This is a genomic window from Pseudoalteromonas rhizosphaerae (assembly GCF_902498845.1).
Classification (GTDB): Bacteria; Pseudomonadota; Gammaproteobacteria; order Enterobacterales; family Alteromonadaceae; genus Pseudoalteromonas; species Pseudoalteromonas rhizosphaerae.
Genome location: NZ_CABVLM010000002.1, coordinates 114,294 through 171,964, shown reverse-complemented (window position 1 = coordinate 171,964; position 57,671 = coordinate 114,294). Strand labels below are relative to the sequence as shown.

Annotated in this window: 47 protein-coding genes and 1 riboswitch (1 of these 48 only partly in view); of the genes, 15 read left to right on the top strand and 32 right to left on the bottom strand. The window is 41.2% G+C overall.

Annotated elements, in window-relative coordinates; all coding sequences use genetic code 11:
• Positions 1 to 87: 87 nt before the first annotated feature.
• From PSR9079_RS03815 to cutA, 14 genes are all read right to left on the bottom strand, one after another.
• Positions 88 to 1,401 carry an adenylosuccinate synthase gene (locus PSR9079_RS03815; protein ID WP_145238109.1) on the bottom strand — a complete coding sequence of 438 codons (1,314 nt, stop codon included), beginning with the start codon at positions 1,399 to 1,401 and terminating at the stop codon, positions 88 to 90.
• A gap of 217 nt (positions 1,402 to 1,618) precedes the next feature.
• Entirely contained in the window at positions 1,619 to 2,497 is an 879-nt protein-coding gene (gene hflC, locus PSR9079_RS03810) for a protease modulator HflC (RefSeq protein ID WP_149980500.1), read from the bottom strand.
• 5 nt (positions 2,498 to 2,502) lie between these two features.
• The gene (gene hflK / locus PSR9079_RS03805; RefSeq protein ID WP_149980499.1) at positions 2,503 to 3,669 is read right to left on the bottom strand and encodes an FtsH protease activity modulator HflK; all 1,167 of its coding nucleotides are present in this window, start codon (positions 3,667 to 3,669) and stop codon (positions 2,503 to 2,505) included.
• A 106-nt stretch (positions 3,670 to 3,775) separates the two neighbouring features.
• A complete protein-coding gene (gene hflX / locus PSR9079_RS03800) occupies positions 3,776 to 5,059 on the bottom strand; it encodes a ribosome rescue GTPase HflX (protein ID WP_149980498.1) in 1,284 nt (427 codons plus the stop codon).
• Positions 5,060 to 5,075: 16 nt separating this feature from the next.
• Positions 5,076 to 5,339, bottom strand: a complete 264-nt coding sequence (gene hfq, locus PSR9079_RS03795; RefSeq protein WP_064668197.1) for an RNA chaperone Hfq — start codon at positions 5,337 to 5,339, stop codon at positions 5,076 to 5,078.
• Between the two features lie 79 nt (positions 5,340 to 5,418).
• Positions 5,419 to 6,336 carry a tRNA (adenosine(37)-N6)-dimethylallyltransferase MiaA gene (gene miaA, locus PSR9079_RS03790; protein ID WP_149980497.1) on the bottom strand — a complete coding sequence of 306 codons (918 nt, stop codon included), beginning with the start codon at positions 6,334 to 6,336 and terminating at the stop codon, positions 5,419 to 5,421.
• Positions 6,337 to 6,346: 10 nt separating this feature from the next.
• On the bottom strand, positions 6,347 to 8,194 hold the full coding sequence (mutL, locus tag PSR9079_RS03785) for a DNA mismatch repair endonuclease MutL (protein WP_149980496.1): 1,848 nt from the start codon (positions 8,192 to 8,194) through the stop codon (positions 6,347 to 6,349).
• A gap of 16 nt (positions 8,195 to 8,210) precedes the next feature.
• Positions 8,211 to 9,554, bottom strand: coding sequence for an N-acetylmuramoyl-L-alanine amidase (locus PSR9079_RS03780; RefSeq protein ID WP_149980495.1), 1,344 nt, complete (start codon positions 9,552 to 9,554; stop codon positions 8,211 to 8,213).
• A 29-nt stretch (positions 9,555 to 9,583) separates the two neighbouring features.
• Positions 9,584 to 10,057 carry a tRNA (adenosine(37)-N6)-threonylcarbamoyltransferase complex ATPase subunit type 1 TsaE gene (gene tsaE / locus PSR9079_RS03775; protein WP_149980494.1) on the bottom strand — a complete coding sequence of 158 codons (474 nt, stop codon included), beginning with the start codon at positions 10,055 to 10,057 and terminating at the stop codon, positions 9,584 to 9,586.
• 128 nt (positions 10,058 to 10,185) lie between these two features.
• Positions 10,186 to 11,526, bottom strand: coding sequence for an acetyl-CoA carboxylase biotin carboxylase subunit (accC, locus tag PSR9079_RS03770; protein ID WP_149980493.1), 1,341 nt, complete (start codon positions 11,524 to 11,526; stop codon positions 10,186 to 10,188).
• A 26-nt stretch (positions 11,527 to 11,552) separates the two neighbouring features.
• Entirely contained in the window at positions 11,553 to 12,014 is a 462-nt protein-coding gene (gene accB, locus PSR9079_RS03765; protein WP_149980492.1) for an acetyl-CoA carboxylase biotin carboxyl carrier protein, read from the bottom strand.
• Positions 12,015 to 12,047: 33 nt separating this feature from the next.
• Entirely contained in the window at positions 12,048 to 12,500 is a 453-nt protein-coding gene (gene aroQ / locus PSR9079_RS03760) for a type II 3-dehydroquinate dehydratase (RefSeq protein WP_145238079.1), read from the bottom strand.
• Between the two features lie 227 nt (positions 12,501 to 12,727).
• Positions 12,728 to 14,557, bottom strand: coding sequence for a protein-disulfide reductase DsbD (locus tag PSR9079_RS03755; RefSeq protein ID WP_149980491.1), 1,830 nt, complete (start codon positions 14,555 to 14,557; stop codon positions 12,728 to 12,730).
• The gene (cutA, locus tag PSR9079_RS03750; RefSeq protein WP_145238073.1) at positions 14,557 to 14,877 is read right to left on the bottom strand and encodes a divalent-cation tolerance protein CutA; all 321 of its coding nucleotides are present in this window, start codon (positions 14,875 to 14,877) and stop codon (positions 14,557 to 14,559) included. The genes PSR9079_RS03755 and cutA overlap by 1 nt, the downstream gene beginning before the upstream one ends.
• Before the next feature lie 211 nt (positions 14,878 to 15,088).
• Here cutA and PSR9079_RS03745 point away from each other — a divergent pair, with 211 nt between their 5' ends.
• The 6 genes from PSR9079_RS03745 (at position 15,089) to PSR9079_RS03720 (ending at position 19,343) form a co-directional block, all read left to right on the top strand.
• On the top strand, positions 15,089 to 15,565 hold the full coding sequence (locus PSR9079_RS03745) for an FxsA family protein (RefSeq protein WP_149980490.1): 477 nt from the start codon (positions 15,089 to 15,091) through the stop codon (positions 15,563 to 15,565).
• Positions 15,566 to 15,718: 153 nt separating this feature from the next.
• Positions 15,719 to 16,006, top strand: a complete 288-nt coding sequence (locus PSR9079_RS03740; protein WP_054204533.1) for a co-chaperone GroES — start codon at positions 15,719 to 15,721, stop codon at positions 16,004 to 16,006.
• A 47-nt stretch (positions 16,007 to 16,053) separates the two neighbouring features.
• On the top strand, positions 16,054 to 17,700 hold the full coding sequence (gene groL / locus PSR9079_RS03735) for a chaperonin GroEL (protein WP_149980489.1): 1,647 nt from the start codon (positions 16,054 to 16,056) through the stop codon (positions 17,698 to 17,700).
• Between the two features lie 178 nt (positions 17,701 to 17,878).
• Complete coding sequence (gene rnk / locus PSR9079_RS03730; RefSeq protein ID WP_145238060.1) at positions 17,879 to 18,292, top strand: nucleoside diphosphate kinase regulator; 414 nt, start codon at positions 17,879 to 17,881, stop codon at positions 18,290 to 18,292.
• A gap of 236 nt (positions 18,293 to 18,528) precedes the next feature.
• Complete coding sequence (locus PSR9079_RS03725; RefSeq protein WP_149980488.1) at positions 18,529 to 18,927, top strand: VOC family protein; 399 nt, start codon at positions 18,529 to 18,531, stop codon at positions 18,925 to 18,927.
• Between the two features lie 131 nt (positions 18,928 to 19,058).
• Positions 19,059 to 19,343, top strand: a complete 285-nt coding sequence (locus PSR9079_RS03720) for a hypothetical protein (protein ID WP_149980487.1) — start codon at positions 19,059 to 19,061, stop codon at positions 19,341 to 19,343.
• Between the two features lie 45 nt (positions 19,344 to 19,388).
• Here PSR9079_RS03720 and PSR9079_RS03715 read toward each other — a convergent pair whose 3' ends face one another.
• The 10 genes from PSR9079_RS03715 to PSR9079_RS03665 all read right to left on the bottom strand — a co-directional run bounded on the left by PSR9079_RS03715 (position 19,389) and on the right by PSR9079_RS03665 (position 31,348).
• Positions 19,389 to 21,281, bottom strand: a complete 1,893-nt coding sequence (locus tag PSR9079_RS03715) for a methyl-accepting chemotaxis protein (RefSeq protein WP_246175486.1) — start codon at positions 21,279 to 21,281, stop codon at positions 19,389 to 19,391.
• A gap of 187 nt (positions 21,282 to 21,468) precedes the next feature.
• Positions 21,469 to 22,959, bottom strand: coding sequence for an NAD(P)H-hydrate dehydratase (locus PSR9079_RS03710; protein ID WP_149980485.1), 1,491 nt, complete (start codon positions 22,957 to 22,959; stop codon positions 21,469 to 21,471).
• 220 nt (positions 22,960 to 23,179) lie between these two features.
• Positions 23,180 to 23,992 (bottom strand): adenosylmethionine decarboxylase, encoded by an 813-nt coding sequence (gene speD, locus PSR9079_RS03705; protein WP_145238045.1) that lies wholly within the window; start codon positions 23,990 to 23,992, stop codon positions 23,180 to 23,182.
• Positions 23,993 to 24,080: 88 nt separating this feature from the next.
• Entirely contained in the window at positions 24,081 to 24,494 is a 414-nt protein-coding gene (locus PSR9079_RS03700; protein ID WP_145238042.1) for an OsmC family protein, read from the bottom strand.
• A gap of 74 nt (positions 24,495 to 24,568) precedes the next feature.
• Entirely contained in the window at positions 24,569 to 24,916 is a 348-nt protein-coding gene (locus PSR9079_RS03695; RefSeq protein WP_149980484.1) for a DUF3802 family protein, read from the bottom strand.
• Positions 24,917 to 25,056: 140 nt separating this feature from the next.
• On the bottom strand, positions 25,057 to 26,526 hold the full coding sequence (gene astD, locus PSR9079_RS03690; protein ID WP_145238036.1) for a succinylglutamate-semialdehyde dehydrogenase: 1,470 nt from the start codon (positions 26,524 to 26,526) through the stop codon (positions 25,057 to 25,059).
• A gap of 15 nt (positions 26,527 to 26,541) precedes the next feature.
• Positions 26,542 to 27,558, bottom strand: coding sequence for an arginine N-succinyltransferase (gene astA / locus PSR9079_RS03685; RefSeq protein ID WP_145238033.1), 1,017 nt, complete (start codon positions 27,556 to 27,558; stop codon positions 26,542 to 26,544).
• An 88-nt stretch (positions 27,559 to 27,646) separates the two neighbouring features.
• The gene (locus PSR9079_RS03680; RefSeq protein ID WP_149980483.1) at positions 27,647 to 28,852 is read right to left on the bottom strand and encodes an aspartate aminotransferase family protein; all 1,206 of its coding nucleotides are present in this window, start codon (positions 28,850 to 28,852) and stop codon (positions 27,647 to 27,649) included.
• 696 nt (positions 28,853 to 29,548) lie between these two features.
• Positions 29,549 to 30,709 (bottom strand): HDOD domain-containing protein, encoded by a 1,161-nt coding sequence (locus PSR9079_RS03670; protein WP_149980482.1) that lies wholly within the window; start codon positions 30,707 to 30,709, stop codon positions 29,549 to 29,551.
• Between the two features lie 57 nt (positions 30,710 to 30,766).
• Positions 30,767 to 31,348 carry an anthranilate synthase component II gene (locus PSR9079_RS03665; RefSeq protein ID WP_149980481.1) on the bottom strand — a complete coding sequence of 194 codons (582 nt, stop codon included), beginning with the start codon at positions 31,346 to 31,348 and terminating at the stop codon, positions 30,767 to 30,769.
• 268 nt (positions 31,349 to 31,616) lie between these two features.
• On the opposite strand from PSR9079_RS03665, the gene PSR9079_RS03660 reads away from it, so the two are divergent.
• The 3 genes from PSR9079_RS03660 to glpD all read left to right on the top strand — a co-directional run bounded on the left by PSR9079_RS03660 (position 31,617) and on the right by glpD (position 35,081).
• Positions 31,617 to 31,862, top strand: coding sequence for an HP1242/YdcH family protein (locus tag PSR9079_RS03660; protein ID WP_145238021.1), 246 nt, complete (start codon positions 31,617 to 31,619; stop codon positions 31,860 to 31,862).
• A gap of 175 nt (positions 31,863 to 32,037) precedes the next feature.
• Positions 32,038 to 33,540, top strand: a complete 1,503-nt coding sequence (gene glpK / locus PSR9079_RS03655) for a glycerol kinase GlpK (RefSeq protein WP_149980480.1) — start codon at positions 32,038 to 32,040, stop codon at positions 33,538 to 33,540.
• Positions 33,541 to 33,587: 47 nt separating this feature from the next.
• On the top strand, positions 33,588 to 35,081 hold the full coding sequence (gene glpD / locus PSR9079_RS03650) for a glycerol-3-phosphate dehydrogenase (protein ID WP_149980479.1): 1,494 nt from the start codon (positions 33,588 to 33,590) through the stop codon (positions 35,079 to 35,081).
• A 7-nt stretch (positions 35,082 to 35,088) separates the two neighbouring features.
• Here the strand turns inward: glpD and PSR9079_RS03645 are convergent, their stop codons facing one another.
• Positions 35,089 to 35,487 carry an acyl-CoA thioesterase gene (locus PSR9079_RS03645; RefSeq protein WP_149980478.1) on the bottom strand — a complete coding sequence of 133 codons (399 nt, stop codon included), beginning with the start codon at positions 35,485 to 35,487 and terminating at the stop codon, positions 35,089 to 35,091.
• A 31-nt stretch (positions 35,488 to 35,518) separates the two neighbouring features.
• Here PSR9079_RS03645 and PSR9079_RS03640 point away from each other — a divergent pair, with 31 nt between their 5' ends.
• Complete coding sequence (locus PSR9079_RS03640; RefSeq protein WP_149980477.1) at positions 35,519 to 36,223, top strand: 2OG-Fe(II) oxygenase; 705 nt, start codon at positions 35,519 to 35,521, stop codon at positions 36,221 to 36,223.
• 76 nt (positions 36,224 to 36,299) lie between these two features.
• Here the strand turns inward: PSR9079_RS03640 and PSR9079_RS03635 are convergent, their stop codons facing one another.
• The 7 genes from PSR9079_RS03635 to PSR9079_RS03605 all read right to left on the bottom strand — a co-directional run bounded on the left by PSR9079_RS03635 (position 36,300) and on the right by PSR9079_RS03605 (position 52,463).
• Positions 36,300 to 37,535 (bottom strand): cysteine desulfurase-like protein, encoded by a 1,236-nt coding sequence (locus PSR9079_RS03635; protein ID WP_149980476.1) that lies wholly within the window; start codon positions 37,533 to 37,535, stop codon positions 36,300 to 36,302.
• A gap of 9 nt (positions 37,536 to 37,544) precedes the next feature.
• Positions 37,545 to 38,177 carry a 2OG-Fe dioxygenase family protein gene (locus PSR9079_RS03630; protein WP_149980475.1) on the bottom strand — a complete coding sequence of 211 codons (633 nt, stop codon included), beginning with the start codon at positions 38,175 to 38,177 and terminating at the stop codon, positions 37,545 to 37,547.
• A 213-nt stretch (positions 38,178 to 38,390) separates the two neighbouring features.
• Positions 38,391 to 45,440, bottom strand: a complete 7,050-nt coding sequence (locus PSR9079_RS03625; protein ID WP_149980474.1) for a leucine-rich repeat domain-containing protein — start codon at positions 45,438 to 45,440, stop codon at positions 38,391 to 38,393.
• 495 nt (positions 45,441 to 45,935) lie between these two features.
• Positions 45,936 to 48,533: a bifunctional aconitate hydratase 2/2-methylisocitrate dehydratase gene (gene acnB / locus PSR9079_RS03620; RefSeq protein ID WP_149980473.1), complete on the bottom strand. Its 2,598-nt coding sequence runs from the start codon at positions 48,531 to 48,533 to the stop codon at positions 45,936 to 45,938.
• A 276-nt stretch (positions 48,534 to 48,809) separates the two neighbouring features.
• The gene (locus PSR9079_RS03615) at positions 48,810 to 49,874 is read right to left on the bottom strand and encodes an OmpA family protein (protein ID WP_149980472.1); all 1,065 of its coding nucleotides are present in this window, start codon (positions 49,872 to 49,874) and stop codon (positions 48,810 to 48,812) included.
• 463 nt (positions 49,875 to 50,337) lie between these two features.
• Positions 50,338 to 51,753 (bottom strand): protein adenylyltransferase SelO, encoded by a 1,416-nt coding sequence (locus tag PSR9079_RS03610; protein ID WP_149980471.1) that lies wholly within the window; start codon positions 51,751 to 51,753, stop codon positions 50,338 to 50,340.
• Between the two features lie 8 nt (positions 51,754 to 51,761).
• On the bottom strand, positions 51,762 to 52,463 hold the full coding sequence (locus PSR9079_RS03605) for a DNA-3-methyladenine glycosylase I (RefSeq protein ID WP_149980470.1): 702 nt from the start codon (positions 52,461 to 52,463) through the stop codon (positions 51,762 to 51,764).
• Positions 52,464 to 52,653: 190 nt separating this feature from the next.
• Positions 52,654 to 52,847: riboswitch (Lysine riboswitch) on the top strand.
• 132 nt (positions 52,848 to 52,979) lie between these two features.
• Between PSR9079_RS03605 and dapA the strand changes: the two genes are divergently transcribed.
• The 5 genes from dapA to PSR9079_RS03580 form a co-directional block, all read left to right on the top strand.
• On the top strand, positions 52,980 to 53,864 hold the full coding sequence (dapA, locus tag PSR9079_RS03600) for a 4-hydroxy-tetrahydrodipicolinate synthase (protein WP_149980469.1): 885 nt from the start codon (positions 52,980 to 52,982) through the stop codon (positions 53,862 to 53,864).
• Between the two features lie 15 nt (positions 53,865 to 53,879).
• Positions 53,880 to 54,620, top strand: a complete 741-nt coding sequence (locus tag PSR9079_RS03595) for a 2,3,4,5-tetrahydropyridine-2,6-dicarboxylate N-succinyltransferase (protein ID WP_149980468.1) — start codon at positions 53,880 to 53,882, stop codon at positions 54,618 to 54,620.
• Complete coding sequence (locus tag PSR9079_RS03590) at positions 54,620 to 55,825, top strand: PLP-dependent decarboxylase (RefSeq protein ID WP_149980467.1); 1,206 nt, start codon at positions 54,620 to 54,622, stop codon at positions 55,823 to 55,825. The genes PSR9079_RS03595 and PSR9079_RS03590 overlap by 1 nt, the downstream gene beginning before the upstream one ends.
• 5 nt (positions 55,826 to 55,830) lie before the next feature.
• Complete coding sequence (locus PSR9079_RS03585; RefSeq protein WP_149980466.1) at positions 55,831 to 56,952, top strand: succinylglutamate desuccinylase/aspartoacylase family protein; 1,122 nt, start codon at positions 55,831 to 55,833, stop codon at positions 56,950 to 56,952.
• 285 nt (positions 56,953 to 57,237) lie between these two features.
• Positions 57,238 to 57,671 carry the start of a phospholipase A gene (locus PSR9079_RS03580; RefSeq protein ID WP_149980465.1) on the top strand. It continues 607 nt past the right edge of the window, so only the first 434 of its 1,041 coding nucleotides appear in the window; it begins with the start codon at positions 57,238 to 57,240; the stop codon falls past the right edge of the window.

Here is a 57,671-nt window from a genome sequence, read left to right as displayed (position 1 = left end):
AAATTTATAAATAGCTTATTTATTATAAACACTATCCCCAGACACAAAAAAAGCTGCACAAGGCAGCTTTTTTAGTACTATTAGTAATTATGCAAACGGACTGCGTAACACCATAGTTTCTACACGGTCAGGACCTGTAGAAATAATATCAACAGGTACACCGGTGATTTCTTCAATGCGTTTGATGTAATCTAGTGCCGCTTTTGGTAGCTGCTCAACAGTAGTAGCACCCACTGTATTTTCAGTCCAACCAGGCATCTCTTCATATACTGGCGTTACTTTATCATAACCTTCAGCAGCAAGTGGCGTCACATTAGTGATAGTGCCATCTTCTAACTGATAACCAGTACAGATTTTTAGTGTTTCTAGACCATCTAACACGTCTAGTTTAGTTAAACAAAAACCTGAGATAGAGTTAATTTGTACTGCACGGCGCATAGCCACAGCATCTAACCAACCAGTACGACGTAAGCGACCAGTCGTTGCACCAAACTCATGACCTACGGTACCTAAGTGCTTACCAACTGGGTCTTGTTTTTCTAAACCGTCGTAAAGCTCAGTAGGGAAAGGACCAGAACCAACACGCGTGGTGTAAGCTTTGATAATACCTAGTACATAATCAAGATTTAACGGACCAAAACCAGCACCTGTAGCAACGCCACCGGCAGTGGTATTTGAAGACGTTACATATGGATAAGTACCGTGATCGATATCAAGTAATGTACCTTGCGCGCCTTCAAACAAGATGTTGTCGCCCGCTAAACGCGTTTGATCAAGTAACTCAGTTACATCAACAACCATTGCTTTAAGGATATCTGCAACAGCCATTGCATCATCAAACGTCTGTTGGAAATCTACCGCATCTACTTTGTAATAATTTACTAAAGTGAAGTTATGGTATTCCAATACTTCTTTAAGCTTCGCAGCGAATAATTCAGGGTTGAATAAATCACCGATACGCAAACCACGACGGGCTACTTTATCTTCATAAGCAGGACCTATGCCGCGACCTGTTGTACCAATCGCTTTATTACCACGTGCTTTTTCACGAGCTACATCTAATGCGATGTGGAAAGGCAAAATAAGCGGACATGCTTCACTGATCAATAAACGTTCACGTACTGGTACGCCACGTTCTTCAAGCATGCCAATCTCTTTCATTAGCGCTTCTGGTGAAACAACAACACCATTACCAATCACACACTTAACATTGTCACGTAATACACCCGATGGAATAAGGTGTAAAACTGTCTTTTCACCTTCGATTACCAGTGTATGACCAGCGTTATGGCCACCTTGGTAACGAACTACTAAAGATGCTTTGTCTGTAAGGAGGTCAACTACCTTACCCTTACCTTCGTCACCCCATTGGGTGCCTAATACAACAACGTTTTTACCCATTGTAAATTCACTTAGAAAAAATTAGGACGAGATTTTACCAGATAATGAGGGGAAAGATCACCCCCGTTTAGGTTATTTTTTCTGCGCAGTCGTACAACGACCTTTGCAATAAAAATTAACTGGTTGAATAACATTAAGTTACTCATGAAAATTCATCTTACTAAAAGAAAAACCCTGCATACACAGGGTTTGGATTTGTGCTAGATTTAGAAAAAGATTACTGCGCTGCAGCACCTTTCATATATCTAAAGAAGTCACTGTCTGGTGATAATACCATTACGTCTTGCTTATCTTTAAAGGTCTTTTTATAGGCCTCTAATGAACGTACAAAACCAAAGAATTCAGCATCTTTATTGTACGCATTGGCATAAATAGCCGCAGCTTTTGCATCGCCTTCACCGCGAACGGTACGGGCATTACGCTCAGCATCAGCCAGCATTACTGTGACACGACGGTCAATGTCAGCGCGAATCGTTTCGGCTTTTTCTTGACCTTCAGAGCGATGCTCTTTAGCAACAGCAGTACGCTCTGCACGCATACGTTGGTAAATCGAATTACTCACTTCTGACGGTAAATTGATTTGCTTAACACGTACATCAAGTACTTCAATACCAAGCTCTTGAGCACTTTCAGAAGCTTGAACTAATGCTTCTTCCATTAACTCGCTACGCTCACCGGAAACAATCTCACGGATAGTACGTGAACCAAAGTTAGTACGTAGACCATTATTTACTTTTTGCTTAAGTAATGCTTCAGCGTATTGCTTATCACCACGGGCACGTAAGTAAAAAGCACTAAAATCACTAACACGCCATTTAACGTAAGAATCAACGATTAAGTCTTTTTTCTCGCTAGTAACAAAACGATCTGGCGTACCATCTAAAGTTTGAATACGCGCATCAATACGGCGTACTTGGCTAAAGAAAGGCACTTTGAATTGTAAGCCAGGGCCATAAACAATTGCTTTATCATCACTGTCTTTTTGCACTTTACTGAATAGCATAACAATTGCTTTTTGCCCTTCAGGTACTACGAACACTGACGAAAAAGACAACACAACGGCCGCTAATAATATAACTAAACTAAAGTTTTTCATTGCGCTTATCTCCCGTCGTTAAAGCGATCAGCACCAAAGCGGTCTGAACTTGAGTTCACAGTGCTATTGCGCGATGTATTAACTTTATTGCGTAAGTCGTTAATATCACTTGAGCTAGGTAATGCAACACGGGTTGCGTTCCCTTGCTTATCCATGATTTTATCAAGCGGTAAATACATCATATTATTGCCGCCCTTAACATCAACTAGGACTTTTGAACTGTTGCCTAGCACTTCTTCCATGGCATCAATATATAAACGCTCACGGGTTACACGCTTAGCAGCCTGATATTCAGGTAATAACTTTTCAAAACGCGCGACTTCACCTTGTGCTTCTAAAATAATGCGCTCGCCGTAACCTTCAGCTTCTTGCGTCATACGAGTAACTTGACCACGAGCACGTGGTTCAATTTCACGCGCGTATGCTTCAGCTTCACGAATAAAACGTTGTTCATCTTCTTGTGCGGCAATGGCATCATCAAACGCGTCTTTAACTTCAGCCGGTGGGCGTGAGTCTTTAAAGTTAACGTCAGTTACGATCAAACCTAAGTTATACGGTTCGACGATTTTATTCAGTTCATCCCAGGTATTTTGACGCACAACCTCACGGCCATTCGTTAATACTTGGTCCATTTTTGAATGACCAACAACATAACGCAGTGCACTCTCTAGCGCTTCTTCTAAGCTAGAATCAGCATTAGTTACACTAAATTTGTATAGGAAAGGGTCAATAACACGGTATTGCACCTGAAACTCAACGCTTACCACGTTTTCATCTTCAGTGAGCATAAAACCAGACGTCGATAATGAGCGAACGGCTTCAATATCAACCGGAATTACCGTTTCAATAAACGTCATTTTCCAACGCAGACCTGGATCTGCAATGCGGTCAAATTGACCAAAATGTAAAACGATGCCGCGCTCTGCTTCTTTCACGGTATAAATACCGCTCAATGCCCATACAATTGCAGCAATGATCAGTACAAATGAAAGACCAGCTCCACCAAGTCCGCCGCCGCCATTGCCGGATTTTTTACCGCCAAATAAGCCACCAAACTTGCTGCTGAATTTACGAAACACCTCGTCTAAGTCAGGTGGGCCTTGATCACGTCCGCCTTTTTTGTTCCACGGATCTTTGTCATTGCCATTATTACCCGGTTCATTCCAGGCCATAGCTATACTCCATTGTTATCTAAATAATTTAGGTAATTACGTTAAATCTAACAAAAATACCGCAGTTCTCATACTAAAAATGACATTGTGCAGTAGTTTTTTCGAATTACGAAATAAAAGCGTCGATTTCAGGACCAAACTCTTTTCTTAAACGATTCCATTCTACCATAGGCAGTCGAGTAGCAAGTAACCAATGACCCTGTTCATCAAAGTCTTCTTGATGCACGGCATTTAAATTGAACAACGCAGCACGTAAACGACCATATTGCGGAGCTAATTTAAGCGTATGAACAAACATTTTCTTTGCTAACAGCTCGCTGATAGCTTCAGACAATAGTTCACACCCTGCGCCACTGTGTGCCGACAACCATACTCTAATAGGCATGCCTTCATCGTCACGGTCAATACGTGGTTCAATATCTTCAAGCGCATCAATTTTGTTGTAAACCAACAATTGCGGCACTTCATCAGCTTCTATTTCTTTAAGAACCGATTGTACCTGTTCAATATTCTCTTTACGACGATGATCCGCAACATCGACCACATGAAGTTGTAAATCAGCTTCACGAGTTTCGGTTAGCGTCGCTTTAAATGCGGCAACTAGGTCATGGGGTAAATGACGAATAAAGCCAACGGTATCGGCTAAAATTATCGAACCAACATCTTCTATTTCGAGTTTGCGTAAGGTTGGATCAAGCGTCGCGAACAGTTGATCAGCAGCATACACATTAGAGTTAGTAATGCGATTAAATAACGTCGACTTACCCGCATTGGTATACCCTACCAACGACACCGTAGGAATTTCATTGCGGTTACGAGCACGTCTACCTTGCTCACGCTGCACTGCCACTTTCTCTAAACGCGCGCGAATACTTTGAATACGAACTCGCAATAAACGTCGATCTGTTTCTAGCTGAGTTTCACCAGGCCCGCGCAAACCGATCCCGCCTTTTTGGCGTTCAAGATGCGTCCAGCCTCGGATCAAACGCGTCGACATATGACGCAATTGTGCTAGCTCAACCTGCAACTTACCTTCATGGGTACGTGCACGTTGCGCAAAAATATCAAGAATAAGCGTCGTTCTATCAAGCACACGACATTGGCAAACGCGTTCTAAATTGCGTTCCTGTGACGGTCTGAGTTGATGATTAAAAATGACGACATCTGCGTTGTGGATTTTGACAATCTCAGCGATTTCTTCAGCCTTTCCGGTACCGACGAATAGTTTCGGATGTGGTGCTTGACGGCTGCCTTGCACAACCGCCAAACTGCTAACACCAGCAGAAGATACCAACATTTCCAATTCATGAAGATCTTCACGATCCCCTTCTTTTGGAAAGTCGATATGAACTAAGACTGCCTGTTCGCCGGCTTCATAACGGTCAAACAAACATTATGCTCCTAATTTAAAAATTTCCAGCTTCAGGCTCTTCACCGTCTTCGCTTCCTTGAATACCTTGGAAGTTAACAGCACGAGCAGGAACTACGGTAGAAATCGCATGTTTATACACCATTTGATTCACGGTGTTTTCTAGTAAAATAACAAATTGATCAAATGACTGGATCTTACCTTGTAGTTTGATGCCATTAACCAAAAAGATTGATACTGGAATACGCTCACGACGTAGCGCATTCAAAAATGGGTCTTGTAACGATTGGCCTTTTGCCATGTTATTTTCCTTCGTTCTAGGTGTTATTATAATTAAGTGGCTGAACTCATTTAACAAAGCTAAAAAATTTCAACTACTACTAGCTTAGCGAACTTACAACACGTTGCAAGTTTTCTTCATCACCCGTTGTTAACCACGTTACATCGGGCCAACCTCTTAGCCACGTCAATTGACGCTTAGCAAGCTGTCGTGTTGCTGCAATACCGCGAAAGACCATTTCATCGTAATCAATCTCGCCAGCAATGTAATCCCACATTTGTCTATAACCCACGCAACGAATGGAAGGTAAGTTAGGGTGTAAATCCTTACGTTGATATAGGGATGAAACTTCATTTTCAAACCCCTGCTCAAGCATTATTTTAAACCTTTGTTCAATTCGCTGGTGTAAATCGGCGCGATCATCAGGCGCGATAGCAAATTGATGAAAAGTATACGGTAAACTCGGCTGCTTACTTTTTTGTAATTCAGTCATTGTTTTACCCGTTAATCGGTAAACTTCAAGGGCGCGGTTAATACGTTGCGAGTCATTCTCGCTCATTTTTTGTGCCGCTTGCGGATCAATTATCTCAAGCTCTTTATAAAGTGCCGGCCAGCCATGTTGCTTGGCTTGTTGCTCAAGCTCTGCTCGTACTACCGGGCATGCTTCAGGTAATGGCGATAATCCATCAATTAACGCTTTAAAGTACATCATTGTACCACCAACTAATACAGGCACTTTACCTTGTTGGTGAAATTGGTCAATCTTTTCAATTGCATCACGACGAAAATCAGCTACTGAGTAACTTTCGCTAGGGTCGATTAGATCAATTAAATGGTGTGGCGCAAGCGCTAACTCATGTTGATCTGGTTTTGCCGTACCTATGTTCATATCTTTATACACTAAGGCTGAATCGACGCTGATTATTTCAGTTTTTAAATGTTGGCATAAGGCGATTGCTAATGCAGTTTTGCCTGCAGCGGTTGGGCCCATTAAAAAAATGACCGGTAAATTACTCAACTCGATAACCTTAATCTAACTGTGCTAAAAAATAACTTAAATCTATTTTAACTGCTTTTGCAGATAAACGCTGGATTGTTTGCGGATTATTTTGCATTCGCGTAACCGCCAAGGCAAAAGCTTGGCTGGCAAAAAAGCGCTCGGGCACTTGGCTAAGCTGCCAGTTTAGCCATTGCTCCACACTATTAAGCTCAGCCTTAGTGGCTTTTAATAGCGCATCTACGGCTTGGCTCACATCAAGCAGATACAAACTCTGTGGCAACTTTTTAACCATCACAAATTGCTTTTCAATCAATAACTCAAAGCCCAGCAAGGTAAACCATGATTGTTGCTGTGTTAAGCTTTGGCTGTCTTCTTTACTGATATTAACTCGCACAGGCAATAGTAAGGCTTTTCCTTCTAAGCTGCCTTGCTCAGCAATAAGCTCAAGCCAATCATTGACTAATAAATATTTAAAGTGTGAGCAATATAATTGCTGTTGCAGGCTAAATACACAACCGCCATCACTTTGTACCAGCAACGGCTGCGCACTTTGCGTCTGTAACAATGGTGCTACTTCTTGAGTAACGCCAATAGGTTGATCAAAATGGCTGGCGTGTTGCTCATTGACCCCTTGATAAAACGCACTCACATCTTGATGATTTGTCCGGCTCGCTTGCTTGCTTCGCTCGCTTGAACCTGCATATCCACCACCACTAGGTGCTGGATTAGCACCGTAGCGAGCTTGCTCCGCTGGTTGTAAGTGCGACTTAGGATAATCAAACAAACTGCCTGCTGTATTGCTGGAGTGAGCGGGTGTTGCTGTATGCGCTGCTTTAGCATCGCTGTGTTGCGAATCAACATGCTTAGTAACACCAGCAAACTCATCTTGAAGCGGCACCACGACTTGTTTAATTGCCTGCAAAATAAAGTCATGCACTAAGCGACCTTGATGAAAACGCACTTCGTGTTTCGCAGGATGCACGTTTACATCCACTTGACGCGGATCAATGTCGATATAAATAACAAAGCCCGGTAGCTCTTCTTGGCCTGCGACTTCTTCGAACGCTTGGCGAATGGCATGAGAAATAAGCTTATCGCGCATCATACGATTATTTACATAGGTATATTGCGTAGTATTACTCGATCCGACCGGTAGCACCCAACCATGTAGCTGCAAGCCTGTATCGCCTGACTCAATATATAACCCCTGCTCAGCAAAGGCTTTACCTGCAACCTGAGCAACCCGAGCAATAGCCTGTGCAGGGTCGGTTTTAGCACGATATTGACGCACTACTTTATCGTTATGGGTGAGGGTAATTGACACATCAAAACGGCTCAGGGCAATACGCTTTATCAACTCATCAATGTGAGTGAATTCGGTTTTTTCGGTGCGTAAAAATTTACGTCTAGCGGGCGTATTAAAAAATAAGTCTTTAACTTCAATGGTTGTGCCGTCAGGGTGAGCTGTGGGTTTAATCTGCACTGCCATATCTCGCCCCTGCGCAAATGCTTGCCAAGCCGCCTCTTGCTGTTTGGTTTTTGAGCTAAGCGTCAAACGCGATACCGAACTAATGGACGCCAATGCTTCGCCGCGAAAGCCCAAAGAACAAATATTTTCTAAATCATCAAGGGACTTTAATTTACTAGTAGCATGGCGAGAAAGCGCCAACGTGAGCTCGTCTTTATCAATGCCTGAACCGTTATCACGAATGCGAATAAGCTTATGACCGCCGCGCTCAATATCAATTTGAATACGTGTTGCGCCTGCATCTAGGCTATTTTCAACGAGTTCTTTGACCACAGATGCGGGTCTCTCAACCACTTCGCCCGCAGCAATTTGGTTAGCTAATCGCGCGGGTAATATTTCAATGCTCATACTGATCCTAACGATTTTAACTTTGCGGAATGTCTAACTCTTGACCAATAAACAAGGTATTAGATTTTAATTGATTGACTTGCTTAAGCTTACCCACCGATACCCCATAGCGACTAGCTAACAAACTTAACGACTCACCAGGACGAACTTTATGTTTAGTGGGATATTGCGATTTTAACGACGCAAACAGCGAATCATCCGGAGGATTTTTCAGATAATAACTTTTGATAGAAGTAAATATTGCTTTCGCTAAGCGCTCTTGGTGATTAGCACTTTTTAATAGTTTTTCTTCGCGTGGGTTTGAAATAAACCCAGTTTCGACCAAAATAGATGGAATATCTGGTGACTTTAATACCGCTAGGCTAGCCGCTTGCGGCTCTTTTTTATGTAACTTAGCGACCTTTTTAAGCTCTTGAACCATGCCTTCCGCAACGCTGAAACCGGTTTTCATCGAATGATCCATCGACATATCCAACAGCGCCTGCGCCAAGTACTTTTCACTGGCCGTGTCTTTAATCACTCCAGCAGCACCACCGAGTAACTCTGAATGTTTTTCTTTATCTTCTATCCATTTACCAATTTCTGAATTAGCACGACGAAGTGATAACACCCAAACAGAGGCGCCATTTGGTTGCGGGCTAGTAAATGCATCCGCATGAATTGAAACTAAAAAGTCAGCCTTTTTCTGCCTTGCACGGCTAGTGCGGGTATTAAGTTTGACAAAGTAATCTCCACTTCGCACCATTCGCGAAATCATCCCGCGCTCGGCATCAATCATCCGCTCTAAGCGTTTGGCGATTTGTAGTGTGATATCTTTTTCATAAGTACCAGAAGGACCAATTGACCCAGGGTCTTCGCCGCCATGGCCTGCATCAATAGCAATAATAATATCGCGTTGTTGATTAAGCTCACGCTTTTTAACCGCAGTATTACTCGTTGCAGCTACTGGCTCTGCTTGATTTTTGTCATATAAGTCGACCACTAAACGATTTTTATAAGGTCCCGTTGGCGCCAATGCAAAAATCACCGGTTTAACGGCCCCTGTAAGCTCAAAAACAAATCGTACCCCCTGGCTGCTTTTCGCTTTCGAGTAACGTAGTTTACTGACGATTTGATGCTTACTGGGAATAGTTGGTAGGTCTTTTATTTTATCTGTATTTTCTAAATCGACCACTAAGCGCAGTGGATTTTTTAGCATAAAATAACTGAAGTCGGGCTTATCCGTTAAGTCGAATACTACCCGCGTACTATCTGGCGATGGCCACACCCGTACACTATTGATAGTATTTTGTGCATAGAGATTAGCACTGATTGCTAACAGCAAAAAAGCACCCATCCACTTTATGACAACTCGACTCATCGGTATCTTCACACCCTTGTTATTTGTTGTTATTCACTATGGTTTTTGAGTTTATCCACGATACGGTGACCACGCGGGCTAATACTTTGGATCTCAATTGCTCGTGCATCGCCGACATAACGTAAAGTAATATCTAAGTCTGGTGTTGGGATAAACTCGCCGCCTTTTTCAGGCCATTCCACCACACAAATAGCTGTTGGCGAAAAATAATCTCGAATACCCATGTATTCTAATTCTTCTGGGTCGCCTAAACGATATAAATCAAAATGATAAACATTGGCCGTTGCCAACTCATAAGGCTCCACCAGCGTATAAGTTGGACTCTTAACTTTGCCTTGATGACCAAAGCCTTGGATCACACCACGTGTTAAGGTGGTTTTGCCTGCTCCCAAATCACCGTGTAAGTAAATAACTGCCCCTTGCTCCATTAGCATAGCAAGTTGATTGCCCATTTTAACCGTTGCAGCTTCATCAGCGAGTTGAAAACCAACACAGTGCGTCATTCTAACCTCATGGATAGTATTAAAAACGATAACTTGTTAATCATACCAGATTATTTTGCTAAGGCGAGAATCGACACTTATAGACACAAAAAAACCGGCAAAGTTGCCGGTTTTTTTTGTAATTAGGATTATAGACCTAATTTTTTCTCAAGATAGTGGATGTTAGTGCCACCATTTTGGAAGTTTTCATCCGCTAAGATGCGCTTATGTAATGGCGTATTCGTTTTAATACCGTCAATCACAAGCTCATTCAATGCGTTACGTGCACGGGCAATTGCTACATTACGGTTTTCACCGTAAGTAATTAATTTACCAATCATTGAATCATAGTGTGGTGGCACTGTGTAGTCAGCATAAATATGGCTGTCCCAACGAATACCTAAACCACCTGCTGGGTGGAAACGCGTAATTTTACCCGGTGACGGGATAAACGTTTCAGGGTCTTCAGCATTAATACGACACTCAATTGCATGACCACGGATAACGACATCGTCTTGCGTGAATGATAGTGGTTGGCCCGCTGCAATTTTTAACTGCTCTTTGATCAAATCAACACCGGTAACCATTTCTGTCACTGGATGCTCAACCTGAATACGAGTGTTCATTTCAATGAAATAGAACTCACCATTTTCGTATAAGAACTCAAATGTACCCGCACCACGATAACCGATTTCGATACATGCACGCGTACAACGCTCACCGATAAACTTACGCACTTCAGCAGTAATACCTGGTGCTGGCGCTTCTTCGACTACTTTTTGATGACGACGTTGCATAGAACAATCACGTTCACCTAAGTGAACAGCATTACCTTGCCCGTCAGCCAATACTTGAACTTCGATATGACGTGGGTTTTCAAGGAATTTTTCCATGTAAACCATGCTATTACCAAAGAACTGTTTTGCTTCTTGTTGCGTTAAAGCGATTGAGTCAATTAACTCAGCTTCACTGCGAACAACCCGCATACCACGACCACCACCGCCACCAGCGGCTTTGATGATCACTGGGTAACCGATACGTTTAGCGATTTGCATGTTGCGGTCTTTATCATCCGATACCGGACCATCTGAACCTGGTACACATGGTACGCCAGCTTTACGCATTGCTTCGATTGCAGATACTTTATCGCCCATTAGACGAATCGTGTCGCCGCGCGGACCAATAAACACAAAACCACTTTGTTCAACTTGATCAGCAAAATCAGCGTTTTCTGCAAGGAAACCATAACCCGGGTGGATAGCAACTGCATCGGTTACTTCAGCTGCCGCAATAATGCGCGGAATGTCTAAGTAACTTTCAGTGGCAGAAGGTCTACCAATACATATTGTTTCATCTGCAAGCAATACATGCTTAAGATCGCGATCCGCCGTTGAATGCACAGCAACCGTTTTGATCCCAAGCTCTTTGCAGGCGCGCAATATACGAAGTGCAATTTCACCTCGGTTTGCAATGACTACTTTATCTAACATTAGAGTTGGCCTTTTAGGTTGCGCTATTATTCAATGATGAATAAAGGTTGATCAAATTCTACTGGCTCGCCATTTTCAACTAAAATCGCTTTCACTGTGCCCGCTTTATCTGACTCAATTTGGTTCATCATTTTCATCGCTTCGATGATGCAAAGCGTATCACCTACTTTAACTTGTGAACCCACTTCTACATATGAAGGCGCTTCAGGAGAAGCTGCTGTATAGAAAGAACCTACCATTGGCGATAATACTTGATGGCCAGTAGGACCGGCAGGTGCTGCCGCTTCTACGTTTGCAGCAGGTGCAGCTGTAGGGGCTGGAGCCGGTGCTGGAGCGTACTGTGGTGCATAATGTGGAGCGTAAGCAGGACCTGCACTCATATTATTACGATTGATACGTACTGATTCTTCACCTTCGGTGATTTCTAATTCAGCAATACCTGATTCTTCTACTAGTTCAATTAGTTTTTTGATCTTGCGAATATCCATGAACGACCCGCCTGTTAGTTTGTTAGTTTAAAATTAATTCGAGTTTTGCAACCGATTGACCGCAGCTTCAAGTGCTGCGCGATAACCCATTGCGCCTAATCCACATATCACGCCCTGCGCCACATCAGAAAAATATGAATGATGACGAAACGCTTCCCGCGTGTGCACATTAGTTAAGTGCACTTCAAAAAACGGGATATCAACAGCCAGTAACGCATCACGTAAAGCCACGCTTGTATGCGTAAATGCCGCTGGGTTGATAATAATGTAATCAATGACCTGCCATGCACTATGTATGTGCTCAATTAAAGCTTGCTCACTATTACTTTGAAAATGCGTTAGCTCAACATCTAGACCATGCGCAAACTCAGTTAGTTCGCTCATAATCTCACTCAGTGTTTGTAAACCGTATTTTTCTGGTTCACGTTTACCCAGCATGTTTAAGTTAGGGCCATTTATAACTAAAAGTTTAAATTTTGCAGCCATAATACGCGATAATCCTATAAATAATGAGTTAAGCCATTTTGATTAGAAATCCCCGCAAAATGTAGAGGGGAAAAACTAAAATAGCAAGTATTTCTCACGTTAACCACCTATTATAGCCAGTTCGATGTAAATAGCAGCAAAATACTGGTCTAATCACTAGTAGCCACCACAAAAACAAAAACGCCACTCATATAAAGTGGCGTTTAAAATAGCGGTGCGAAAAATGTTTATTTAGCGCTATTTCTCACTTTAGCTAAATGCTCAGCAAAGTCCTTGGCATTTAAAAAGCCCGTCACACGCTGTGCTGCAAGCTCTTCACCTTGTGTATCAAAAAACAAAATACTGGGTAAACCAAATACCGTAAACTCTTCCATTACAGCAATTGTTTTATCATCACTTTCGGTCAAATCAATTTTTAACAACTCAAAGTTTGCAAATTCACCTTGTACTTTAGCGTCAGGAAAAGTGTATTTCTCGAACTCTTTACACGCAGTACACCAATCTGCATATAAATCGACCATCACTAAACGACCATCACTGTTTGCATCATTTATTGCTTGTTTGAGCTCAGCTAAGTCAGCAACTAATTTAAAGCCGCGTTCTTGTTGCTCGCCATTTGCGGCACTAACAACTTGCGCTGTTGGCCATATATAGTTTTTAGTTAAGCTCACACCGCTAACAACTAATAACGTTGCAACAAACCACAATGCAGTTTTTAACTTACCTTGTGTTTGAGCGCTCTGCCAATGATGTAAATACAAGGCCGTTGCTAATGCTAATAAGCCCGCCATAAGTAATATGATGTCTGCATCGACAATACGTTCAAGCAAGATCAATGGCACTACCAGCATGATAAAACCAAACAGGGTTTTAACTTGTTCCATCCAGCCGCCTGCTTTTGGCAATAATTTACCGCCGGAGGTGCCTAATAACAGCAGCGGAATACCCATCCCTAAACTCAGCACATACAAAGTTAAGCCGCCAACTAAATAATCGCCGCTTTGCGCAACAAACAATAGCGCAGCTGATAACGGTGCGGTGGTACAAGGTGACGCAATTAAACCCGATAAAACCCCCATTAAAAACACGCCAATGTAGTTGCCGCCTTTTTGATTATTACTTACTTGTGTGAGCTTATTCATCATGCCGCTAGGGAGCTTTATTTCGTACCAACCAAACATCGACATAGCGAGTAAAACGAATAATAAACTAAAACTAATCAATACATATGGGTGCTGCAAATAACCTTGCACTTGACCACCAAGTGATGCAACCACAAGGCCCAGCGCCGCATACGTAACGGCCATACCCTGCACATAAACAAAAGAAAGCGCAAAAGCTTTTTTAGTGGAAAGATTTTTTTGTCCTGCAATTAGGCTCGACAAAATAGGAAACATCGGAAATACACATGGCGTAAATGCCAAGCCAATACCGACCAAAAAGAAAATCGCTAAGTTCGCTAACAAACCTTGCGAGGCCAGTTTTTCAGTAAAGTTTAATTCTTTTTCTAAGTCATCTTCTTGCGTTACAACATCTTCTGTAACAGCCGCTGATTCAGCGCTAAGCGCAGCTAATGCATTGCCTGCTGTTGCATTATCAGTTACAGGGGGTTCACCGGCAATCATACTCAATGGAATGGTGATGATCTCTGGCGGGTAACATAGCCCTGCTTCAGCACAGCCTTGATAACGTACTTTAATTACGCCATCTTCAGCTATATTACTTAGCTTGCTGATCACACTCAGTGAATCAAAAAACACTGCTGTTTTGCCAAAAAACTCATCTTCAATGATCACGCCTTTACCAAGATCAGGCACTTCAATATCAGCACCTTTACCAATAATTTCTAGCTTCTTTTTATATAGGTAATAACCTGGCGCAATATCCCAACCAATAAAAAGAGTGCTGCCTTGCTGATCAAAATCAAATGAAAATGCCTGCTCAACAGGTAAAAATGTTTGCTCTGCGGGCTGCAGCAAATCACTTAATAAATTATTAGTTGCAGCCTGTGCTGGCATTAACGACAGCGCACAAAGCAATAAAAGAAAACAACGCATTAATTAAGTACCTCATCCATCCAATTAAAATAGGCTAAATTGCCAGTGGCCACATCAATAACCTGTATTTCAGGAATTTCATAACTATGTAATTGCTTGATAGTTTGAATCAATTCATTCATTTTTTCTGACTTTGTTTTAATTAATAATTTACACTCGGTTGCATAAGCAACCTCTCCTTGCCACATATAAACAGATTCCACATTTGGAAGAATGTTCACACACGCAGCTAATTTAAGCTTAACTAATTGCTCAGCCATGGAGCGTGCCTCACTTACATCTGCGCAAGTGGTAAAAATAAGTCGAAAATGAGTCGTCATATTGAACCTTTGATTGATTGCTCTGCCCAATGCCATAGTAGCTGATAGCTAAGGCAAAGTGTAGTTAACCTAAACTGCGGATAATAAATCGCTTAATCAGAGTTCAGGCTATTTAGCCAACACTGCTTTACCACTAGCCTTGAAAAAAGACCTGATAACCCATATTTATATTTCATCAACTCAACTGAGTGATCACTATTTAGAGAGCCTTATGTTTAGATTTTTGTTTTTATTATTTATTCTCGTGCCAATTATTGAAATTGCGTTGTTAATTCAAGTAGCTGATGTAATTGGTGGATTCGCCACTATTGCACTGGTTATTGTAACCGCAATATTCGGCGCAAAATTAGTTAGAACACAAGGTATGGGCGCACTGCAAAATGTGCAAACACAAATGGCGCAAGGGCAAATGCCAGCCAATGAATTATTTACCGGTTTATGTGTGATTATCGCCGGCATATTATTGCTAACTCCAGGCATTATGACCGACGTATTCGGTTTTTTATTATTGACCCCGGCCATTCGCAATAAACTAGCTGCAGGCCTTGCTAGTCAAGCAACGGTGCGTATGAGTGCAGGCATGCAACAAGGTCCAACAGCATTTAATCAGCACACCCATTCAGAGCCAGAACCTCGCAAAATGAGCGAGCCGACCACTATTGATGGTGAGTACGAGAGAAAAGATTAAAAATTTTAATTTTTATCACTTGGGTTTTGAAGCAATACCCCCATTACTGAGTACAACTAAATCAATTGCCTTGAACCACAGGGTTTAATGCAAACTGGTACATATAAAGCTTTTTTCTGTCCTGTTCAGAAACTGTTAGGAGAACTAAATAAAATGAACATTCGTCCTTTACATGATCGCGTGATCGTTGAGCGCCTAGAAGAAGAAACCAAATCTGCTGGCGGTATTGTATTAACTGGTTCTGCGGCTGAGAAATCAACCCGCGGTAAAGTTGTTGCAGTGGGTAATGGCCGTACTCTAGATAACGGTGATGTGAGAGCATTAGAAGTTAAAGTCGGTGACACTGTGTTATTCGGCTCATATGTTGAAAAAGCTGAAAAGATCGAAGGTCAAGAGTACCTGATCATGCGTGAAGACAATATTTTAGGCATTGTAGGCTAAAGCTACTTTTCGTTTAACAAACATTCAGAATTCAAAGGAAATTAATCATGGCAGCAAAAGAAGTACTTTTTGCAGGTGACGCACGCGCTAAAATGCTAGCTGGCGTAAACATCTTAGCAAACGCAGTTCGTGTAACTTTAGGTCCTAAAGGCCGTAACGTAATCCTAGACAAATCATTTGGCTCTCCAGTGATCACTAAAGATGGTGTATCAGTGGCAAAAGAAATCGAACTTGAAGACAAGTTTGAAAATATGGGCGCACAAATGGTTAAAGAAGTTGCATCTAAAGCAAACGATGCAGCCGGTGACGGTACAACTACTGCAACAGTATTAGCACAGTCAATTGTAAACGAAGGCTTAAAAGCGGTTGCTGCGGGCATGAACCCAATGGACCTTAAGCGCGGTATTGATAAAGCAATCATCGCAGCTGTTGCTGAGCTAAAAGAACTTTCAGTACCATGTGCCGATGCAAAAGCAATCGCTCAAGTGGGTACTATTTCAGCTAACTCTGATAAAGAAATTGGCGACATCATTGCAGAAGCAATGGAAAAAGTAGGCCGTAATTCAGGTGTAATCACTGTTGAAGAAGGTCAATCACTTGAAAACGAACTAGATGTTGTTGAAGGCATGCAGTTTGACCGTGGTTACTTATCTCCGTATTTCATCAACAACGCAGAAAAAGGCGCTGTTGAATTAGATAACCCATTTATTCTACTTGTAGATAAAAAAATCTCTAATATTCGTGAGTTGCTACCTACATTAGAAGCCGTTGCTAAAGCAAGCAAACCATTACTTATCATTGCTGAAGACCTTGAAGGCGAAGCACTAGCTACTCTAGTTGTTAACAACATGCGCGGTATCGTTAAAGTATCAGCAGTTAAAGCACCTGGTTTTGGCGACCGTCGTAAAGCAATGCTACAAGATATCGCAGTATTAACTGGCGGTACGGTTATCTCTGAAGAAATCGGCCTTGAACTTGAAAAAGCGACAGTTGAAGATTTAGGTACTGCAAAGCGCGTAGTTATCACTAAAGATGATACAACTATCATCGATGGTGCAGGCGAAGAAGCTGGCATCAACGGTCGCGTTGCGCAAATCAAAGCACAAATCGAAGAAGCAACATCAGACTACGATAAAGAGAAACTACAAGAGCGCATGGCTAAACTTGCCGGCGGTGTTGCGGTAATCAAAGTAGGTGCTGCTACTGAAATAGAAATGAAAGAGAAAAAAGACCGCGTTGAAGATGCACTTCATGCAACTCGTGCTGCGGTTGAAGAAGGCGTAGTGCCTGGTGGTGGTGTTGCACTAGTACGTGCAGCAAGCAAACTTATTGATTTAGTTGGTGACAACGAAGATCAAAGCCACGGTATCAAAGTAGCACTACGTGCTATGGAAGCACCACTTCGTCAAATCGTTACCAACGCAGGTGACGAAGCGTCTGTTGTTATTAACGCAGTTAAAGGCGGCACAGGTAACTTTGGTTACAACGCAGCAACTGGCGAATACAACGACATGATTGAAATGGGTATCCTAGATCCTACAAAAGTAACGCGCTCTGCACTACAATTTGCAGGCTCGATTGCTGGCCTTATGATCACCACTGAAGCAATGGTAGCTGAAATCCCAAAGGATGAAGCTGGCGGCGCTGATATGGGAGGCATGGGCGGCATGGGTGGTATGGGCGGCATGATGTAATTCATCTCCTAACCATCTAGCTAAAATAAAAACCCAGCTTCGGCTGGGTTTTTAGCTTTAAGAGCAACGATAAAGTAGCAAATAAAATGACTCCAGCGTATTGCAGTGCTTTTTAACTGTATGCCAAAACCATACTCAGAGTTAATTTTATTTATAAGCCATAATTAAGGATATTAAGATGAATAAAAAGCCTGAACTGATCATCTCGTCACTCGATGCTGATAGATTGTATGATTTAATGGAATCATTACCAGCAGGAAGCTTTGCTGGCGAAAAAGAACTTGAAGCTGAACTTGGCCGCGCAACAATCGTTGAGCCAAAAGATGTGCCTTCGACAGTGGTTACTATGAACTCAACGGTAAACTTTATCGTTGAATCGACCCAAGAAGAATTCACTAAGACCTTAGTGTATCCAAAAAATGCTGATGCAAGTGCTGATAAAATATCAATTTTAGCACCAGTAGGTAGCGCCCTACTTGGTCTATCGCAAGGCGATGAAATTGAATGGCCAAAACCAAGTGGCGGTCTCATAAAAGTAAAAATAAAAGCAATCACTTATCAGCCAGAACGAGCCGGTGAGTTACATCGATAATATTTATGTTATTAAAAACCCAGTGAAAGCTGGGTTTTGTTTTTAAAGATAATAAGTTTAAAACCTAGCGCCAGCCACACGTAAGTCCAGATTTATCGGGAAAAGCTTTCTGACTGAAGTCAGACCTACGGATAAATCTAGCACCGCACTTAACGTACCAGTCTTTTGTCCTCGGGTTATATTTTCTTATATGCTAAAAAGCATCTTTAAGCACTGCATTATTTCAAGGTAGGACAATGACAAACATAAAACAGCATATAGGTAGCATGGCATTAGTTGTAGGGAATTATGATGATGCGATTGCATTTTACACTCAAAAACTGGGGTTTGATTTAATCGAAGATACTGATCAGGGTAATGGCAAACGCTGGGTATTAGTATCACCACCTAACTCTAATGGCACTAATTTATTACTCGCACAAGCAAGTACTCAACAGCAGTTAGAGGCTGTGGGCAACCAAACTGGGGGCCGAGTGTTTTTATTTTTACATACCAATGACTTTTGGCGAGATTATGAATTAATGCAAAAAAATGGCGTTAACTTTAATGAACAGCCCCGCGTAGAAGAATACGGCACCGTTGTGGTATTTGAAGATTTGTATGGTAATAAATGGGACTTACTACAATTAAATTAAAAGCAGTCTGTGAGAGGTCACTAATCGCGATAAATCACAACCTACTGGCGCTTAATATGGAACCTCTGGTTGACTTGATATTGTTCAATTAACCCTCATTAACTAACTATTAGTAACCATATTAAAAACAAATGGATTTATTAAACAAAGTTAGCATTGAAACATTATTAGTTCACCTTGGTGTAGTGACGTTATTGTTACTGGTGATATTGTGGTCAATGGTAAAAATAGTTGTGTGGGGTAAAACCATGTCACGAGGGGCTTTTTTATTTTTGTCGTTCTTTCCGCTTATTTCGTTATTCCCTATTCCACCCCCGCAATTTGAGAATGTACAAAAAGCCAAACAAGAGCAACGTAAACGCAAAGAAGACTCCGGCGATCCACCAGAAGAGGACGAAGGTGAAGCATCGCGCTGAGATTCTCAGCTAACGATGCTTGAAAAACACTATCAATGAATCACATTATTGCTGACTAATTTGATATAAACGCTGTGCTTGGCTATTTGAATCTTTGCTGACGCTACGAAATTCTTCAGCATCACTGGCATTTTGCACAGAGATCTCACGAATTCGCTCTGCCAAGTTTTTCACATTTTCGGTTACCTGTGATTGCTCTTCAGTCGCTACGGCAATGCTTGATGAACGCTCTTTAATATCATTAAACGCGGTAACAATACTTTCATACTGTGCACGTGTTGTTGCTGAGCGCTCGTTCACTACTTCAGAGTATTCACGGCATTGCCCAATAACGTTAACCCCTCGACTAGCGGCTTCTTGCAATTGGCTGATCATGGTTTCAATCTCGCCAGCCGATTGCTGAGTACGATGTGCCAAGGTTCTAACTTCATCAGCCACTACCGCGAAACCACGTCCTGATTCACCTGCTCGAGCGGCTTCAATGGCAGCATTAAGCGCAAGTAGATTAGTTTGTTCTGAAATATTCATGATCACATCAAGCACCGAGCCCACTTGTTTTGAGTCTTGTGCAATCCGTGAAATGGCATCTGATGATTCCGTTAATTTATCAAATAATAACTGGATTGATTCGGCATTCTTCTCAATAACATCAAAACCAGAATTCACTAAATCAGCTGATTGCGTAGTAATATCTGCAACGCTCAAAACATCTTGTGAGGCTGATGAGGCTGCTATCGACATTTCATGAATTGCCTCAGCCAACATGTTGTTTTCTTCCATCAACTCTTGGGTACGAATTTGGCTGTTATTACTTAAGGTATCCATCGCTTCAGCGTTGTTTTTAACCGCAGCGGCTTCTGCTTGGATCTGTTCTAAAATCTTAATCAGATGATCGCCATAATCATTAATCGCTTCGCATAAGTGGCTCATTTCATCACTTCCGCGCACCGCCAGTTTTGAATTCGTGCGACCTTGCACCAACATTCTAACTTGCTCTGTGGTGGTGTTAATTTGCTGCACCAGGCGATTACCAAAAATCAGTAATACTGATACAAAAGCGAGAATAAGGGCGATAAATGAACTGTATAAATAATAAGTGAGGGTGTTAACGGTTTTCTTGGCAATTGCGGCAGGAATAATAACCCCGGAGCGCCAATTTTGCTCTGCCAATGAGTAAGTTACTAAAATAGATTCGTCATTATTAACCACACCACTGGCAAATTCAGCAACAGTTGTATTACTGTTTTGCAAGGCGCTGACCAACGGCTTTAAGCTACTGTCTTTACTGGCAACCTGAGTAAGGCTCATCATTGCTAAATTAGTATTGCGTATCGATGGAATCGATACCAGTTGCTCGGCGCTATCTAAAATAAAGTTATAGGTGCCCGTAGCATTGTTCTCTGCGATCAATGAGCTTTCGATAGATGCCAGTTCAACGTCTAAAGTGGCAACCCCCCAAAATTGGTTATCACGGATTATTTTCACGGAACAGGTAACCATCGGTACATTCGATACCGTGTCTACATAAGCTTCGGACCAAACGCACTCACCCCGATTAGCGTTAATGGCATTTTTATACCAGGTTTCTTGTTGATACGCGCTGCTGTCGGGCTGGTTATAATCATCTAAAAGTTTATATTGGCCATTACCTGTTTTCGCCCAGAAAAGAGATGCCTTTGCTGCTGAAGGCAGCATTTTATTCGGCTCAGGCCAAATACCACCACCCGCAATACCTTTGCCACTTGCAATCAAAGGAGCAATATTTTCAATAAAGGCCGCTTGCTGCAATGGCAAAGTCTCGGCTACCACGGCTAAGCTTTGCGTTAAGGTGGCACTTTTAGCTAAATCTTTTGCTAACGATTCGCCGATCACCTTTGCTTGTAATTTTGCGCTGGATATAGCGTCATTTTTAATGATTGGCGTAACAACTAGCTGCATTATTCCTGACAGAATAATTAAAGCAAACAACAGCAGCAGAAAACTCCCTAGGTACATTTTTTTTTGTATCAACATCTTCTTTTTACCTCAGTAGTAAATAATAGCCGCGCAAATTAGAGTATAGGGACTGTGCTGTATTTAGCAAAACGAGTTCCTAAAAATAGTGACCAAAAAGTATATTTAACCGCTATTTACCATTAATGAGCTGCCTAACAATAGCAAATAAATCACTTGGCAACATGCCGCGCTCCCCTTCGCGTTCTGCCAAAATATCGGCTGCTTTAGCGTGCAATGTCACACCGTAACATGCGGCTTGATCAACAGCGAAACCTTGAGCAAGTAACGCACCTATGATGCCGGTAAGCACATCACCACTGCCACCAACGGCAAGCGCTGGATTACCATTTTCGCACAACCAAGTTTGCTGCCCGTTGGCGATCAGGCTACCCGCGCCTTTCAGCACACTGGTACTGGTATAACGTTTAGCTAAATCCGTAGCAGATTGAAAGCGATTTGCTTCAATCTCAGCAATTGAAACTTTCATTAGCCGTGAGGCTTCACCAGCATGCGGGGTTATTATGCAATTTTTAAGGCGATACTCTAAAGCATGCTTAGCCAACAAATTTAAGCCATCAGCATCAATAACTAATGGTAAATTATTTGCTAAGCAATATTGTATAACCTGCTCAAATGCGATTTGCGCCCAACTATCCTGACCAAGACCTGGACCAATAATGACACAATTTGCCCATGCAAGGGCTGCGGATAAACTGTCGCAACTGACCATTAATTCAGGGCGACCACTACTAACGACTTGTACACTGCTTTGATGAGTATAAACACGCACCATTGCAGCGCCTGTACGAAGTGCTGCTTCACTTGATAAACGAATGGCCCCGCTAGTACCTTGATTCCCACCGACGCATAACAACTTGCCGTGGTTCCCTTTATGGCTATTGCGACTTCGTGCAGCAAGTGGTTTAAAACTAGTGATATTGATAAGTGTTGCGCTAGCATCCACTAACTTGGTAAATGATTCTGCGATCCCTAAATCATTAAAAATGATTTTTCCTGCAGCACTTCGCCCGGCACCGGTTACTAAGCCTTGTTTAATCCCCACAAAAGTAACGGTAATAGTAGCCTGAATAGCGATGCCAAGTGGCTGCCCGGTGTCGGCGTCTATGCCTGAAGGTAAATCAATTGCCACTATTGCGCTAGGTTGCGCGTTGGCATCTTCAATCATCGATAAAAATGGCCGACGAACTTGACTATTAATTCCGGTACCTAACAAACCATCAATAATAATATCGGCATTATTGAGGCGACCTTGCGTGTAACTTTCAACTTCGCCCCCCAATGCTTGCCAACGTTGCTGAGCTGTAAGCGCATCCCCGGTGAGATGTCTACTGGTATCGGCTGCAAGTACAATGACTTCCTTACCGGCTTGCTTGGCAAGGCTTGCCACAATATAGCCATCGCCCGCATTATTACCATAACCGACCAGAATAAAGTAGCGCTGAGCATTCGGAAAATGCTCGATACACTGCGAGAATACCGCATGCCCTGCGCGCTCCATCAAAGTGAACATGCTAACGCCTGCCAAGGTCGCTGCTTTTGCTTCGTGCTCCCTCACCTGCTTTGCCAAAAATAGTTGCTGTGCTAGGCCTTGATTCTGCATATTGATCCATAATAGAAGACGGGCTGTTTACTTAGACTATTAGCCACAGCTGCTAGCGTCAAGGAATGTCGTCACCAACATTTTCAGGCTAATTTAGGAGGTATACTTAGGAAGGATGGTCTTTTCGTTTGCTTTTGTTGCTGCATTTAGCAACTTTAATAAAAAACGGCGCGCAATTTACATTGCGCGCCGTTTTTTAAAACTTACTAATTAAGTGAGTTTATTCTGCTTCCGGCAGGTTACGGCCGTAAAAGATTTCTTGCATTTCACGTGTTAATTTAGAACGAATTGCTTCTTCTTCGTCTTCAGATAAATCACTCGTAGTAACACCAAATAAATAAGTATTTAGGTCTGTTTCTTTTAGCATCATCTTAGTGTGGAACAAGTTTTCTTGATACACATTCACGTCCATCATTTGGTACGCTTCTTTGGTATCTTCGGTCATGTAGTTTTGAATTGAGTTGATCGCATGATCGATATAGTGCTTAACACCATCTACGTCACGGGTAAAACCACGCACTCGGTAGTCAATTGTTACAACATCTGACTCTAAGCTATGAATTAGGAAGTTTAACGCTTTTAATGGCGAAATAATGCCACAGGTTGATACTTCGATATCGGCACGGAAAGTACAAATACCATCATCAGGGTGAGCTTCAGGATAGGTATGAACGCAGATGTGGCTTTTATCTAAATGAGCAACAACTGTTTCAGGTAATGGTCCTGGTGCTTCATCAACTTCATAAGTTTGCTGCTGCTCAATTGGCTCTTCTGAGATCAGAATTGTTACACTAGCACCTTGAGGATCGTAATCTTGACGCGAAACATTTAAAATATTCGCACCGATAATGTCTACTACTTCACCTAAAATATCGGTTAGTCGATCAGCACTGTACTGTTCGTCGATATATTCAATATATTCTTTACGTTGTTGCTCAGTCTTTGCATAGCAAATATCGTAAATACTAAAGCTTAAACTTTTGGTTAAGTTATTAAAGCCATGAAGTTTAATTTTATCGAAGGGTTTGTTCATGATAAACCAACCTATAAACAAGTGAAATCTGCCAGAGCAGAATGAAAAGTTCGCGGATTTTATACGAATTTCACCTCAGGAAAAAGCGTTATTTTCCCTGTTCTTGTATAACTTCGTGTGTGTGGGTAATTTCTACTGTTTTATCAAGCATTAATGCTACTGAACAATACTTCTCTGCAGATAGTTGAACGGCACGCGCAAGGTGCTTTTCTGAAACGTTATCGCCAGTCACAACAAAGTGTAAGTTAATCTTAGTGAATACTCGCGGAGCGGACTCTGCGCGTTCAGCACTCAATTGCACTTGCACATCTGAAAACTGTTGTTTAGCTTTTTTTAGAATACTGACTACATCAACCGATGAACAGCAGCCAACTGACATTAATACCATTTCCATTGGGCTTGGTGCGGCGCTATCGCTACCAGCATCAAACACAACATTGTGGCCAGAATTAGAACGCCCTAAAAAAGTATCGCCTTCAACCCATTTCACATTCGCTTGCATTTTATTACTCTCAAAGAAGTTATTTCCTTGATTGTAAGGAAGTCACACGCAGTTGCAAATTAAAAACGATGTATTCAGGCACTTTCGACAACTGCGCTATCAAAGAGGTTTTTTACCAATGCGGCAAATTCATCGATAAATGCATGTTGCTCTATTGTCACTTGATTACTGGTGACGCTGCTGAGGACTTCTTGTAAGTCGTATACAATGCCATCTACTTCACGCACGATTTGACTACGTTGTTCAGTAGAAAGCTCTGTGTGTTGCTGGCATAACAACATAACATTTTCAGCAATATCATCTTCTATTAGCTCCATAATAGTAGGAGCGCCTGGTTTTATTTCGCCGGACTTCTCAAATAATGCTAAATTTTGAGTAAGATACATGATGAGGTCATCATATCCTTGCCTATCTAAAACCATAATTATCCACACCTAATTAAAACGACTGTATTGATTTAAGCAGAAAGCGCTTTTAATTGCTACCTTTGAGCATTAACCAATACAAAAAAAGCAGCCTTGGCTGCTTTTTTAGTTATTTATTACTATTTGACCAAAATCGATTAATCGATTTTTAAGCCAGGGCTTAATGTTGCTGGCATTGCTACTTTTTCAAGTTCAACAGAGGCAACTGGGTATGCGCAATAATCAGCTGCATAGTAAGCACTTGCACGATGATTACCTGATGCACCAATACCACCAAAAGGAGCTGCACTTGAGGCACCGGTGATTGGGCGGTTCCAGTTAACAATACCAGCACGGATACGACGTAAAAAATGGTCGTAATCTGCCGCATTATCACTGAGTAAACCCGCAGACAAACCAAAGCTGGTATCGTTGGCTTTATCAATCGCACTATCAAAATCTGTAAAGCGGAATACTTTTAATAGTGGACCAAAGTGCTCTTCATCTGGGAAGTTAGCAACATCTGTGCACTCAATAATACCAGGCGTTACAAAACCTGTATTTTCAGTATGCTTAAGCTCAACCAATACTTCAGCACCAAGCTCAACGAGTTGTTGCTGTGCTTTTACCATACCAGCGGCCGCAGCTGATGAGATCATCGAGCCCATAAACGGTTGCTCTACATCATCGTAGTTGCCCACTTTGATGGCTTTAGTCGCGGTAATTAAACCGGCTAAAATTGCATCGCCTTGCTCACCTGCTGGTAAAAACAGCTTGCGTGCACAGGTACATCGTTGGCCACTTGAGATAAATGCTGATTGAATAATATCGTGAATAACGGCTTTAGTATCAGCAACATCAGTAATAATCAGTGGATTGTTACCACCCATTTCTAATGCTAAGATTTTACCTGGTTGACCGGCAAACTGCTCATGCAGAATATGGCCTGTGCGTGATGAACCGGTAAAGAATAAGCCATCAATACCTTTGTGAGCAGCAAGAGCCTTACCTGTGGCTACTTCGCCTTGTACTAGGTTAATAACCCCTGCTGGTAAACCTGCTTTTTCCCATAACTTAAGCGTTAGCTCAGCAACAGCTGGAGTTAGCTCCGATGGTTTAAACACCACGGTATTGCCCGCCAAAAGTGCAGGCACAATATGGCCATTAGGTAAATGACCAGGGAAGTTATAAGGGCCAAATACCGCCACTACACCATGTGGTTTATGGCGGATCATTGCACGACCTTGCGGCATTGGGTTTTCTACGTCGCCAGTGCGCTCTAAAAATGCTTTTTCAGAGATAGCTATTTTACCGACCATAGCACCCGCTTCAGTGCGAGTTTCCCATAACGGCTTACCCGTTTCTTGGGCTATTACAACAGCAAGCTCTTCGCTGTGCTCTTTTAGGGTTTCGGCAAAAGTTTTTACAATCGCTAAACGTTCTGCAAATGATTTATCAGCCCAGCTATAAAATGCTGCACGCGCAGAGTTAACAGCGGTGTCTACTTGCTCACTAGTGGCTGAGTTTGCTTGCCAAATAATTTCGTTATTGGCTGGGTTTACTGAATTAAATGCATCGCCTAGGCCTTGTGACCATTGACCATTAATAAATTGTGCAGGATGAGTCATGTACTTTCTCCTAAATTATATACGTGTTGCGGTAACTATATCGCCAGCTTGTAAGTGCAGTGCATCGGCCATTGCCTGTGGCAAAGTCAACTCAGAGCTTGTTTCATCAAGGTTTAGTTGTGCAACGGTTGCTCTAAAATCATTGAGTTTGTCATTCGCTAGCATGATAGCCGTCTCGCCGCTGTTTTCACCGATTTTTACGGTAAAGTTTTTGGCATTACGAATAGTTGCAATATTATCTACTTTTGCTTCTACCGTTGGGCCAGCATCAAAAATGTCAACGTAGCCATTAAAGGTGAAGCCTTCTTTTTTCAGTAGTTCAATCGCAGGGCGCGTATTATTGTGCACCTTGCCGATCACGGCTTGCGCCTCTTTACTTAATAAGTTGACGTAAATTGGGTACTTTGGCATTAGTTCAGCAATAAACACTTTTTGGCCAATACCGGTTAAGTAATCAGCTGTTGGAAAATCCATCGAGAAAAAGTGTTCTTCTAACCATTGCCAAAATGGACTACTGCCGTGTTCGTTAGAAACACCGCGCATTTCTGCAATTACGGTTTCAGCAAAGCGTTCTTGGTGCTGCTTGATAAACATAAAACGTGCTTTTGAAAGCAGCTTACCGTTATTATTTTTACGGTAACCATCTTTTAAAAACAGCGTACAAAGCTCAGTTGCTCCAGTGTAATCATTACACAAGGTTAAAATATCAACCGCTTTATAAACATTCAATGTACGAGATGAATGAATCGCTTTACTTAAATGATAGTGATAAAACGCATCATCTAAACCAACCGCAGCTTCAATTGCTGAGGTACCGACTACTTCACCTGTTTCGCTATCTTCAAGAACAAACAAGTAACCTTCATCACCCGGATGAGATGCACTTTTTGCGAATGAGCTTATTGAATGAGCTATCTTCTTTTGTAATAACTCTTCGTTATTAGGTAAAGAGGTAAAACCATGTCCTGATTCGTGGGCAATTTTCAATAAAGCTGGGTAATCACATTGCTGGATTGGGCGAAGGATCATCATGAGTCCGCTTGCTCCCTTATAAATAACGGTAAATTAAGAATATTAGGGCAAGCTTGCTACTTGCCCTTATTATGATTAGAGGTGTTGATTAACCGTTCACAACGTTGGCTACGGCTTTTTCAAAGCGTGCCATCCCTTCACGGATATCCGCTTCAGGGATCACTAAAGATGGAGTAAAACGCACCACATCGGCACCCGCTACTAACGACATCACACCTTCAGCGGTTCCTGCTACTAAAAACTCTTTAGCACGACCTTTAAACTGCTCATTAACCACAGCACCAATTAATAAACCTTGACCACGAATTTCCGAGAAAACGTTGTACTTATCGTTAATTGCAGTTAGTAATTCATTAAACAATGCTGACTTTGCTTTTACGCCAGCTAATACTTCTGGTGTATTCACAGTATCAAAGGCTGCTTCACCAACAGCACATGCCAACGGATTGCCGCCATAAGTAGAACCATGAGTACCTACTTTAAGGTGCTTAGCAATCTCTGTCGTGGTGATCATTGCACCAATTGGAAAACCGCCGCCAAGTGCTTTTGCAGTAGTTAAAATATCAGGTACTACATTTAACCCTTGGTATGCGTAAAGATCGCCAGTACGACCGACACCAGTTTGTACTTCATCAAAAATAAGCAATGCGTTATGTTTAGTACATAACTGGCGTACACCTTGAGCAAACTCGTCAGTAGCAGAGATAATGCCGCCTTCACCTTGTAATGGCTCCATCATTACCGCACATGTGTTATCAGAGATTAGTGCTTCAAATGCGGCTAAATCGTTATAGTCACAATGTACGATATCTCCCGGCTTAGGACCAAAACCATCAGAGTAAGCAGCTTGACCGCCCACGGTTACAGTAAAGAATGTACGGCCATGGAAACCTTTATTGAAAGCGATGATTTGCGATTTTTGCTCACCAAAATTTTCAAGCGCAACACGACGCGCTAATTTTAGTGCGCCTTCATTTGCTTCTGCGCCTGAGTTGGCGAAATATACTTTTTCAGCAAATGTAGCATCTACCAATTTTTTAGCTAAACGAAGTGCTGGCTCATTAGTCATTACATTTGATAGGTGCCAGATTTTTTCGCCTTGCTCTTTTAATGCTTTAACCAATGCTGGATGACAATGACCTAGACAGTTAACAGCGATACCACCGGCAAAATCGATATATTCACGACCTTGCTGATCCCATACACGTGAGCCTTCGCCACGAACAGGAATAACGCTTGAAGGTGCGTAGTTAGGAACCATTACTTGATCAAATAATTCGCGATTGACTGTCATTTTATATCCTCTTAATTGTGATCCTACAGAAAGTTTAAAAAATAGGCTTGATGATAGACTGTTGTACCATCTCCTTTGGCGTAAATCAGCATAGCTCACATCGCCAAAAAATACTCTCTGGTTCAATTTTCAGATAATCATTATTTCAGAGTTTTTCGTTATTGTCTCTTATAAAACTTTCATGTAGCCCTTGTTATTAAAGGCTTTGAGATATAATTTCAGAGATAGTGAATAACTATCTGAATAACGAATTATGGGGTTGTTTATTCTATATCGCTGCCCCACCACCCACCAGGCAGAGCTTTGCAAGATAAAATATGGGTAAGAGTAGATATTAATGATGAATGAATAGTCGTAAAAAAATTAACAAAAAATTTATGAAATAAGGGCGTGTTGACCTTTCAGGATTAAAATTTGTTCAAATTAGGGGCGATTTAATCACGGCGCGAGATTTGTAACCTAGTGGGCTAAGTAAAAATTGAGCAAAGCTTCCGCGTCCTGCTCACGCCCCTTACTTACATCCATGTAAGTAACAAAGAGTTAATCGCCCCTAGGAAGAACCCTTCGGGCAGCGCGTGTTTGGCATTGATGCTGCGTTATCGCCTATTTATGGGGAACAACCACACTACATAGGCTCTGCCTTGCCTAAATACCAAACACACTGCTGCAAATTCAACCTCGAAAGATAAACACGCCCTAGTCAATTTTAATATGAAAGTGCTGCAAATTGGTTTTTTCAAGCTGTTCTAGTTCCTGTTTTGATAACCCAACGTAATCAAACCAGAGTGATTTTTCATCACTTTCCACCAGCTGATGTTCGCTCAAAGTAACACATTGACTATAACAACGTGCCTTTTGCATTAACATTGCTAATGGCAATAGTGAATCCCCTTTGGACACACCATTAATCAACTGCGATAACACAGCATTAAAAGGTAAATACCGAAACGCCATTTTATCAATCACCGTCGCCGTGACTTTTAGCGCATGCTGATTAAGTAAAGTACTTAAAAATAACGGATCAGGTTTTAACTCTAACAATGCGGTGTGAAGATCTTTATGTTGGTCTTCTCGGGCAAGGGTTACTTTGCGCTGCCACACTCGTTCGAATGTGCGTAAATAGAGTCGAATCAAAGCTATCTTGCCAACATCGAGTAACATACCCAAAGTAAATGCATGTACTTCATTAATACCATTGAGCTTAGCCAACTCTTGCGCCGCAATCGCGCAAGCCATTGAGTTATCGCGTAGGCGACGCTTTAATAATGGAAATGGTTCGGTGCTGTGTGGCATCCAATGACGTACCGCAAAGGTAGGCACTACAAACTGTAAGTTGTCTAAACCAATATAACGCAGAGCTAAAGAGGGATTATCAACTTTTACCGAAGTATGTTTATTGCGCTGCGCGCGATAATAAGGCAAATTCACAAAGGCAACTAACTCACGTCCTAACCAGGTTAAATCTTTAACTAATGGCTCAAGGCGTCCTACCGATGCTGATTTTACCGCAAGTATGTCTAAAATCGCGGGGACATTATCTTCAATACCAATGGTTTCATGTAGTACCGTATCAATATCGGCTAACTGCTTGTTCATGGCGGTATCAATAACTTGATGTAACTGCTGGCTGGCTTGAGCGCGGTACTTATGATGCGAAGTACTGGAGAGTTTACGTATTTTTTGCGCAGCAACTTCAACCTCAAGTAAGGTACGCTGCTTTATCGCTTCACCATAATTTATATCTAGAGTATGAATATAGCCAATTTGACGTTGCGCAAAGCTATGTCCAAGCAACAAGTCATGGGCTCGCTGCTCTAATGCCTTAGCTGTCCTTTGTTGGCGTATTTCATCTGTCATTAATGGTTATCTTTTATAAATAAATTAAGGGAAGCTACTAGGTTTGTTAGCATAAGCCTAGAACCGAGTTAAAAAGTTAGCAAGTAATTCAAGTCCTCGCTGCGTTAAAATTGCCTCTGGGTGAAATTGTACCCCCTCTAACGCTAAGCTATTATGAACTAAGCCCATTATTTCATCTAACTGGCCACTTTCAGTTTCGGTCCAAGCGGTGATCTGCAACTCATCAGGAATGCTATCTTGTTCAACAACCAACGAATGATAACGACAAACTGTTAATGGATTTGGTAAGCCGGCAAATACACCTTGATTAGCATGATAAATTGGCGAGGTTTTACCATGCATCACTTGTTTTGCCCTAACAATGTTCGCACCTAGTGCTTGTGCTATTGTTTGATGACCTAAACAAATACCTAAAATTGGAAATTGACCTTTTAATTGCTCAACAAGCTCCAAAGATATACCCGCTTCATTTGGTGAACATGGGCCTGGAGATATCACGATATGCTGAGGGTTTAACTGGGCAATTTGACTAACCGAGATCTCATCATTGCGCTTTACTAGCACCTCTTGATCTAAACGTTGAAAATACTGTACCAAATTGTAGGTAAACGAGTCGTAGTTATCGATCATTAAAAGCATGTAATAAAGCACTCAAAATAGAAATTGTTTGCAGGCAACTGCCTGCGTTCATATTCTAACTTAAGCCCGCACGAGTGTCAGTGTTTTGTATTCAGGCAAAGGGAAATTACTTTAATAACGATAATACTGAGCTTGATGTTGATTTATTTTAAATCAGCCCAAGCTCTATTGTATTGGCAAAACGCCTCAGAGCATTTAATTTGACTAAAACCCATGCGTGTTTATCTATCGAGATTAATATGTAACACGCTTTAATAAGGAGCGACCTATGTTAGGCGAAGATCATTCATTAACTAAAGATTTCCCTGAATACCAAAGCACTATCACTAAGCTCAACACTGATAATGAAGAGTTCGCGGCAAGGGCAAAGCAATACAATGCAATTGATAAAGAAATCCGTGTCCTGGAGTTACAAGATGCCCCTATTGATGATGAAGCAATGCATCAATTAAAACACGATAGAATGGCATTAAAAGATTGGCTCCATCAGCAATTAGCTGATGCTGCCAACTAATAATTATATTATATATATCTGGCGCTTATTTAAAACTAAGCGCCAGCACTGAGCCTTAACTCCCTTTCACTCATCCTATTTGCCTAAAATTACATCCATTATGGTGCAAAAGCATTGCTATTCGTTTAGCTTAGAGACAAGCTATCTTTATCTAAGTTAAATAACATTATATTTTATGTGCAAATACATACTCTCGATTGACCAAGGAACTACGAGCTCTCGCGCCATCTTATACACCAAAGATGCCGAGGTTTTTGGCACAGCCCAACAAACTTTCCCGCAGCACTTTGTGCAAAATGGTTGGGTTGAACACGATCCTGTAGATATTTGGCAAACCGTATTCGCGAGCGTTAAAAACGTATTGGCGCAGCAACGGGTAACGGCTGCCGACATTATTGCCATAGGCATTGCTAATCAACGAGAAACCACCTTAGTGTGGAGTAAAAAAACCGGGCAACCTATTTACAACGCGATTGTGTGGCAAGACCGACGCACTAGCCAGTACTGTGATAGTTTGCGCGATGCTGGCCACAGTAAAATCGTCAATGATAAAACCGGCTTATTACTCGATCCGTACTTTTCTGCCACCAAAATTCGTTGGATCTTAGATAACGTCACTGGCGCTAAAGAGCAAGCACACGCAGGTGAACTGGCGTTTGGTACGGTAGACTCCTACTTACTATGGCAATTAACCGATGGTAAAGTACACAAAACCGATGCAACCAATGCCTCTCGCACATTACTGTTTAACATTCACCAGCAATGCTGGGATGAAGACTTACTCGCCTTATTTGATATTCCAGCCTCGATGCTACCTGAAGTAATGGACTCAGCGGCTGACTTTGGTGTTACTAGCAGCGAGTTATTTGGTGGTAAAATTCCAATTAGCGGCATAGCGGGTGATCAGCAAGCAGCTTTAATTGGCCAAGCTTGTTTTGAAGAAGGTATGGCAAAAAGCACCTACGGAACAGGCTGTTTTTTAATGCTTAACACCGGCGATAAAGCACTAAAGTCAAACAATCGCTTATTAACCACCATCGCATATAGACTTAACGGCAAACCTACGTATGCCATTGAAGGCAGTATTTTTATGGCAGGTGCCACCATGCAGTGGATTGTAGAGGGCTTGAAATTATTAGAAAGCGCGGGAGAAAGTGAAGCCCTCGTCAAAGGTGTTCCCTTAGATCATGGGGTATTTTTAGTGCCCTCTTTTACAGGTTTAGGCGCTCCCTATTGGGATGCCAATGCCCGAGGTGCTATTTTAGGGCTTACTCGAGATTCAGGTATTAGTACGATTGTCGCTGCAGCTTTGCAATCAGTGGGCTATCAAACTAAAGATTTACAAAAAGCGATGGAAGGGGATGGCTTGCGCCCCAGCATCTTGCGCGTTGACGGCGGTATGGCTAATAATAATTGGGCTATGGAGTTTTTAGCTAATATTTTAGGTGCGAGTGTTGAGCGCCCCACCTTAACCGAAACCACCTCGCTTGGCGTCGCCTATTTAGCAGGCCTGCAAAGTGGTGTTTATGAATCAACAGCGCAACTGGCAACTATGTGGCGATGTGACCGCCGCTTTGAGCCAACTATGAGTAGCTTTGAGCGTAACGATTTATATGCAAAATGGCTACATTGTATTGCGCAAGTGACGCTTGCTAATAATCCGCAGAATGACGGCTAATCGCGTTAATATAATCTGGCATTAACAACTAACTTTAAGGTTCACCCGTGCAGTTACTCGATAACGAATATGATTTACTTGTCATTGGCGGTGGCATTAATGGTGCTGGTATTGCAGCAGATGCAAGTGGTAGAGGCTTGAAAGTATTATTGTGTGAGCAAGACGATTTAGCCTCAGCCACCTCATCAAACAGCAGTAAGCTTATTCATGGCGGGCTGCGCTATTTAGAGCACTATCAATTTAGGTTAGTAAAAGAAGCATTGCTAGAGCGTGAAGTGTTATTAAAAAAAGCACCGCATATTATTTGGCCGCTCTCGTTTAGGCTTCCTCATCAGTCACATTTGCGGCCGCCATGGATGATCCGCCTAGGATTATTTATTTACGACCATCTAGGAAAACGAGACACGCTACCCGCTTCCAAGTCGATTATTTTCACAAAAGACAGTGTGCTGAATGCATCAATTACACAAGGGTTTGAATATGCTGATGGCTGGGTAGATGACGCGCGTTTAGTGATCTTAAACGCCCTTGCCGCCGAACAACACGGAGCAACCATAGCAACACGTACTCGTTGTATCAAGGCACAGCGCAATATTGAACATTGGGATGTAACTCTAGCGCAACAAACGACCCAGCAGCAACTACAAATCAAAGCCAAATGCATTGTTAATGCCGCAGGCCCTTGGGTTGCTTCATTGTTTGATAATGTATTTATTCAGCCATCACCACAGCATATTCGCTTAGTCAAAGGCAGCCATATCGTGGTGCCACGTATTCATCACGAGCCATGTGCCTATATTCTCCAAAATGAAGATCAACGTATTGTTTTTGTCATTCCCTTTGAAGATGACTATTCTCTCATTGGCACTACTGATGAAGAATATGCCGGCAACATTAAAGATGTAAAAATTAGCAAACAAGAAATTAGTTACTTAATCAATATTACTAATCATTACTTTAAAACTCCGATTGAAGCGACTGATATAGTACATACATTCAGTGGCGTACGGCCATTACTCGATGACCACTCAGCAGATGCTCAAGCTGTCACCCGCGATTATAAGCTGATATTAAATAATGATGATAATCAGGCTGCTTTGTTAAGTGTGTTTGGCGGAAAAATAACTACTTATCGAAAACTGGCAGAAAATGCTGTGGACAAACTCGCGCTATTTTATCCTCATATGACTGAAGCGTGGACAAAAAGCGCGCCGTTACCAGGCGGAGATTTTAGTGAAAAAGCGACGTTAATAACGCAACTACAAGTAAAATATAATTGGTTGCCTGAGTTATTATTAAATAGGCTGGTACGCTCCTATGGCACGCTAACTAATGCACTGCTAGGTAATTGCAGTGCATTGGCTGACTTAGGTTGTCATTTTGGCCATGGTCTATACGCTCAAGAAGTCGATTACCTAATTAACAAAGAGTGGGCAAAAACCAGCGATGACATATTGTGGCGCAGAACAAAGCTCGGGCTACGCTTTAGTAAAGCGCAAGTCACCGCTTTAGATAACTACTTGCGCACCTTAAATTACTAACTACACATTAAGAAGCTGCAATAAAATGCTCATTTAAGGCTGCTTTTTCAACACGAGATAAAGCTTGCTTAGCTTTAGTGGCAAAGTCGTAACGTACCAGCACTGTTTTACCTATTGCGCAGCATTTATCTTGCTGCCATGCCTCTTGGCGAAGCACAAATGAGCTGCTGCCAATATGCTCTACCGATGTTTTAATACTTACTTCATGCGAGTAAAACAACTCACCTACAAACGACACCTCAATTTTAGCAATAATAAGCTTCCAATCGTGAGGATTTAAATCGGGGGTAAAAAATTTAAAAATAGGTGCACGTGCGGCTTCAAACCAAACAGGGAGTACGGTATTGTTGATGTGTCCGAGTGCATCCGTTTCGCTAAAGCGCGGCATCACTTTTTCAGTAAACATAATAATCCAATAATAATTAAACAGGTAACTCATGACGGACTTTATCCGCGTGTATAACAACGCGCTCAGTAATGACTTTTGCGATAACTTTATCACCACCTTTTCGCAAAGCCCGCATATAAAACAGGGGATGACATCAGGCGGCATAGATCTTAATAAAAAAGATAGCCACGACTTACACTTAAACAATCATCCTGAATACGCTGAGCAATTAAAACATATTCAACAAACTACTGCACAATATGTTTTTAACTACATTGAAGAACATATTTTTATAATGATTGGGGCGTTTGGTTTAAAAGTGTACCACCCCCAAACAGGACAACCTGTTGATTTAACGCAAGCTAATTTTGACGAGGTAGGTAAACCGCAATTACCTTTATTGGTACAGCAAATTTTTCGACTCGGTAATATCCAAGCGCAAAAATACGAAGTTAACAAAGGCGGCTACCCGTATTGGCATAGCGAAGTGTATCCGCAAGCAGGCCACAATGACGCCCTGCATCGAGTACTACTATTTATGTTTTACTTAAATGATGTAGAGGAAGGTGGCGAAACAGAGTTTTATTACCAACAGCGTAAGATTTCACCCAAAAAAGGCACTATGGTAGTAGCACCCGGCTACTTTACCCATACTCACCGCGGCAATAAGCCAGTTTCGAACGATAAGTATATTTTAACCTCATGGGTGCTGTTTAACCGCGCAGAGCAAATATACGGACAGCCACAGAGCTAAGCGAGCGCATTGTGAACTTTAAGGGCATTTGAGCAAGGTTAAAGCTTCTAAAACTTGAACCTTGCTGCTTGAAACTTTACCCTAAAAGCTCATCAAACAAATCAAATAACTTATCAAGTTCTTCGATGGTGTTGTAGTGCATGCAACCAATGCGTACAACGCCGCCAGTATCCAATACACCCAATTGCTTGCATAAGCCCTGAGCGTAGAAGTTACCATCCCACACACAAACATGTTGCTTGCCTAAAAACTCAGACACCTGGCGTGGCTCAAGCCCTGCAAAGGTTAAAGCAAAGGTAGGTGTTCGCTCTGATAAACGATCTAAATCATCAATACCAAATAGTTTGATCTTAGGATAGTTAACTAGTCGAGTAAGGAAGTACTCACTTAACGCCATTTCATGCTGTTTAGTTTTTGCAAAAGCAGAAGCTAATTTATCGCGGCGTGAATAGCTATCATCAAGCTCACTAATATCTGCAATGTAGTCAACAGCAGCAATTAAACCTGCGAGTGCTTCAAAGCTTTGCGTGCCGGTTTCCCAGCGCCCAGGAATAACATCTTTGGCAGGCTCGACTTTGTATGGTCTAAACTCTTCAAGGTGCTCACGCTTACCGTACACCATACCTAAATGTGGGCCGAAAAACTTATACGCAGAGCAGGCCAAAAAATCACAATCAAGATCTTGCACATCAACTAACTCATGTGGCGCATAATGCACTGCATCTACATACACCAAAGCGCCTGCAGCGTGAGCCATTTCAACAATACGTTTAATGTCGTTAATAGAGCCGGTAGTATTTGATGCGTAAGTCACTGCAACAAGTTTAGTCTTAGCATTTAACAAACTCTCAAAATGTGCTAAATCTAAACTACAATCAGCTTCGTTAATCAATACAGTATTAACCTTTGCGCCTTTATCTTCTGCAGCCTGCTGCCAAGAGGATACATTTGAGAAGTGATCTGCGTTGGTCACGATAATCTCATCACCCGCTTGCCAATCACGAGAAATTGCACGGCTAAAGCTAAAGGTAAGGCTAGTCATATTCGCACCGAAAACAATTTGCTCACGTGATGGGGCATTGAGTAAATCAGCCGCCGCTTGGCGCGCATCAGCCATTAACTCAACGGTTTTTTCACTCGAAAAAAATGCACCGCCTAAATTCGAGTTGTAATAACCTAAATAAGCCGACATTGCACTCAAAACAGGCTGTGGTACTTGTGAGCCACCCGGGCCATCTAAAAATATTGGTGACTTACCAGCTACTTGCTGCATTAGGGCCGGAAATTGGCGGCGTAATTGTGTTAAGTTCATTGCTATTCCTTAAGCTGTCAGTACGAAGCAGTCAAGATAACCCGCTTTTGTGTCATCAATTTTATTCATCGGTGTTGCGTTATGCCATACTTCACGATCATTAATTAATGCAAACATACCGTCTTTAATTTCCATTTTAAAACACGGCTCAGCTTGTTTGTTTTCATAAACGAGTAATTCACCACCTTCTAGGTTTTCATGTGATACACCACAAATACATACATGATCAAAGCCGTCTTGGTGAATACCTTCTGGCGCCGGTGGCGTGTCGCTTTCGATTGCTAACATTCTAAACTGATGAATTTCAATATCACGGTCTTCGTCTATGCCTGTAATAGCACGAAACTCATTAACGATACTTTTCATGCCTTCACTTTGCAGTAAGTTTGACTCTAAGTTCTCATAAGTGCGCTCAACATTACCTTGGAAAGTATTGATTGAATCATCTTGTACAAAGGCTTTTGTGGCTTGTAAAACAAGTTCATCATTTTGCACTTTAATTACTGAATAGCGGCGTTTACGAAACGCACCGTCGGCATACGGGTTAGCCGGAAGATTAGCAAACGATGGCTTAACAGCCTCAATATGAGCTTGGTTTACAAAGCGAAGTTGTAATAGGTTCTGGTTGTTTAATGCTGTCATAAAATATCACCTAAAAAATAAGAGACTAACTCATAAATATTGAAGGGGATTTTAATGCAATTAGAGAGGATTTTTTGCGTCTTTATTCATTTAAAGATAGGTAAATGTATAAAATTAAGATCTAAAAGTGGGTTTTATTGAATTTTTAATTTAAAAATAAAAACGACCACATAAGGTGGTCGTTTTATCAACTACAAAAGATATTCAATAAACTTATGGTGTTGTCTCTACAAACTCAACATTTACTTCGCACGACTCTGTGATTGGACCTACAGAATAATAGGTTGTTTCTAATGTGCCATCACAGCCTGTCACCGAGCCTATTTCGTAACCAGTATCTGGGTATAAATATATATTTCTGGTTTCACCTTCACTTAAGCTAGGTTCACTATCACTGACAAAGCCATTTCCTATAATATTAACAACAACACGATAGGCCACTGAGTAACTAAGGTTGTAACCTTGATTGTCTTTTAAATCAGTCAAATAACTCACCGTTTCTGCTGAAAGCGGATTATTATCAAAATACATTACAAGATTTGTGCTTTCAGTTGAAAATTCAATTCCGGTAATAGTCGTTATCATTGCATCACTAGCGTATACAACCCACAATACTGGGTTATTAGAAAAGTCTATACTTGTAATTTTTGTAGCACCAATATTGAGTATAGTTAAATTACTTAGTTGGCTTATATCTAATTGCGTGAGTGGGTTTAGGCGCATTCCCAATTCACTTAGCTGCTCAGGTTTATCGATAATAACTTGACTAAAGTCCGCAATCCGATTCCCTTCTAAATTTAAAGACTTGAGATTATCGAGGCCTGTTGAGTCAAATGATGTTAATTTGGCATAAGTTACGGACAACGATTCGATGCTCGAGAATTGCCCGTTATTGATTAAGTTCTGATTTAAGCCACTAATATTTAACTCTCTTAGGCTATTTAAATACGATAAGTCCATACCAGCTAGAGCAGCTGTATAGCTAATATCTAAATAATTCAGACCTAAACTTTGGCTAAGATCTAACGTAGTTAAAGATGTTGTACTTACGTCTAAGCTATTTAGAGTTGGGTTATTCAAGACCAAGTTCGTCAATGGGTTCGTACTTATATTAAGCGTTTCAAGTAATGTGTTGTTACTTGTGTCTAAATATACCAGTTGATTATCACGTAAGCTCAACTCTTTTAAGTTGCTGTATATTGATACATCAAAACTCGTTAATGCATTATCTGACAAATTAATATGCTCGAGCAACTGAGCATCGTTAAATTTTATATCTGTAATAGCACTATCCAGAATTGAAACTCTCTTTAACATAGTTAAAGCTGTGAGATCAATCGACCCACCAATATTTAAATCACTTAAATATAGCTCGCTTAAACTAGAAAGTGCAGCCAAACCTTCTAATGAAGAAATTTCACCACTCCTTTCACAAACTAAACGCGTCGTATATTTAACTTGAGTGTGATTTGCATTATTGACACATTGCGCAAGTACCGGATCAGTTATACCCGCTTTATCCGCAAGTGGGATTGCCTCAACAAATTCTACATTAATCTCGCACGACTCTGTGATTGGACCTACCTCATAATAGTCAGCTGAGTGCCAAATACCATTACAACCTGAAATAGAGTTAACTTCATAGCCTTCATCAGGGTATAAATTCAGGCCACGAGTTTCATTATCACCTAGTATAAAACTACTATCACTTACCACGCCATTACCTGAAACAACAACATCTACAACATAATTTGTACTAAAATAAATGTTGTAATAACCTTGGTTATTGCGTAAATTTTCCAAATAGTTAGCGGTCTCATTACTTAAAGGGTTATTATAAAACTCTAAGACTGCTGATTTTTCAGCAATAAAATCAACCCCTGTAATAGTCGACAAGTTCGAATTACTGAGTCTTAACTCTGTTAAAGCTGTATTATTTGTTAAATCAATATTTGAAACATTAGTATTATCCAGATACGCAAATTCTAAGTTTGTAAAAGCATTTGTGTTAAAAGAACTCAACTGTTGGTTGTTGCTTAAACCCACTGATATCAGTTGTAATGGAGAGGCAATATTTATTTGCTCACCTAAAGTAAACTGATTACCCTGCAGAAATAACTCTTTTAAATTAATTAAACCACTTGTATCAAATGAGGTTAAATCCGCATTGTTAAATTCTAACCTCCTAATATGCGGAAACTGATCATTACTAATTAAGCTTGAGTCTAATCCGTCGATACGTAGAGTATACAGATTTTCAAGATAGCTTAGATCTAGTCCTGCTAAACCATAGCTGTAACTAATATCTAAAAACTCTAATTCAAAATTATTTGATAAATTTAACTCATTTAATGCTAAAAAGTTCGCATGAAGTCTCTGTAACTTAGTATTCTGAGTTAAATCCAATGAACTTAGTGGGTTACTGTTAACCCAAAGAACTGCTAAGTTAGCTTTATCACTAACATTTAAGGTTGTAAAAGCATTGTTCTCCACATCAAGATGAATCAAATTATCGGTGCTGCCGATCGATAATGTACTTATATTGTTAGCCCAAGCACCAAGATATACCAATAAAAGTTGATTACTAAGATCCAGCTCTATAAGTTCATTATTACTTACCGATAGACGAGCAATTAATGGGTTCGCGCTGACATCTAGCTCGGTAAGATTATTATTACTTAAATCAAGCTCCAGTAAATTAACATAGCTACTAAGATCGAATGTTGTTAATCCAATTGAATTTAATTTCAACACTTCAATTAAAGAAGGATCTGAAACCTCAATTGTGCTTACTTGGCTATCGCTAACTGAAAGCTGACGCAGTAAAGGCAGGTTGGTTAAATTTAGGTTTTCTCCTGTATTTACATTACTAAGTCCTATACTTTCTAAATTTGTAAATGCCTCCAGCCCAGTCAGCGTAGTAATTTCACCATAACCATTATATTGACAATTTAATTCAGTCACACTCTCTAAATTAGTTTCACCTGAATTATCTACACACATCGCAAGTGCCGAGTCAGTGATATTAGCCTGCTGTGATAAAGGCACAAACTCTTTAAAAGTTACATCGATTTGACAGCTTTGACTAACAAAGGCAATTTCATAATACCCCTCAGCATTTACAAATCCATCACAACCAGAAATAGTATCTAATTCATAACCCGAGTTTGGGTTAATTGATGCCCACCAATTTGAACCATGACTAACAATACTTTCATCACCAACACTTAATGAGCCGTTAATACTGCTATTGACTGTTATCATATGCTTTGGTAAATCAAACGATAAGTAAACTTTATCTTGCTCTAAGCAAGTATTACCTTTTAAGTATTTGCAGAAGGTAACATTACGGCGATTGTTATCGACTAATTCAATAACAGTATCTTGACCGTCCAGGGTTAACTCTAACTTGCCATCAACTAGCTCAACATATACAGGTTCAGTGTCGTCAATCTGGAAAATATAGTGTTGCTTATTTAGCACTTCATCATAGTAATCATAGGTAACAGCCCAGCGAGCAATACCATTACTATCATTTTGATAAAGGCTAAAAACTAAGTTATGTTCTTCGAACTGAGCGACATCTGTTGAAGGTGTGTAATCATGTATATATAAATGTGCTGTAGTGTCTCCACCATTTACTGCACCGCTAAGCGTCCGTTCTATAAAATAACGCTGACCATCAACAGCAACTAGGGTATATATAAACTCCCCCTCAAGTGTGCATGTATCTAAAGAAACATCGCACCAATCAACCCTCTGATAGATGCCATCAACGTATTCAGAATATCGATCACGTTTTAAATGTCCACCTTCAAACCCTCCTTGAAAAGAGCTTGTGTCAAAAGTAAAGAAAACCTCTCCATCATCATAAACTTGTATTTCCCCCCAATGGGTGTCTAGGTCATGACCATCTCTAAATTGGTGACGACCAGCAAAGTTATCGGCACTAATTGGTTGTTCATTACGACGCACCATGATACCTGAATCTGTATAATGCTCACCGTCAAAAACACCTTGAGTAACAAGCTGGTAACCAATATTTAAACCTTTAGTGATATAAAATGATTCAGTTCCGTTATCTTCAGGAAAGAAAAGCGCTATAGAGTTATCAACTATTTGCCAAGTGAAATTCTCTTCGGATAAGTCACTTATATTATGAGATACACCAGACCCATCAAGATTAAAATTTACTTTATAAACAGTCTTTTCCCCGACCAAGTCAACTGACCATTGTCCTGCGATATCATCGGTTGTAATAGCTAAACGTTGATCGAGTGATGTTTTACTCACTTCATAAGAAGTTGTGTATTCATCAACTAACACATCATCTTTATATTGTTCGATTACTCGATCTAACTCATACCAGTTAATGCCTTTCTCTGGTAATGGTTTTAATCTCAGGCTTGTAGCAATATCTTTAAAATTAACCTCAAGTGGAAAACCCTCTGGATATTCTATATTTTGATATTCATTAAGAATAAACGCTTGCTGTGGGGTGATTTCAATCACACCTTGCTCATCCTCTTGCCAAGTAATATCAACTTTACCGTTGTAAGTTAAATAGCCGGTATTATCTTCATTAAGATCTACAGTATAAGCACTTGCATAATACAGATCTTGATTACCAATAATGAAGCTACCAACTGTTTGCTGTTGCTCTTTAAAGGTTGCTGTAATTTCACAATCAGTGTTACTTGCAAATGCAATGTAGTGATTACCTTCAATATAGCCATCGCAGCCTTCAATTACGTCTAAAACGAAACCGTCGTCAGGAATGATTTCAAACCCAACTTTTTGATACAAAAATGACGCTTGTGATGCGGGTGAAATTTCACCATTGCCACTTGAGTTAGCGCTAAGGGTAACTTTAGGGCGCTTTGGTAAGTAAGTAATTTGTGACGCAGCATTACACGTGCCACCATCTTGATAATGGCAAACTACAATGCTGCCGGTATCTGATGAAACAAGCTCAAGATGCCACGTTTCACCATTTCGGTCATAACTTAATACACCGTCATTAAAGGTTGCGCCGGTGTAAGTCTGCCCCTCTAATTCAACAACGTATATTACGTTACCGTTTTCGTCATATTCAGTATAAATTCTATCTGTTTGGCCATCTGCTGAATAAAACTCTGTGTAATTCTCTAATAGCTCTTCGGTGAATGCGCTGTAGGTTAAGTCTTTGCTGTATTCATAAACTAATATTGCACCGCTTTGAGACCTAATCTCACCATTTGGTAAATAGTAATTTAGAGTGCGCTTAATGTAATACAGGTTACCAACAATACTGATGAACTCATGAATCATTTCACTTTCAAGGTAGCAACTTGCACCAAAGCCTTCACATGACGTAACAATTTCATTGTTATAAATAAAACGCTTACGTGTAAACTGACCATCATTTAAATGCCCCTGCCAATCAGTGATGCCTAGGCCGATCATCATTGTGCCATCGCTAAAAATATTTAAATCATACGATTGAGATGTGCCGATAAAGCCATGCCAACGACCAATTAAATCATCATTCGTAGTCGATACCGCTTGTTTTTTGATTAATAGCCCTGTTAGGGTGTCACTCGGCTTATCAAAGCTCGTATCAAGACCAACTAATTGATAGCCGCCACTTAATGCTTTTGTAAACCAAAGCTCTAGCTGCCCTGTTTCGCCGCCGTCATCATAGTTAACAATTAAGCTATGGCTGTTTAGCTGCCAAGTAAACGCTTCGCTACTATCAACAACGCCTGTACCGTCAGCATAAAATTGCAGAGTTTCAGGTAGGTTGGGATCGTAGCTAGTATAAAAGTCATTATCTTGTACATGAAGTGCCCACTCACCTACCAGCTGTTCAGCTAATAATGAAATGGTTTTATTTTTATATATTAGATTCGTCGTATATGTTTCATCATCTTCAGTCGTCATTGTAACTGAACCGCTGTTGCTATTAACAACCGTTCGCTCTGTTGAACGCGTCACTTCGATGGTTCTAAACACATCGTTTTCAGCCAATACAGTAAAGCTGAATCCAGTTAAAACTACAGACTCTGAACTTTCTGCATCTGAATTTTGATAAATCGTAACTTTTTCAGCAAAGTCTAATGTATAAACGCCTGCATTTTCAGCCCAAGAGATCGCACTACTGGTATTAGAGCTAAACTGCCCGCTTCCATCAGCCCTTAAGCTAAGGTGGAATGCTGTATTGGTATGATAACGAGGTGAGTTAATAATATAATTACCCTCGAGCGTACCTGTTGCGCCAGTTACGAGAGCATCATCTTCTTTAATTTCTTTTTTGGTTTTTTCGATGATTTCAGGATCTTTCTCTATCACTTCTTCTTCAAACTGCTTCGCGACTTGTTCATTCGCAACAAGCTCCAGCGTGCTATTAATACCTTCAGGTAATTGATAATCTGGATTATCAACAACAATCTTAATAAGTGTTGCTAGCTGAATCTTCTCATCCGCATCAACATTTAACAGTGCGCTATTAAGCTCTTCTTCACTCGCAGGCTCTGTACCATCACGTGTTAAAAGTGCAAATTCAGCAGTGGTAACATTAGTGATATTGACACCAAAATTATCATTACTATCAAGCGTATTATCCTCGCCCGCTTGTGCTAAAAGCTTTTCAACTGAACTTAGCTGCGATACAAACTCAACACCTGGGTTTAAGGCATCTAGTCCTTTCGCTTTTACTCTTACCAACTTTTTAGTTGATGACTCATCGATATTTAAAACCGCTGTATAACGACCACTATCATTTGCTTGAACCTGGAACGATTCACCACCAACAACAATTTCAAGTTCAGCATTTGCAATTGGCTCATCAGTAACAAGCCCTGTTATGGTTACATTGGATACTTTACGCTTGATGAGCACCGCTTGAGAGGATGATGCTGAAGCACCATCATTATCAGTAACCGTTACAGTAAAATTAACCGTAATGTCTTCACTGATATCGGGGGAAGTAAAGCTCACTTCAGCACTGGAAAGACCATCACTGATAAAGTCAAAGCTCGCATCGTGCCTCCAACTATATGACGAAATTTCACCATCAGTGTCATTTGCTGTCGCTTTAAGAGTGAATGTTTCTTGTTCTATTTGTTCATCTACAGCCGTTAGTGTAACTATTGGGCCTTGGTTAACTGGGTCAACAGGTTTTGGCGTTGTACTACCGCTATCATCACCTCCGCCTCCACAGCCAGTTAAAAATAGTGCACTGGCTAGTAAGCCTATGCGTAGCTTTATTTCAAAAAAACCCATTTTATTCCCCTTTTAAATGGATGCTATTGAGGGAGCTGTGTTTAAATCATTTCCCTTTAATAATTTAAAAAAGCCTTAGCTTAATGTGGCTTTAAAATTTTGTTTTCGGTTCTTATAACTTTTTATATTTATACTTTAAGAATTACACCTCAGAAGCCTCAAGCTCGAATCATCATTCTCAAGTTATTAAATCTCCCAATCCCCTGATTCTCATAGGCTAATTATTCTTTCGTACACTAAAGATATTGATGCTGCGTAATTTGATGTGGTAAATGAAATTGAAGTTAGCTAAGGAGTTTACGATGGTGCCTTTCATTGCTGATTAATTATTTTAATAGCATGAAGGAAGTTATCGCCTTTTCCATGGCAACTAATAACATATGTTAATTTTTTATTGGTAAGATTCTAGACTAAGAAAACTTTTCGTCAAGTGGAAATGAACAAAGGCTTAACAAAAACCCACATATTGTGGGTTTTTTTGCAACAAGTAGACTTTTAAACAGCTTGTTGAATAATCACGTTGTCTGCTTTTTTAGTGTAAGCAGGCATGCGATGGAAGTTCAAGTAACGGTATGTATCTGATGCTGTTGCATTGATCTTCGCAGCATATTCTTGATACTCAGCAGATGTTGGTAACCTACCTAAAATTGCAGCGATTGCAGCAAGTTCAGATGAAGCTAAAAATACGTTTGCGCCATTACCTAAACGGTTCGGGAAATTACGTGTAGAGGTAGACACAACTGTTGCTTGATCTGCAACACGTGCTTGGTTACCCATACATAGTGAACAACCTGGAGTTTCGATACGTGCGCCAACACGACCAAAAATACCGTAATAACCTTCTTCTGTAAGTTGGTCTTTATCCATCTTAGTTGGTGGAGCAACCCAAAGCTGAGTCGGTAATTGACCTTTAAAGCCATCAAGCAACTTACCAGCAGCACGGAAGTGACCAATGTTAGTCATACAAGAGCCGATGAATACTTCATCAATTTTCTCGCCTGCAACATCAGAAAGAAGACGCGCATCATCTGGATCATTTGGTGCACAAAGAACTGGCTCTTTAATTTCGGCTAAATCGATATCAACTATATGAGCGTACTCAGCGTCTTTATCAGCTTCCATAAGTTCTGGGTTAGCTAACCACTCTTGCATTGCTGTAACACGACGTTCAATCGTACGTACATCGCCGTAACCTTCAGAGATCATCCACTTCAGCATAACAATGTTTGATTCTAGGTATTCAGAAATAGATTCTTTAGATAACTTAACAGTACAACCTGCCGCCGAACGCTCTGCAGATGCATCAGATAATTCAAATGCTTGCTCAACAGTTAGGTGCTCAACGCCTTCAATTTCTAGTACACGACCAGAGAATTCGTTAATTTTTCCTTTTTTCTCAACGGTTAATAAGCCTTGCTTAATACCGTAGTAAGGGATTGCATGTACTAGGTCACGTAATGTGATACCAGGCTGCATTTCGCCTTTAAAACGGACTAAAATTGATTCAGGCATATCAAGTGGCATTACACCAGTTGCTGCTGCGAATGCTACTGCACCCGACCCAGCTGGGAATGAAATACCTAATGGGAAACGTGTATGTGAATCACCACCAGTACCGACGGTATCTGGTAATAACATGCGGTTTAACCATGAGTGGATAATACCGTCACCTGGGCGAAGTGAAACACCGCCACGGTTCATGATGAAATCAGGAAGCGTATGGTGAGTATTTACATCAATAGGTTTAGGGTAAGCTGATGTATGACAGAAAGACTGCATTGTTAAATCTGCAGAGAAACCTAAACAGGCTAAATCTTTAAGTTCATCACGCGTCATAGGACCGGTTGTATCTTGCGAACCAACAGTGGTCATTTTAGGCTCACAGTATTGACCTGGGCGAATACCAGCAACGTTACATGCTTTACCAACCATTTTTTGCGCTAGTGTGAAGCCTTTATCAGAAACTTCTGTTGCTGTTGGTACTTTAAATACATCTGTTGCACCCAAGCCAAGAGATGTACGCGCTTTGTCAGTTAAACCACGACCAATGATTAGTGGGATACGACCACCAGCACGAACTTCATCTAAAATTACCTCAGATTTAAGTTCAAAAGTAGAAATAATTTCATCAGTACCGTGACGCTTAACAACACCTTCGTAAGGGAAGATATCGATTTGCTCACCCATGTTAAGTTCATCAACATTTAATTCGATTGGTAATGCGCCTGAATCTTCCATTGTGTTGAAGAAGATTGGCGCAATTTTATTACCTAAACATACACCGCCAACACGCTTGTTTGGTACAAACGGGATATCATCGCCCATAAACCAAAGTACAGAGTTAGTTGCTGACTTACGAGAAGAGCCAGTACCAACAACATCACCTACGTAGGCAAGTGGTAAGCCTTTCGTTTTTAGTTCTTCAAGTTGTGTAATTGGACCAACTTCACCAGCTTTATCAGGTGTAATACCGTCACGTTCAATTTTTAGCATTGCTAAAGCATGCAATGGAATATCAGGACGTGACCAGGCGTCTGGCGCTGGTGATAAATCATCAGTATTTGTTTCGCCTGTTACTTTGAATACCGTAACTGAGATTTTTTCAGCAACCGCAGGTTTATTGGTAAACCATTCTGCAGCAGCCCAAGATTCAATAATTTGCTTAGCGTATTCATTACCCGCTTTTGCTTTTTCTTCAACGTCATAAAATGCATCAAACATTAATAACGTATTTGCAAGACCTTTAACAACGATTGGCGCAAGCGCTTCTTCGTCAAGTAGCTCAATCATGGGGGCGATGTTGTAACCGCCAAGCATTGTGCCTAATAGTTCAGCTGCTTTTTCTTTTGAAATTAGTGGTGAAGTTGCCTCACCTTTAGCAACTGCGGCTAAAAAGCCAGCTTTGATGTAAGCTGCGTCATCCACACCTGGCGGCACGCGATTTACTAATAAGTCTAAAATAAACTCTTCTTCACCTGCAGGTGGTGTTTTAACTAGCTCGATAAGATCAGCCGTTTGCTGAGCATCCAATGGCGCTGGTACGATACCTAACGCGGCACGTTCTTCTACGTGTTTACGATAATCTTCTAGCACAATATTGCCCTCTTGGTGACGTGAAAGTATTCAGTAATACACATTCTCGCGAAAAATTACTCAATACTTATAGTATTCTGACGATTAATTATAAAGCTTTTAAATATAGATGAAAATCCGTGCAATCAAGCAAAATTCTATACTCATTATAAATACTGTGAATAACCAATTAGGAAAAAACCATTCACATGAATGTTAATTAACTGCGAATCATTGCTATTTTTTAGGCATAAAAAAACCCAGCATCTTGCTGGGTTTTTAATAAATCAAATGCTATTAACGCTTAACTTTCACGCGCTCAATTGACTTAAGGTGTGCTTCTACACGACGGTTTTCCGCGTGTGCAGCAGGTGTGTTGTCTGTATTTTTAAGACGCTCTTCGCCTAGACCAACAGTAGTAATACGATCTTCAGCAATGCCATCAGCAATTAGCTTAGCAGCAACTGCATCAGCACGCTTTTTCGATAACCACTTGTTATACTCAGCTTTACCAACAGCTGAAGAATGACCTTCAAGTAATACTGTTGTGTCTGTGTGCTCTTTTAAGAAGCTAGCAACTTGGTCAATACCGCTGTCATATTTACCAGCAACTTTTGAGGCGTTGTTAGGGAATGTTACTAACAAGCTTTTAGTTACTTCACGGTCTTCATATAAAGTACAACCTGTACCATCAACAGCATCTGTCATTGGTGTGTTTGCACATTGGTCATCTGCATCAGGGATGTTATCACCATCGCTATCTACCGGGGCAACTGCTACAGGTACTACTGTAGCTGGAGCTGGAGCAGCTTTAACTGGCTCAGCAGCTGAACTTTGCTTGCCAAATAAGTAGCTAAGACCAAGTTTAGCACCTACATCTGTGTAACCACGGTCAAGACCTTGATAAATAGATGTTTCAGCATTAAATGCGAAATTATCAGTGAAATAATGTTGGTAACCAGCACCTAGATTAGCAAAAGTTAGGTTTTCTGTAATATCGATTTTTTTAAGACCGAAAATACCATAGAAAGGGCCGCCGTTGATGTGATAAAGACCATCAATACCTAAACGGTCGCCGTCCATGCTTGTTGCGTTCATGGCAGGATTTGCATTTGAAATGTCAAAATCCATATCAGCATATTCTAGACGTGCACTCCAGTAATCGTTAAAACGATAACCAATTTCTGCACCCCAACCAGTTGAATCATCAACGTTAGTACCTGCGCTTCCACGGACATTTTCCCATGAAGCATCGTAATAATCGCCAAAAGCACCGATAAAGAAACCTTCTTTTTCAGCAGCGAAACTTGAAGCGCTAGTTGCAGCTAGTGCTAAAGCAATAGTAAGTGATTTTAATTTCATTGTTTCCTTCCCATTTTCACAATTAAAATTGTAGCTAAGAGACCCTAGCTCAATAAGTTTAACCATAGAGTACCGTATCTTTAGTTAATCATTACTTAACGAAAATATTTAAATGCATATTTTGCAATTTAACTATTTATTAAAATAAAGCGCCCTACATTATAGTTCAGATAAAAAACTTTACCTAACTTGCACATCTATCGATTGTCAGCATTGTAATTGCTATCACTGCAATTTCAGCCACAACGTTTCTAATATCTTTGGCTTTAATAATTTAAATGCTTAAGCTAATGAGTGCATTATATTGGTTAATTTTAAATCAACAAGTAGTTAAGCATATTTATTTCTTATAATTATTAATAAATAACAGCTTTTAACTAAAGATCTGGATGTATAAGTCACATCAATTCATTAGTCATCGCTCAATTTACGAACAATACGCCTAACAATCAGCACTGCGTTATTATGTTCCGCAGAATGTTTGGTAATTAGTATCCCCATCAACAGGCGGGGAGTACCAAAATGCAGGGCTTGCCAACAATTGGTAAGGCGACCTCAAGGCCGTTAAATATTCATCTAACATGCTGCTTTCACCAGTACTTTCATACTGCTGTATTATGCTTTCAACAATATGATTACGCGGGATCAAGCGTGGGTTGGCTTGGCGCATCAGCTGATAGCTTTGCGTATTTGTTCTGGCTAACCACTTAATAGACCAACCAGCCAAGTCACTCGGAATGGCAGTCTGACCTTGCAATGATTCTGTTAAGGAGTCAAAAGTATTGGTGTAATCAAGCTGATGGGTTTTCAGTAAAGTTAATAACTCGGATACTAATTCAGCATCGCCATCTTGATGACCATCAAAGCCCAGTTTTTTCGCCCACATCTGTGTAAAGGCTTGATGAAACTGCTCAGCAAAACCATTTATTAATGGGCTTAATAGCTCAACAGCCTGCTCTTCGTCATCGCTAATTAAAGGAATTAAACTTTCAGCTAAACGTGCACAATTCCAATTAGCAATATTAGGTTGATTGCCAAAAGCATAGCGACCTTGGCGATCAATAGAACTAAATACAGTATCAAAATCAAACTGATTCATCATTGCACAAGGGCCATAATCGATGGTCTCACCACTGACGAGCGTATTATCAGTATTCATTACTCCATGAATAAAACCAACCCGCATCCAGCTAACAATCAGGCTAACTTGCTTTTCAATTACCGCACTTAAAAATGCCAAATAACGCGCAGAGCCCGTAGACTTTATCTCAGGATAATGACGCTCAATAGCTAAATCAGCTAAGGCTTTTAAACCAGTCTCGTCACCTTGCGCAGCTAAATACTGAAACGAACCGACACGTATATGACTACTAGCAACGCGGGTAACAATGGCTCCTTGTTGTGGTGGTTGACGGTAAACTGTTTCACCACTGGCAACAACTGCCAAACAACGTGTCGTCGCTATGCCAAGCCCGTGCATTGCCTCACTCATTATATATTCACGTACCGCAGGACCGATTGCACAACGGCCATCACCTCCACGTGAAAATGGCGTAGCACCAGAACCTTTGAGTTGAATGTCCCAAAGCTGTTGCTGCTGATCAGTGACAGCCCCTAATAAATGTGCTCGCCCATCACCTAAACGCGGTGAAAAATGTCCAAATTGATGCCCTGAGTAACCTAATGCCACAGCAGCAACATCGCTGTTATTAAGATTACCAGAAAAAATTACCGCACGTTCTGATGTGACAACCTCAATATTAAGCTGCCTAGCTAACGTATCGTTCCACAGCAGTAAGTTTGGAGCAATAACAGCACTTGGCTGATCAGCCACAGCAAAATCATCAGCAATCTGGGTGTAACGAGCAACTAATTTCATAGTATTCCTTAAGCTTGGGTTGTTTGTATACCAACGCGATTATCGCCCACGCTGTATGCAACTAACAGACTGAGCTCTTGTAGGCTTAATCCGCTTTGTTGCTGCAATTCATTAAAAAAATGTTGAGCGCTGGCAAGTGACTTTTTAGTTTGTAAACCGCCATCAATTATTTTATGAGCACGGAGATAACTTTCTACATCACGCGATAATAAAAAAGTATCTTTCCCTAAGGTTCGCAATGCATAAGGGCCGGTGTTACCACCTAAACGCGCCCCATGCTTTTTTAAATACCCCCACAAACCAATAATATCGTCGCTCGGCCAATCTGCAATAAACTGACTAAAACTGCCATGTTCACTTGCCACTTCATGGATCATATACGCATTTTCTGGGATCGTTTGCACTTTTTTAAAGTTACGAACGATTCGCTCATCGGTGGCTTTTTGCTCAAGCATATCTGGCGGCATCATTAATAATTTAGCCACACTAAAATCCCAAAATACTTCCCGAAAACCTGGCCATTTATTGTTGATCACTGACCAATAAAAACCACTTTGAAAAATTTTGCGGGTAAACTCTTCAAGCCATGCATCATCAGGTAAAGCAGTTAATTGCTTTGCATTTTGAGGGGCAACAAGTAATTGCTGTAACATTACTTCGCTACCTTTTCGCTGTGCCGCTCGTTGATATATATCTTGAAATTTTTCCATTACTCACTACCACTGCTTGTTATTACGCTTACTGTAACGCTATTTACGTTGTAAAAAAATGTCAGGAGCACATTGCAGCTAAAAATAAACTTAAAAATATCCAGCCTTGACACCTAGACGGCTAAAATGCTTTAATCTTTCGCATTACCCCTATTAAAGGTGTGAGTTTTAAACGATAAAACTTACACCATGGGCTAGAAGAGGTGCGTTATTCAGGTAACGTATGTGAGGAGCACACACTCCAGTGATCATACGTGAGGGGAATTAACGCCGAGAAGTAACACTTTTTGTGAAGTTTTACTTCGGGCGACTGGGTTGAATCCCAGCGACTGTCACCAATAACAGCTTGGCTGTTAAAATATTTGGTGGAGAGCTTCTGGTCTTAGCGTAATAAGGCCATAGCGCCCTATTATATTAAGCCCATTCGCTCTTCGAATTATTAGTTCGAACGACGTTAATGTGGCTCCAATCATAAAAGCTTATTAACTCCTCGAATCACTTATAAGTTCGTGAGAGATGATCAATAACTTCAATTTAAATGACTACCCTTTGTGGACGGCACTCGTCACGCCATTTACTGACGCTGGTGAAGTCGACTATGCCACTCTTGATCAGTTAGTTGCACAGCAGCAAGTGGCTAACAATGGTATTTTATTACTTGGTAGCACCGGCGAAGGCCTCGCACTAACACTCAAAGAGCAACAAGCGATTGTTGAACACGTGTGCCAATTAATGCCAACAGTACCGCTGATGGTTGCAGTAGGCGGTATAAATCTAAAGCAACAAATTGCCTGGGTTGAATACTGTAATCAGTTACCCATTCATAGCTATTTACTGGGCACTCCCCTATACGCTAAGCCCGGCGTGGTAGGCCAAACACATTGGTTTGAAAGCTTACTTAATACCAGTAAACATCCTTGCATGCTTTATAACGTACCAGGGCGCAGTGCTGTTGATATTCCATCGGCCGTAATTAGCAACTTGAAAGACCATAAAAACTTGTGGGCACTCAAAGAAGCCAGTGGCGACATTGCTAAATTTGAAGGTTTTAGAAAAGTCGCACCTAATTTAGCTATTTTTAGCGGTGACGATGCACTGATGCCTTACTTTGCCCAGGCTGGCGCAAAAGGTTTAGTCTCTGTGGCTGCTAATGCATGGCCTGTGCAAACCCATGAGTTTGTAAAACGAAGTCTCAGCGGTCAACACCCCAATTTATTTGCCGACTGGTCACAAGCCATTCAAAGCTTGTTTGCTGTCGCAAACCCTATCCCCGTCAAAGTATTGATGCATTTACAAGGGCGAATTAACAGCCCGTACTTACGTCCACCTTTGACGCATCTTGAGTTAACGCAAACTGATTGTATTAACAACGCAAACAACACCATTTTATCTTGGCATTAAATACAGGTTTTTATAATGAGCTGGTTAGAACTACTAAATAATTTAGAATCGGGCGCAGTGCGCGCAGCAACACAAGACGACAACGGCCAATGGCATGCTAACGTTCTGGTAAAACAAGGTATTTTAGAAGCGTTTAAAAATGGCACTAATACCGAATTTCCAGGTGGCTTTGTTGATAAACACAATTTAGCACCACAAGGTTTTGCAGCCGATGCTGGAGTGCGTATGGTGCCTGGTGGCTCAAGCGTTCGCCGTGGCGCACACGTTGCTAAGGGCACGATTATTATGCCACCAGCATATGTAAACATTGGTGCCTTTATCGACGAAGGCACTATGGTTGATAGCCACGCGTTAGTGGGGTCGTGTGCGCAAGTAGGTAAAAATGTACATTTAAGCGCTGCTGTACAACTAGGCGGTGTACTTGAACCTATTGGTGCAAACCCGGTGGTGATAGAAGACGATGCATTCATCGGTGCAGGTTGCGTGATTGTTGAAGGCGTAGTAGTGAAAAAAGGCGCGGTGCTCGCACCAGGTGTACGCTTATCAGCAACTATTCCTGTTTATGACTGTGTAAATGAGCGCCAGCTGGCTAAAGGCGAGCCTATTCCTGAATACGCGATTGTTATTCCAGGTTCTCGCCCAGCTTCTAATACTTGGGCCCGCGAGCAAGGATTAAGTATGTCGTGTGCATTAATTGTAAAATACCGTGATGAACAAAGTGATGCATCATTGCTGCTTGAAGAGGTTTTACGTTAATGAGCTTTTTGAGCACGCCAGTTAAAACCGCCATTGATGAGCTATCAACTGCGCTTGATACACCCTTTTTTATTTACGACCTTGATACATTAAACGCACACTTAACGCGGTTAGTGACGCAAACTGAGGTAAAACTGTGGTATGCCGTAAAAGCTAACCCATTATCTAAAGTCATTCAAAGCTTAGATAACGCGGGTTTTAACTTTGATGTGGCAAGTAAGGGCGAACTTGAGCAAGTACTTGCTCAAGGTATTAACAGCGAGCGCGTGCTCAATACAGGGCCTGCCAAAAGCCCAAAACAAATTAAACACTTTATTGCGCGCGGCGTACGTACCTTTGTTGCCGAAAGCCTTAATCAAGTACGCTGGCTTAACGAGCAAGCAAGCTTACAAAACTGTCAGTTACAGATATTACTGCGAGTGCAATTACGCTGGCCTGAAGGGGAAAAAAACCCACTTGGTGGCGATAGCCTTACTCCATTTGGTTTAGGTTGCGATGAATGGCAAGCGCTAAATACTAGCGACTACCCAGCGCTTAGCTTTGATGGCCTGCATATTTTTCAATGGGGCAACATGCTCAGCAGCGACAAGCTCGCTGAACTTTGGTCACAAATGATTGCACCGCTAACAAAGCTTGCCAACGACTTAGGTATTCACTTAAAAGTACTCGACTTAGGCGGTGGTTTAGGTATTCCTTACACTCTTGATGCACCAACCTTAAGTTGGGATGCGCTCATTGATGCATTAGCTAACATTAAACATGCCGCAGGCGTACAAGAACTCTGGATGGAGCTTGGCCGTTATGCTGTGGGCGAATGCGGTCATTACGCAACGCCTGTCGTTGAGCGAAAACTTAACTATGCCCAACAACAAGTGATCTTAAGCGGCGGTATTAATCATTTATTGCGCCCTGCAGTCACCAGCCAAGATTTCCCAGCACGATTATTACGAGACTCAACTGCTGCATACCAAACTATGAGCTTATATGGGCCATTATGTACAGCACTTGATTGCTTAGGTGAACACCAATTACCTAGTGATTTAAATGAGCAAGACTGGCTGGTGTTTAGCCAATGTGGCGCGTACGGCTTTACCGAAAGTATGCCGTATTTTTTATGTCATGAGCTAGCCGCTGAATACACATTACAAAATGGCGAGCTTAACTGTATTCGCACAGCTGAAGATGCCAACTACTACTTAAGGTAATTGAGATGAGTACGACTAAAGCTATAAGCCAAGAAAACATAGTAGTTGGTGAAGTTGCCAACGGCCTACCGCTCACAATTCCTGTCTATCGTTTAAAAGGCGATGGCACTGGGCCAAGTGTGTATGTGCAAGCTAATATGCACGGTGCAGAAGTACAAGGCAATGCGGTTATTTACCAATTACTTGAGCAGCTTAAGCATCTTGAACTCAAAGGCGATATCACCCTGGTGCCTTACGCGAACCCAATTGGTTGCAATCAAAAATCGGGCGAATTCACCCTTGGTCGTTTTGATCCAATCACCGGCACCAACTGGAACCGCATGTATCACTGCAATAGTAAGCTCGCGAGCCAATTTGCTGAGCAATATAGTGATGCCGATGAGCAAACCTTAAAAAGTGAGTTTAAAGCCGCACTGATTGATGAAGTAGAGCAACAACTAAGCGGTCCAGCTTATCGCCTAACTACAGGCAAACGCATTGCACTTAACTTGCAAAAGTTGGCACACCAAGCTGATATCGTGCTCGACTTACACACAGGCCCCATTTCGAGTCAGCATTTATATTGCCCAGATTATGCCAAGGCCAGTGCCAACTACTTTAATATTCCTCATGTATTAATCATCCCTAATGATTTTGCAGGAGCAATGGATGAAGCAAGTTTTTGCCCATGGTGGCAATTAACCGAGGCATTAGCTCAACAAGGGCGTGAATTTAATGTTCAAGTTGAAGCTTTTACGGTCGAACTCGGCAGCCAAGAAAAGATAGATTTAACTGCGGCCCTTGATGATGCTAATAGTATTTTAAGTTACCTAAATCATAAGCAGGTATTCGTTGATGCCCCCTATCAGCCAAAAGTAATGAAGCGCTACGGCTGTGATTTAAATGATTACCTTGCTTACTATGCACCTATGGGCGGCATGGTTGAGTATATAGCGCCACTTGGCGGCCATATCAAAGCTGGCGAGCCGATTGCTAGAGTATTGCGAATGGAGCGCTACCTAGCAGAGCAACCATTACAAACCCTAACCCTTGATTGTGACGCCATCGCGATTTTGCATTTTGCTTCAGCAAGCGTAAACCAAGGCACCGAACTATATAAATTCTTTACTAACGTATTTGAGCTTTAATTTTTATATCAAGCTCAACCCTTCTCATTGCGTGAGAGCACGACGATCCAATTGGAAAAAGTGCATTGAACAAGCGGCTTCGGCCGCTTTTTCTTTGTATTTATGGGCAAAAAGCGCCACAATCAACTAAGTTCAGTAACAATTCACTGATATTCAGTTAAAGTAAATGCTGGATAAATGTATGGGATAGGTATCTTAGTCGTTTTATGATACTGAAATTAGCCTATTCTCATTTACGAAAAACACAATAGCTACTCTCTATTTGATTTTATCAAAGGAATAATAATGACTTGGCACTATGGGATCCTATTTACTGCACTATTATCAAGCTCTGCATTCGCACAATCAGAATCAACAGCAAAAACCAACGAGCAAGATGATGATGTCGAGCTAGTAAAGCAATGTATTTTAAATGAGGCAATTGGCGGGGCTGGCGAGATGACGCTAGCACAACTGCGTGAAAAATGCTCATCACTTGATGAAAGCAAACAACTTACCGCACTCGATAAGCGCCAAGCACGCGAAGAAGTAAGTAAAGAAAACCGTAATGTTATTACCCCACACAAACGTAACTACATTTTACCTGTTTCTTATGTATCCCACCCAAACAATAGCTCGTTTGAAGCGTATGACGAACTAACCGGTGAAAAACAAGATGAACCACTCGATAACTTAGAAGCAAAATATCAGCTTTCAATTAAGGTACCTATTTTCGATGA

Bases quoted from the DNA above. Each gene is read 5' to 3' on its own strand.
- accB (WP_149980492.1), bottom strand. From the start codon at position 12,014: ATGGATATTCGCAAGATCAAAAAACTAATTGAACTAGTAGAAGAATCA.
- accC (WP_149980493.1), bottom strand. From the start codon at position 11,526: ATGTTAGATAAAGTAGTCATTGCAAACCGAGGTGAAATTGCACTTCGT.
- groL (WP_149980489.1), top strand. From the start codon at position 16,054: ATGGCAGCAAAAGAAGTACTTTTTGCAGGTGACGCACGCGCTAAAATG.
- PSR9079_RS03585 (WP_149980466.1), top strand. From the start codon at position 55,831: ATGAGTACGACTAAAGCTATAAGCCAAGAAAACATAGTAGTTGGTGAA.
- PSR9079_RS03640 (WP_149980477.1), top strand. From the start codon at position 35,519: ATGACGGACTTTATCCGCGTGTATAACAACGCGCTCAGTAATGACTTT.
- cutA (WP_145238073.1), bottom strand. From the start codon at position 14,877: ATGACGACTCATTTTCGACTTATTTTTACCACTTGCGCAGATGTAAGT.
- PSR9079_RS03710 (WP_149980485.1), bottom strand. From the start codon at position 22,959: ATGCAGAATCAAGGCCTAGCACAGCAACTATTTTTGGCAAAGCAGGTG.
- mutL (WP_149980496.1), bottom strand. From the start codon at position 8,194: ATGAGCATTGAAATATTACCCGCGCGATTAGCTAACCAAATTGCTGCG.
- hflC (WP_149980500.1), bottom strand. From the start codon at position 2,497: ATGAAAAACTTTAGTTTAGTTATATTATTAGCGGCCGTTGTGTTGTCT.
- astD (WP_145238036.1), bottom strand. From the start codon at position 26,526: ATGACTCATCCTGCACAATTTATTAATGGTCAATGGTCACAAGGCCTA.
- PSR9079_RS03815 (WP_145238109.1), bottom strand. From the start codon at position 1,401: ATGGGTAAAAACGTTGTTGTATTAGGCACCCAATGGGGTGACGAAGGT.
- PSR9079_RS03680 (WP_149980483.1), bottom strand. From the start codon at position 28,852: ATGACAGTCAATCGCGAATTATTTGATCAAGTAATGGTTCCTAACTAC.
- PSR9079_RS03740 (WP_054204533.1), top strand. From the start codon at position 15,719: ATGAACATTCGTCCTTTACATGATCGCGTGATCGTTGAGCGCCTAGAA.
- PSR9079_RS03715 (WP_246175486.1), bottom strand. From the start codon at position 21,281: ATGCAGCTAGTTGTTACGCCAATCATTAAAAATGACGCTATATCCAGC.
- hflK (WP_149980499.1), bottom strand. From the start codon at position 3,669: ATGGCCTGGAATGAACCGGGTAATAATGGCAATGACAAAGATCCGTGG.
- aroQ (WP_145238079.1), bottom strand. From the start codon at position 12,500: ATGGCTGCAAAATTTAAACTTTTAGTTATAAATGGCCCTAACTTAAAC.
- speD (WP_145238045.1), bottom strand. From the start codon at position 23,992: ATGAACAAACCCTTCGATAAAATTAAACTTCATGGCTTTAATAACTTA.
- dapA (WP_149980469.1), top strand. From the start codon at position 52,980: ATGATCAATAACTTCAATTTAAATGACTACCCTTTGTGGACGGCACTC.
- PSR9079_RS03635 (WP_149980476.1), bottom strand. From the start codon at position 37,535: ATGAACTTAACACAATTACGCCGCCAATTTCCGGCCCTAATGCAGCAA.
- PSR9079_RS03595 (WP_149980468.1), top strand. From the start codon at position 53,880: ATGAGCTGGTTAGAACTACTAAATAATTTAGAATCGGGCGCAGTGCGC.
- PSR9079_RS03610 (WP_149980471.1), bottom strand. From the start codon at position 51,753: ATGAAATTAGTTGCTCGTTACACCCAGATTGCTGATGATTTTGCTGTG.
- PSR9079_RS03780 (WP_149980495.1), bottom strand. From the start codon at position 9,554: ATGAGTCGAGTTGTCATAAAGTGGATGGGTGCTTTTTTGCTGTTAGCA.
- rnk (WP_145238060.1), top strand. From the start codon at position 17,879: ATGAATAAAAAGCCTGAACTGATCATCTCGTCACTCGATGCTGATAGA.
- astA (WP_145238033.1), bottom strand. From the start codon at position 27,558: ATGATGATCCTTCGCCCAATCCAGCAATGTGATTACCCAGCTTTATTG.
- PSR9079_RS03745 (WP_149980490.1), top strand. From the start codon at position 15,089: ATGTTTAGATTTTTGTTTTTATTATTTATTCTCGTGCCAATTATTGAA.
- hfq (WP_064668197.1), bottom strand. From the start codon at position 5,339: ATGGCAAAAGGCCAATCGTTACAAGACCCATTTTTGAATGCGCTACGT.
- PSR9079_RS03665 (WP_149980481.1), bottom strand. From the start codon at position 31,348: ATGCTTTTAATGATCGATAACTACGACTCGTTTACCTACAATTTGGTA.
- PSR9079_RS03755 (WP_149980491.1), bottom strand. From the start codon at position 14,557: ATGCGTTGTTTTCTTTTATTGCTTTGTGCGCTGTCGTTAATGCCAGCA.
- PSR9079_RS03605 (WP_149980470.1), bottom strand. From the start codon at position 52,463: ATGGAAAAATTTCAAGATATATATCAACGAGCGGCACAGCGAAAAGGT.
- tsaE (WP_149980494.1), bottom strand. From the start codon at position 10,057: ATGACGCACTGTGTTGGTTTTCAACTCGCTGATGAAGCTGCAACGGTT.
- PSR9079_RS03720 (WP_149980487.1), top strand. From the start codon at position 19,059: ATGGATTTATTAAACAAAGTTAGCATTGAAACATTATTAGTTCACCTT.
- PSR9079_RS03670 (WP_149980482.1), bottom strand. From the start codon at position 30,709: ATGACAGATGAAATACGCCAACAAAGGACAGCTAAGGCATTAGAGCAG.
- PSR9079_RS03695 (WP_149980484.1), bottom strand. From the start codon at position 24,916: ATGGTTTTAGATAGGCAAGGATATGATGACCTCATCATGTATCTTACT.
- PSR9079_RS03725 (WP_149980488.1), top strand. From the start codon at position 18,529: ATGACAAACATAAAACAGCATATAGGTAGCATGGCATTAGTTGTAGGG.
- PSR9079_RS03660 (WP_145238021.1), top strand. From the start codon at position 31,617: ATGTTAGGCGAAGATCATTCATTAACTAAAGATTTCCCTGAATACCAA.
- PSR9079_RS03615 (WP_149980472.1), bottom strand. From the start codon at position 49,874: ATGAAATTAAAATCACTTACTATTGCTTTAGCACTAGCTGCAACTAGC.
- PSR9079_RS03645 (WP_149980478.1), bottom strand. From the start codon at position 35,487: ATGTTTACTGAAAAAGTGATGCCGCGCTTTAGCGAAACGGATGCACTC.
- PSR9079_RS03630 (WP_149980475.1), bottom strand. From the start codon at position 38,177: ATGACAGCATTAAACAACCAGAACCTATTACAACTTCGCTTTGTAAAC.
- glpK (WP_149980480.1), top strand. From the start codon at position 32,038: ATGTGCAAATACATACTCTCGATTGACCAAGGAACTACGAGCTCTCGC.
- PSR9079_RS03590 (WP_149980467.1), top strand. From the start codon at position 54,620: ATGAGCTTTTTGAGCACGCCAGTTAAAACCGCCATTGATGAGCTATCA.
- PSR9079_RS03700 (WP_145238042.1), bottom strand. From the start codon at position 24,494: ATGCAAGCGAATGTGAAATGGGTTGAAGGCGATACTTTTTTAGGGCGT.
- PSR9079_RS03625 (WP_149980474.1), bottom strand. From the start codon at position 45,440: ATGGGTTTTTTTGAAATAAAGCTACGCATAGGCTTACTAGCCAGTGCA.